At 57.8% G+C, this 56,697-nt stretch carries 55 protein-coding genes and 1 tRNA gene (1 of these 56 only partly in view); 15 read left to right on the top strand and 41 right to left on the bottom strand.

All coding sequences use genetic code 11. From position 1 onward, the window contains the following. On the top strand, positions 1–239 hold the 3' portion of the coding sequence (locus ACFO6X_RS10880) for an ABC transporter substrate-binding protein (protein WP_382432904.1). Its footprint begins 778 nt before the window's first position; the window shows 239 of its 1,017 coding nt (coding positions 779–1,017); its start codon lies beyond the left edge, outside the window; it ends in the stop codon at positions 237–239. A gap of 12 nt (positions 240–251) precedes the next feature. After that, positions 252–1,475 (top strand): GGDEF domain-containing protein, encoded by a 1,224-nt coding sequence (locus ACFO6X_RS10875; protein ID WP_382432902.1) that lies wholly within the window; start codon positions 252–254, stop codon positions 1,473–1,475. Between the two features lie 24 nt (positions 1,476–1,499). On the opposite strand, the gene ACFO6X_RS10870 is transcribed toward ACFO6X_RS10875, so the two are convergent. Together ACFO6X_RS10870 and ACFO6X_RS10865 are read right to left on the bottom strand one after the other, a co-directional pair. After that, the gene (locus tag ACFO6X_RS10870; RefSeq protein WP_382432900.1) at positions 1,500–3,308 is read right to left on the bottom strand and encodes an MFS transporter; all 1,809 of its coding nucleotides are present in this window, start codon (positions 3,306–3,308) and stop codon (positions 1,500–1,502) included. Positions 3,309–3,437: 129 nt separating this feature from the next. Further along, entirely contained in the window at positions 3,438–4,502 is a 1,065-nt protein-coding gene (locus ACFO6X_RS10865) for an RNA-guided endonuclease InsQ/TnpB family protein (RefSeq protein WP_382432898.1), read from the bottom strand. Positions 4,503–4,597: 95 nt separating this feature from the next. Here ACFO6X_RS10865 and ACFO6X_RS10860 point away from each other — a divergent pair, with 95 nt between their 5' ends. Next, positions 4,598–5,329, top strand: a complete 732-nt coding sequence (locus ACFO6X_RS10860; protein WP_382432896.1) for a helix-turn-helix domain-containing protein — start codon at positions 4,598–4,600, stop codon at positions 5,327–5,329. 127 nt (positions 5,330–5,456) lie between these two features. Then, entirely contained in the window at positions 5,457–5,681 is a 225-nt protein-coding gene (locus tag ACFO6X_RS10855; protein ID WP_382432894.1) for a YdcH family protein, read from the top strand. 92 nt (positions 5,682–5,773) lie between these two features. On the opposite strand, the gene ACFO6X_RS10850 is transcribed toward ACFO6X_RS10855, so the two are convergent. The 25 genes from ACFO6X_RS10850 to rplN all read right to left on the bottom strand — a co-directional run bounded on the left by ACFO6X_RS10850 (position 5,774) and on the right by rplN (position 27,270). Continuing rightward, the gene (locus ACFO6X_RS10850) at positions 5,774–7,051 is read right to left on the bottom strand and encodes an FIST signal transduction protein (RefSeq protein WP_382432892.1); all 1,278 of its coding nucleotides are present in this window, start codon (positions 7,049–7,051) and stop codon (positions 5,774–5,776) included. 28 nt (positions 7,052–7,079) lie between these two features. Then, on the bottom strand, positions 7,080–7,853 hold the full coding sequence (locus ACFO6X_RS10845; RefSeq protein ID WP_382432890.1) for a PhaM family polyhydroxyalkanoate granule multifunctional regulatory protein: 774 nt from the start codon (positions 7,851–7,853) through the stop codon (positions 7,080–7,082). Between the two features lie 82 nt (positions 7,854–7,935). Then, positions 7,936–8,424: a copper chaperone PCu(A)C gene (locus tag ACFO6X_RS10840; protein ID WP_382432888.1), complete on the bottom strand. Its 489-nt coding sequence runs from the start codon at positions 8,422–8,424 to the stop codon at positions 7,936–7,938. Between the two features lie 81 nt (positions 8,425–8,505). Continuing rightward, a complete protein-coding gene (locus tag ACFO6X_RS10835) occupies positions 8,506–8,913 on the bottom strand; it encodes a hypothetical protein (protein ID WP_382432886.1) in 408 nt (135 codons plus the stop codon). 19 nt (positions 8,914–8,932) lie between these two features. Further along, positions 8,933–10,993, bottom strand: a complete 2,061-nt coding sequence (gene recD, locus ACFO6X_RS10830; protein ID WP_382432884.1) for an exodeoxyribonuclease V subunit alpha — start codon at positions 10,991–10,993, stop codon at positions 8,933–8,935. Between the two features lie 26 nt (positions 10,994–11,019). Then, positions 11,020–14,718: an exodeoxyribonuclease V subunit beta gene (gene recB / locus ACFO6X_RS10825; protein ID WP_382432882.1), complete on the bottom strand. Its 3,699-nt coding sequence runs from the start codon at positions 14,716–14,718 to the stop codon at positions 11,020–11,022. Next, positions 14,715–18,200 (bottom strand): exodeoxyribonuclease V subunit gamma, encoded by a 3,486-nt coding sequence (gene recC / locus ACFO6X_RS10820; protein WP_382432880.1) that lies wholly within the window; start codon positions 18,198–18,200, stop codon positions 14,715–14,717. Before recC ends, recB begins: the two co-directional genes overlap by 4 nt. A gap of 124 nt (positions 18,201–18,324) precedes the next feature. Beyond that, positions 18,325–18,401: transfer RNA gene (locus tag ACFO6X_RS10815), tRNA-Met, on the bottom strand. A 28-nt stretch (positions 18,402–18,429) separates the two neighbouring features. Beyond that, positions 18,430–18,828, bottom strand: coding sequence for a 50S ribosomal protein L17 (rplQ, locus tag ACFO6X_RS10810; RefSeq protein WP_382432878.1), 399 nt, complete (start codon positions 18,826–18,828; stop codon positions 18,430–18,432). A 98-nt stretch (positions 18,829–18,926) separates the two neighbouring features. Continuing rightward, positions 18,927–19,922 (bottom strand): DNA-directed RNA polymerase subunit alpha, encoded by a 996-nt coding sequence (locus ACFO6X_RS10805; protein ID WP_382432876.1) that lies wholly within the window; start codon positions 19,920–19,922, stop codon positions 18,927–18,929. Positions 19,923–20,032: 110 nt separating this feature from the next. Beyond that, positions 20,033–20,656 carry a 30S ribosomal protein S4 gene (rpsD, locus tag ACFO6X_RS10800; protein ID WP_382432874.1) on the bottom strand — a complete coding sequence of 208 codons (624 nt, stop codon included), beginning with the start codon at positions 20,654–20,656 and terminating at the stop codon, positions 20,033–20,035. A gap of 94 nt (positions 20,657–20,750) precedes the next feature. Then, positions 20,751–21,155: a 30S ribosomal protein S11 gene (gene rpsK / locus ACFO6X_RS10795; RefSeq protein WP_382432872.1), complete on the bottom strand. Its 405-nt coding sequence runs from the start codon at positions 21,153–21,155 to the stop codon at positions 20,751–20,753. A gap of 18 nt (positions 21,156–21,173) precedes the next feature. After that, on the bottom strand, positions 21,174–21,539 hold the full coding sequence (rpsM, locus tag ACFO6X_RS10790) for a 30S ribosomal protein S13 (RefSeq protein WP_091457140.1): 366 nt from the start codon (positions 21,537–21,539) through the stop codon (positions 21,174–21,176). 23 nt (positions 21,540–21,562) lie between these two features. Continuing rightward, positions 21,563–21,676: a 50S ribosomal protein L36 gene (gene rpmJ, locus ACFO6X_RS10785; protein ID WP_011793797.1), complete on the bottom strand. Its 114-nt coding sequence runs from the start codon at positions 21,674–21,676 to the stop codon at positions 21,563–21,565. Positions 21,677–21,837: 161 nt separating this feature from the next. Then, complete coding sequence (gene secY, locus ACFO6X_RS10780; RefSeq protein ID WP_382432868.1) at positions 21,838–23,157, bottom strand: preprotein translocase subunit SecY; 1,320 nt, start codon at positions 23,155–23,157, stop codon at positions 21,838–21,840. Positions 23,158–23,179: 22 nt separating this feature from the next. Further along, positions 23,180–23,611 (bottom strand): 50S ribosomal protein L15, encoded by a 432-nt coding sequence (gene rplO, locus ACFO6X_RS10775; protein WP_382433075.1) that lies wholly within the window; start codon positions 23,609–23,611, stop codon positions 23,180–23,182. 10 nt (positions 23,612–23,621) lie between these two features. Then, a complete protein-coding gene (gene rpmD / locus ACFO6X_RS10770) occupies positions 23,622–23,804 on the bottom strand; it encodes a 50S ribosomal protein L30 (protein WP_091457148.1) in 183 nt (60 codons plus the stop codon). Positions 23,805–23,818: 14 nt separating this feature from the next. Beyond that, positions 23,819–24,337, bottom strand: a complete 519-nt coding sequence (gene rpsE / locus ACFO6X_RS10765) for a 30S ribosomal protein S5 (protein WP_382432866.1) — start codon at positions 24,335–24,337, stop codon at positions 23,819–23,821. Between the two features lie 17 nt (positions 24,338–24,354). Next, positions 24,355–24,720, bottom strand: coding sequence for a 50S ribosomal protein L18 (gene rplR / locus ACFO6X_RS10760; RefSeq protein WP_382432864.1), 366 nt, complete (start codon positions 24,718–24,720; stop codon positions 24,355–24,357). A gap of 11 nt (positions 24,721–24,731) precedes the next feature. Then, entirely contained in the window at positions 24,732–25,265 is a 534-nt protein-coding gene (gene rplF / locus ACFO6X_RS10755; protein WP_382432862.1) for a 50S ribosomal protein L6, read from the bottom strand. A gap of 25 nt (positions 25,266–25,290) precedes the next feature. Beyond that, positions 25,291–25,686, bottom strand: coding sequence for a 30S ribosomal protein S8 (gene rpsH / locus ACFO6X_RS10750; RefSeq protein ID WP_300077652.1), 396 nt, complete (start codon positions 25,684–25,686; stop codon positions 25,291–25,293). A 20-nt stretch (positions 25,687–25,706) separates the two neighbouring features. Continuing rightward, a complete protein-coding gene (gene rpsN, locus ACFO6X_RS10745) occupies positions 25,707–26,012 on the bottom strand; it encodes a 30S ribosomal protein S14 (RefSeq protein WP_382432859.1) in 306 nt (101 codons plus the stop codon). Positions 26,013–26,020: 8 nt separating this feature from the next. Continuing rightward, positions 26,021–26,560, bottom strand: coding sequence for a 50S ribosomal protein L5 (gene rplE, locus ACFO6X_RS10740; protein ID WP_382432857.1), 540 nt, complete (start codon positions 26,558–26,560; stop codon positions 26,021–26,023). 10 nt (positions 26,561–26,570) lie between these two features. Continuing rightward, positions 26,571–26,891, bottom strand: coding sequence for a 50S ribosomal protein L24 (rplX, locus tag ACFO6X_RS10735; RefSeq protein ID WP_382432855.1), 321 nt, complete (start codon positions 26,889–26,891; stop codon positions 26,571–26,573). A 10-nt stretch (positions 26,892–26,901) separates the two neighbouring features. Continuing rightward, positions 26,902–27,270 (bottom strand): 50S ribosomal protein L14, encoded by a 369-nt coding sequence (gene rplN / locus ACFO6X_RS10730; protein WP_382432853.1) that lies wholly within the window; start codon positions 27,268–27,270, stop codon positions 26,902–26,904. A 283-nt stretch (positions 27,271–27,553) separates the two neighbouring features. Between rplN and proC the strand changes: the two genes are divergently transcribed. Further along, a complete protein-coding gene (gene proC, locus ACFO6X_RS10725) occupies positions 27,554–28,387 on the top strand; it encodes a pyrroline-5-carboxylate reductase (protein ID WP_382432851.1) in 834 nt (277 codons plus the stop codon). 60 nt (positions 28,388–28,447) lie between these two features. On the opposite strand, the gene ubiA is transcribed toward proC, so the two are convergent. From ubiA to ACFO6X_RS10705, 4 genes are all read right to left on the bottom strand, one after another. Then, positions 28,448–29,320 carry a 4-hydroxybenzoate octaprenyltransferase gene (ubiA, locus tag ACFO6X_RS10720; RefSeq protein WP_382432849.1) on the bottom strand — a complete coding sequence of 291 codons (873 nt, stop codon included), beginning with the start codon at positions 29,318–29,320 and terminating at the stop codon, positions 28,448–28,450. A 147-nt stretch (positions 29,321–29,467) separates the two neighbouring features. Further along, positions 29,468–31,030, bottom strand: a complete 1,563-nt coding sequence (locus ACFO6X_RS10715) for a CYTH and CHAD domain-containing protein (protein ID WP_382432847.1) — start codon at positions 31,028–31,030, stop codon at positions 29,468–29,470. A 1-nt stretch (position 31,031) separates the two neighbouring features. Then, positions 31,032–31,532 (bottom strand): Dps family protein, encoded by a 501-nt coding sequence (locus ACFO6X_RS10710; protein ID WP_382432845.1) that lies wholly within the window; start codon positions 31,530–31,532, stop codon positions 31,032–31,034. Between the two features lie 78 nt (positions 31,533–31,610). Further along, on the bottom strand, positions 31,611–32,576 hold the full coding sequence (locus tag ACFO6X_RS10705; RefSeq protein WP_382432843.1) for a LysR substrate-binding domain-containing protein: 966 nt from the start codon (positions 32,574–32,576) through the stop codon (positions 31,611–31,613). Positions 32,577–32,915: 339 nt separating this feature from the next. On the opposite strand from ACFO6X_RS10705, the gene htpG reads away from it, so the two are divergent. Further along, a complete protein-coding gene (gene htpG, locus ACFO6X_RS10700; protein ID WP_382432841.1) occupies positions 32,916–34,874 on the top strand; it encodes a molecular chaperone HtpG in 1,959 nt (652 codons plus the stop codon). An 80-nt stretch (positions 34,875–34,954) separates the two neighbouring features. Here the strand turns inward: htpG and ACFO6X_RS10695 are convergent, their stop codons facing one another. Next, entirely contained in the window at positions 34,955–37,414 is a 2,460-nt protein-coding gene (locus ACFO6X_RS10695) for an adenosylcobalamin-dependent ribonucleoside-diphosphate reductase (protein WP_382432839.1), read from the bottom strand. Between the two features lie 115 nt (positions 37,415–37,529). Next, positions 37,530–40,229, bottom strand: coding sequence for a sensor domain-containing protein (locus ACFO6X_RS10690; RefSeq protein WP_382432837.1), 2,700 nt, complete (start codon positions 40,227–40,229; stop codon positions 37,530–37,532). Between the two features lie 43 nt (positions 40,230–40,272). Between ACFO6X_RS10690 and purU the strand changes: the two genes are divergently transcribed. Then, a complete protein-coding gene (gene purU / locus ACFO6X_RS10685; RefSeq protein ID WP_382432835.1) occupies positions 40,273–41,121 on the top strand; it encodes a formyltetrahydrofolate deformylase in 849 nt (282 codons plus the stop codon). A gap of 23 nt (positions 41,122–41,144) precedes the next feature. On the opposite strand, the gene ACFO6X_RS10680 is transcribed toward purU, so the two are convergent. From ACFO6X_RS10680 to ACFO6X_RS10665, 4 genes are all read right to left on the bottom strand, one after another. After that, positions 41,145–42,422, bottom strand: a complete 1,278-nt coding sequence (locus ACFO6X_RS10680; protein ID WP_382432833.1) for a DUF445 domain-containing protein — start codon at positions 42,420–42,422, stop codon at positions 41,145–41,147. Positions 42,423–42,465: 43 nt separating this feature from the next. Beyond that, a complete protein-coding gene (locus ACFO6X_RS10675) occupies positions 42,466–42,750 on the bottom strand; it encodes a BTH_I0359 family protein (RefSeq protein ID WP_382433073.1) in 285 nt (94 codons plus the stop codon). Between the two features lie 98 nt (positions 42,751–42,848). Further along, positions 42,849–44,063, bottom strand: coding sequence for a DUF3108 domain-containing protein (locus ACFO6X_RS10670; RefSeq protein WP_382432831.1), 1,215 nt, complete (start codon positions 44,061–44,063; stop codon positions 42,849–42,851). Continuing rightward, positions 44,060–44,845, bottom strand: a complete 786-nt coding sequence (locus ACFO6X_RS10665) for an IclR family transcriptional regulator (RefSeq protein WP_382432829.1) — start codon at positions 44,843–44,845, stop codon at positions 44,060–44,062. Before ACFO6X_RS10665 ends, ACFO6X_RS10670 begins: the two co-directional genes overlap by 4 nt. Positions 44,846–44,947: 102 nt before the next feature. Between ACFO6X_RS10665 and ACFO6X_RS10660 the strand changes: the two genes are divergently transcribed. From ACFO6X_RS10660 to ACFO6X_RS10635, 6 genes are all read left to right on the top strand, one after another. Next, positions 44,948–45,961: a fumarylacetoacetate hydrolase family protein gene (locus tag ACFO6X_RS10660; RefSeq protein WP_382432827.1), complete on the top strand. Its 1,014-nt coding sequence runs from the start codon at positions 44,948–44,950 to the stop codon at positions 45,959–45,961. 70 nt (positions 45,962–46,031) lie between these two features. Then, positions 46,032–47,009, top strand: coding sequence for a Bug family tripartite tricarboxylate transporter substrate binding protein (locus ACFO6X_RS10655; protein WP_382432825.1), 978 nt, complete (start codon positions 46,032–46,034; stop codon positions 47,007–47,009). 209 nt (positions 47,010–47,218) lie between these two features. Continuing rightward, positions 47,219–47,707, top strand: a complete 489-nt coding sequence (locus ACFO6X_RS10650) for a YiaA/YiaB family inner membrane protein (protein ID WP_382432823.1) — start codon at positions 47,219–47,221, stop codon at positions 47,705–47,707. A gap of 37 nt (positions 47,708–47,744) precedes the next feature. After that, complete coding sequence (locus ACFO6X_RS10645) at positions 47,745–48,215, top strand: hypothetical protein (protein WP_382432821.1); 471 nt, start codon at positions 47,745–47,747, stop codon at positions 48,213–48,215. 14 nt (positions 48,216–48,229) lie between these two features. Next, positions 48,230–49,033, top strand: a complete 804-nt coding sequence (locus tag ACFO6X_RS10640) for a DUF2145 domain-containing protein (RefSeq protein ID WP_382432820.1) — start codon at positions 48,230–48,232, stop codon at positions 49,031–49,033. A gap of 20 nt (positions 49,034–49,053) precedes the next feature. After that, positions 49,054–50,091, top strand: coding sequence for a double zinc ribbon domain-containing protein (locus tag ACFO6X_RS10635; RefSeq protein WP_382432818.1), 1,038 nt, complete (start codon positions 49,054–49,056; stop codon positions 50,089–50,091). A 21-nt stretch (positions 50,092–50,112) separates the two neighbouring features. Here ACFO6X_RS10635 and ACFO6X_RS10630 read toward each other — a convergent pair whose 3' ends face one another. Further along, the gene (locus ACFO6X_RS10630) at positions 50,113–51,891 is read right to left on the bottom strand and encodes a methyl-accepting chemotaxis protein (RefSeq protein WP_382432816.1); all 1,779 of its coding nucleotides are present in this window, start codon (positions 51,889–51,891) and stop codon (positions 50,113–50,115) included. A 323-nt stretch (positions 51,892–52,214) separates the two neighbouring features. On the opposite strand from ACFO6X_RS10630, the gene ACFO6X_RS10625 reads away from it, so the two are divergent. Then, positions 52,215–53,201, top strand: coding sequence for a tripartite tricarboxylate transporter substrate-binding protein (locus ACFO6X_RS10625; protein ID WP_382432814.1), 987 nt, complete (start codon positions 52,215–52,217; stop codon positions 53,199–53,201). 78 nt (positions 53,202–53,279) lie between these two features. Here the strand turns inward: ACFO6X_RS10625 and ACFO6X_RS10620 are convergent, their stop codons facing one another. Further along, positions 53,280–53,618 (bottom strand): DUF1840 domain-containing protein, encoded by a 339-nt coding sequence (locus tag ACFO6X_RS10620; protein WP_382432812.1) that lies wholly within the window; start codon positions 53,616–53,618, stop codon positions 53,280–53,282. A gap of 88 nt (positions 53,619–53,706) precedes the next feature. On the opposite strand from ACFO6X_RS10620, the gene ACFO6X_RS10615 reads away from it, so the two are divergent. Further along, a complete protein-coding gene (locus tag ACFO6X_RS10615) occupies positions 53,707–54,015 on the top strand; it encodes a polyhydroxyalkanoic acid system family protein (RefSeq protein ID WP_382432810.1) in 309 nt (102 codons plus the stop codon). A 12-nt stretch (positions 54,016–54,027) separates the two neighbouring features. Here the strand turns inward: ACFO6X_RS10615 and ACFO6X_RS10610 are convergent, their stop codons facing one another. Then, positions 54,028–55,230 carry a M20 aminoacylase family protein gene (locus ACFO6X_RS10610; protein ID WP_382432808.1) on the bottom strand — a complete coding sequence of 401 codons (1,203 nt, stop codon included), beginning with the start codon at positions 55,228–55,230 and terminating at the stop codon, positions 54,028–54,030. Between the two features lie 70 nt (positions 55,231–55,300). Then, positions 55,301–56,470, bottom strand: a complete 1,170-nt coding sequence (locus tag ACFO6X_RS10605; RefSeq protein ID WP_382432806.1) for an iron-containing alcohol dehydrogenase — start codon at positions 56,468–56,470, stop codon at positions 55,301–55,303. Between the last annotated feature and the right edge of the window lie 227 nt (positions 56,471–56,697).

Here is a 56,697-nt window from a genome sequence, read left to right as displayed (position 1 = left end):
CTGGCGATGTAGACAGCGTTGCGCGTGGTGCTGTGGCAGCCTACGGACTAGATTACTTTTTGGTGGGCTACGCTGCAGGTAAAAAGGCCGCACTGGTACTCAAGGGAGCCGCCGTTGGCAATATTCCTTGGGGGCCGGTAGAAAAATTCAGTCTGGCCATCAACCTGCGCGCGGCCAAAGCGCAAGGCGTGGAACTAGCCCCCGCGCTGCTAAAAAAGGCGGACAAGGTGCTTGAGTAATCCGCCGCCGTCATGAAGCTTCTGGGCAGCATCTATATTGCCATTGCCATCTTGGTTCTGACCACGGCCATTGGCTGGTATGTAGACATACACAACGAGCAGATGCACGAACGCCATCTGACCGTACATACCCAACTGGAGCGCATGGCACGCCTACAGCAAGAACTCAACGGCATGTTGAGCACGGCAGTGCTAGAAGAAAACACTTTGCGTGCCAGCACCTATGACCGGGTAGGAACGGATCTGGACAGCACACTGCAATCGGTCAAACAGCTGACAGCCACTTTGGGCCTGTCTGACGAGATCACGGTGGTACAGGCAGACCATGACAAATTGCGCACCATTGAAGCCCATGCCATTGCGGCCATGCGACAAGAACAATGGTTGCAGGCGCGGCGCTTGTTGTTTGATGACGACTATCTGCTCACCAAAAAGCTCTACGAGATCAACAGTGAAACCGCCGTTGGCGCCCTCACGGCAGAGCTGGGCGCACAGGCCCAGCGTTTTGCCAAGGCCCGCACCGCCGCCCTGGGGTTGCGTGTGGGGGCAGTGCTGTTGCTGATTGGCGTGAGTGTTGTATTCTCGCGCCGCTTGCGCGAAGAACTGCGCGAACGCGAACGTCTGGGCCAAGAAATCCAAGCGGCCAATGCCATGCTGGAAGACAGTGTGCGCAAACGCACTGCCGAACTAGAAGCGGCCAACCACCAGCTAGCCACCCTGAGCACCACCGACAGCCTGACCGGATTGGCCAACCGACGCAAGTTTGACGAAGTCTGGCAAACCGAATGGCAGCGTGCCACCCGACAAGGCACGCCACTGGCAGTCATCATGCTGGATGTAGACTTTTTCAAGCGATACAACGACCACGATGGTCATCAGGCGGGCGATGTCTGTTTACAACAAGTAGCGCACATTCTGTCTGGAGGCATCCACCGGGCTGGCGAACTGGTAGCCCGCTATGGTGGCGAGGAGTTTGTGTTGGTGCTGCCCGGTGCAGATATTGCCGATGCCTATGCCAGCGCCGAACGCATCCGTGTGGCCGTGCAAGCCGCAGCCATTGCACACGCCGACTCCCCTCTGGGGCCAGTAGTGACTGTCAGTGTCGGTCTGGCCGCAGGCATCCCCCGTATCGGCACCCACCCCGAACATCTATTGCGCGCTGCCGATGCCGCCCTCTACCGCGCCAAGGCCCAAGGGCGCAACTGCTGTTGCCTCAGCCCAGCAGACCTGGCGTAATGGCCTCCTCGGCACCACACCAGCTCAGGGGCGCAGAGCATCCAGACGCTGGCGCAGCCCCTGCGGAGTGCAATCTGTGGGGGCCAAGGCGGCCCCCACCTGCAACTGCACCCGCCCCCAAGCCGCATGGGCAGGTTGGTGCAGGGCCAAAGGTACACAAGACACGGCAATGCCTGCTGCGTGGGCTTGCGCCAGCAATTGCAGGCTGTCTTGCTCTGAGGTCACGGCCAATAAATCACCTTCGCGCAGCACCTGCAACGCTGTAGCCTGCGCTTGCTGGCGTGCCAGTGCATCGTTTGGCCCAGACGCCCAGGCAATGGCTTTGGACAAACGCAACAGCCAACCACCCCAAGGTTGATGCAACAAAGCAGGCTCCACCACAAAACAAATAGGCCGGGGGCTGGCCGCCATCAGCAAGACCCGATCCACAAACCCCGCATGGTTGCACACCAATATGGCGGCACCACTGGTAGGCAGATGCTCATCGCCCTTGACCTTGAAGTGATACACCAAACGCGACAACACCCAGGCAATAAAGCGCAACAGGTATTCAGGCACCAACAAGAAGATATAGCCAGCCACCACAGCATTAGCCAACCCAGTAGCCAAAAACACCTCGGGCACCGTCCAGCCAGCCCCCAACAAAGCCCCCGCCAATACAGAGCTGGCAATCATGAACAACGCATTGAGGATATTGTTGGCCGCAATGATGCGTGCGCGGTGCGTGGGCTGGCTGCGCATCTGGATCAACGCATACATGGGCACGCTATACAACCCGGCAAACAAACTCAGCAGCAGCAAATCCAACATCACCCGCCAATGGGCAGGCTGGGCCACAAAGGCGGTCACACCCATCTGCGCGACTGTGGGCAAGCTGTGTGCTGCCGCATACAGATCGACGGCAAAAACCGTCATGCCAATAGCACCCAGCGGCACCAGTCCGATCTCTACATGGCGGCGCGACAACACTTCACACAACAGCGAGCCTGTGCCAATGCCCACCGAAAACACCACCAGCAGCAAGGAGGCCACATGGGCGTCGCCATGCAACACATCGCGGGCAAAGCTGGGAAATTGGGCCAAAAACACGGCACCAAAGAACCACATCCAGCTAATGCCCAACAACGAGCGAAACACCACAATGTTGCCATGTGCCAGCTTGAGGTTACGCCAAGTCTCGCTGATGGGGTTCCAGTTGATCTGCAGATGGGGATCGGTGGCCGGAGCTGCCGGAATAAACTGCGCCAGCACCCGCCCGGCCAAGGCCAACCCCAAGCAGGCCAAGGCCACCATGGTCGGGCCTATATTGGGCAGGGCCACCAACAAACCACCGGCCACATTGCCCAACAAAATAGCCACAAAAGTGCCCATCTCAATCATGCCGTTACCACCGGTGAGTTCGCGCTCGTTGAGTGCTTGGGGTAAATAAGCAAACTTGACCGGGCCAAACAGGGTGGAATGCACCCCCATCAAAAAAGTACACAGCAGCAGCACCCCGACACTGCCCAGCATAAAACCCGCCCCAGCCAGCAGCATGATGGCAATCTCTAGGCTTTTGACAAAGCGGATGATGCGCGTCTTTTCAAACTTGTCGGTAAGCTGGCCTGCTGTGGCCGAAAACAGCAAAAACGGCAAAATAAACAACGCCCCAATCACCAACCCAGCCAATGTGGGCGACAGCCATGCCACTTGCAGCTGGTAAGTCACCAGCACCGTAAAAGCAAATTTGAACAGGTTGTCGTTGGCCGCCCCAGCAAACTGCGTCCAGAAAAACGGTGCAAAGCGGCGCTGGCGCAGCAGGGCAAACTGGTTCGGGTGCTCGGAGTGGGGCATGGCAGGCTCGTAAGAGGATGGCGGGAAGGCGTGTTGCAGATTGTGCCCACCTGCCGCTACAACAAAGCACAAAACCCTGCACCAGACGCATCTGGCGATACTGGCAGTATCTTTGACATCCTCGCCGCCCTAAAGGACGGCGATTCCCTCTACAGGCGCTCGATGTCCCGAGCGGGCACTGGATTTATTCAGAATATTTTTGGCGGCATTTACATCACGGTCATGCGCACCACCACACTCCGAACAAACCCAGTGCCTTATTCCAAGGTCTGCGATACCTTTCGGCCTCGAATCGGGCAGTGCGCCGCAATGCGAACAGACTTGGGAAGAAAACGCTTCATTCACTTCTTCATACCACGCGCCATTCGCCACCGACTTGTACGCCAGCATGGTTTTGAAGGAATGCCAAGATGCGTCATACACGCTTTTGGCCATCTTGGTCTTAGCCAGTTTGCCGCTGCTGACGTTACCCACAGCGATGTAATCAAAGCGGCGCACGATGTCCGTGCTAGCCTTGTGCAGAAAGTCCATACGGCAATTGGCCATCTTGGCATGGATGTTGGTCACTTGGCATTTTTTGTGCGCCCGCTGCGCTTGGGCCAGCTTGGCTTCCCATTGGCGAAGGTAACGCGGGTGCTCGATTTTCTCGCCGGTGGACAGGGTAGCCAACTCTTTCAAGCCCAAGTCAATCCCGACACCGCGCAAAGGCTGCCGGGTGGGTGCGTCTGGCATTTCGACCGCGATGTTGAGGAACCAGTTACCACGCCGATCTTGAGCAAAGCAGGTGCCATCCTTTATCTTGCCTTCAGGCAATGGGCGCGAATCAAAGACGCGGAAAGTGTTACCGGCAAAACGAAAGGCATTGCCCTCGCGCTTCAACTCCCGGCCTTTGCGTGGAACCCAGCCCAGCGTGCGTTTGCCACGGTAGCGCAGATAGGGGCGCTTGAACTGCTTGCGCGACTTGGCGTATTGCTCACACACTGCATTCACTGTGCCCGAGTGGATGCCCAGCTCTTTACTGCTGCCGGTCGTGAGCTTATTCAAGTCAAAGCCGGTAGGCCAAGGCTTGCGCCACTTCAAGGCGCGCTTTTGCGTGTCGTTGCAGAAGTTCCAGACAAAGTTCACCGCCCGCGCCTGCTGGTTCAGCAAGCCGTTCAAAGACTTGACGCGGTAACGGTACACCTTGGTGCTCATCCGGGCATGGTAGCCCGTTTTTTCAACCCAGTGCAGCCTCTCGGCTGCGCTCCTTTCCTTCCCGGCATAAATGCCGAGGTTTCTCGGAGCATTCGATGAGCACCACTGCCGACCTCGTCATCGCCCTCAAGCAAGAACTCAAGGCTGCCGGGCTGACCTATGCCGATGTAGCCCAGGCACTGGGCATGGCCGAATCCAGCGTGAAACGGATGTTGGCCAAAGGCGACATGCCCCTGTCACGCATGGATGCCATCTGCCGCGTACTCAAACTGGATTTTGCCGATTTGGCTCGGCGTGTGCTGGAGGCCCAGCCCCTGCTGGCCCAACTCAGCCACGCCCAAGAGCAAGCGGTAGTGGCCGACCGAGTGCTGCTGTTGGTTGCCATTTGCGTGCTCAGCCAATGGACACTAGAACAAATCACCCACAGCTACCGCGTGACGCAGGCGCAGGCCATTGCGGCACTGGCCCAACTAGACCGCATTGGCATCATCGAATTGCGACCGCTGAACCGCTATCGCCTCAAGCTCGCCAAAACCTTCCGCTGGCGGCCCCACGGGCCCGTGATGCAGTATTTTCGGGAGCATGCACTGCTGGACTATTTTGGTGGCAGTTTTGACGGCCCCGGCGAGGGGCTGCTGCTGGTGCATGGCAGCATCAGCCAAGCTTTGGCTCCCGCCTTCATGGAGCGCCTACAACGGGTGGCGCAAGACTTTGCCCAACAACACCTGGCCGACCAGAAACTGCCTGAAAATCAACGCGAAGGCTACACCCTGTTGCTGGCCGCACGCCGTTGGGAATTTGCAGCTTTGGCAGCCATGCGCCGCTGACTTGCGGCCCATTGCAAGGCCCGTGCGGCACTCGGGTTCTTGGGGTCTGGTTCAAGGGTGGGTATAGTTGCAAACAGTGGCGCGTCGATGTCCGGCGCCCCGAACTCCCCCTTTACAAGGATTACCCATGTTTCCCGAGTACCGCGAGCTGATCACCCAACTCAAGCATGTTGACCACCACTTCACTCGCCTGTTTGACGAACACAACGACCTGGATCACAAGATCAAGGCCATGGAAGCCCGCACCATTCCTGGCACCGATGTTGAAATCGAAAACCTGAAGAAAGAAAAACTCCACCTCAAGGATCAACTGTATGTGATCCTGCAAAAGAAGGCCGCCGAACAGGCCTGATGCCAGCACCGAGACCGGCCTGACCACCAGCAGCCCCCGGTTTCATGCCATCACCAAGGCGCCTTCGTGGCGCCTTTACTGTGTGGGGCTCTTCAGTCCTCGTCTATCTCTGGTGCCGTCAACACCGTCAGCACAGCGGTATAGCCATACAGATGGTGGCCTGCAATCTCACCGCCCGCAAAAACCCCGACCAAAGGCACATCGCCCAAGGCATGGCGCACCCATTGCAGCTCAGCACCTGGCGCACCAAAATGGCTGCCACCACGCCCCGAACAGCTCACATAAATAGCCCCAGTGATGTGCTTGGGTAGCACGGGCGATGGCACCGTATGGGCAGGAGCTACTTCCAGCATGTCTGGCGTCAGCTCTTCGCGCACTTCCGCACAGATACGCACCAAATCTGCCCGTGCTGCCGCAGGGCTGCGCTGGCAAAACTGTAAGCCCATACCCGGATGCACATGATCGGCCAAGGCAATACCCCGTCGAGTGCCATCAAGCCCCACGATGTGGCGCACCCGCACCTCTGCGCCTAAATGACCGGGGTGCTGCACGGTAGGCATGGAGTGGCTGTTGGGCATATCCATCAGACCGGCCAAGATGCCCCGCACCTTTTCAACCGCTTGGTGCGGATCGGCCTGGAGTGACACGCCCAATGTGCGCAGCAAAACGTCTAGGGCTGGTTCGTCATCCAGCGCCAGCACCACATTGTCTTGTGCAGCCGTGATCTGGTAACGCGGCCCCACGGGTTGGCAACCCTGGGTGACACGCGACACCAGCCCCAGTTCCGCCCCCCAAGCTACGCCAGAAAGCCCCCCGTCAAACACACCACTGGCAGCACCCTGACCCGCTACCGTGCCACTGCTACTGACAGCAAACTGCACACTGCGACCACGGCTGGCTACCAAACCACCAAAGACAGCGCCACTGTCTGTGCGCTCGGCAATCTCAGCAATCAAGCCTGGCAAATCAGGGGTACGGCCATCGGCATGTACCAGTGCTGTGCGCGCCGTAAAACCACTGTGTCCAGTGCGGGGCAGTGGCGCTACCCCCGAAAACACACGGTATTGGTCCACTGGCAGCTCCAGCAACATCACCGACAGCGCAGGCTCATCAAAATACTCTGCCCCACTGGCACAAACACCGATACCGACCATGCCACTCCAATCGGTGACGGTAGGCAACTCGGCACTGAAAAAATCCAGTATGCCCTGCGCCTCGCTGGCATAGTGATCCGTGATGTAGAGCAGCCCCAAATTGGGCGTATCAGCATAACCAGGCAGGGCCATGTGCGCCCGCAATTGGGCCAGCGCCAACGCAGCAGCCATACGCCACTGGGGATGTGTCGCATGGCCTGTGGGACAGCGTTTCATAACAGGCCGATCCAACCAGCAAAGACGATCAACGGGCCGCCTTGGTACGGCGCACCGCCGCTTTGCGCGGCTCTGTATCGGACTCAGCCGGAGCATCTTCTGCGCCCGGTGTGCTCTGTGTGGGTGCCGCCTTGCGTGCTGTGGCCTTCTTGACAGGTGCTGCCGCCTGACTGGCCTGTTGTGCCGCTGCACTGGCCACTGTGGCTGCCTGCAGGGTGGCCTCCTTGACCGTTTGCACACTCTTGGCCGCCATATCGGTAGCCGTCTTGAAGGCTTCTGCCGCCAGATCGGTGGCTCCCGCCTTGGTCGCTTCGGTCATGGCCGTTGCAGCAATTTGCTGAAACTGCTGAGTCAATGCCCCCCACCATTGCATGGGGTCTACCACACTGGGAGCTGCTTCGGCAGACGCGGTACTGGCCGTTTCACTGGCAGCGTCCGGTGGTGCTGCCGGAGCAGCAGCCTGCGCAGGGCTGGCACTGGCATCCGTCTTTTTGATAGTGAAGGCGTTGGCCATGTCCGCCATGCTGAAATTCATTCCCTTGAGCGTGGCGAGCGTCATTTTCTGCACTTCGAGGGCTTGGATGGTGGCCGTCAGTGCGCGGGAGTTTTGCTCTAACCAAAACTGCACGGCCTTCAGCTCGGTAATGCGTTTTTCCAACTCCTCTACGCTGATGGTGGGTGCTATCCAACTCGACATATTGGGCATCTGCGGCAAACTGCTGGCCGCCCCCTGGGTCAGGTTTTGCAAAAAGTCAAAGCCTGGCAAAAAATTGCCAAAACCGAAAGAGGATGTATCGCTCATGGCCGCTCCGCTGGGTGATCAAAAGATGCCTACAGCTTAACCCAAGGCAGTGACAAGCCACAGAGCGATACAGTCTACTTTTTTAGTGGTGGTGGGCTGTCCCATGCACTGGGGCATTGCTTGGCATCTTGGCACTGACTGGCAACTGCAAAGACAACTGTGACTGTGCCCCTTGGGCATCTTGGAACACCAGCGTCAAAGGCACCTGTGTGCCTTGGGCCAAGGGAGCCTTCAAATCCATCAACATGACGTGGTATCCGCCCGGCTTGAGCTCTACCACGGTGCCTGCTGGCAGGTTCAAACCAGCCACTGCCCGCATTCTCATCACATCACCATCCATCTTCATTTCATGGATCTCGGTCACACCGGCTACAGGAGACTCTGCCCGCACTAAACGGGCGGCACTGCTCGCCGTCAAGCGCATGAAAGCACCCGTAGCCTTTTGGCCCACGACACTGGCACGCACCCACGCATTTTCTGCCACCACAGGAGCAACCGTCTGGGCATGAACCACACCAGCACACAGCACAGCGGTCAGGAATAAAGGGGAAACAAAGCGTTGCAACAACATATAGATACTCCGGTGCCACCGCATGTAGCACCTCTCAAAAAACCAATCCACAGGCAACCCGGCTGGGTGCCCTCCAACAAACTACAGGGTCTGTAGCACCCGCATCACAAACGCTGCGGTGCCCAGTGCTGTCGTGGGCGGCCCACGGGCAGGCAACGCCGCCGCTGCCCGCCACACCCAAGGCGCAGCGTCCATCAGCACCTGTCTGTTCTCTGTCTCTTGTCTGGGGGCACTTGGTACAGAAGCGCCTGTGGGTGGAGCAGCCGTGCCCATGCACAAGGGGCAATCGAGCAGGTGGTCTACCGCACCCACCAGCAGTCCATCCTGATATCCCACCCAGCGGGCTGGCCCCATTGCAGAGCAAACCTGCTCCAGCCCCACCGGACGCAACAGGGGCGAGGCCACAGCCCCCCCTACTATGGCCAGCCACACGACCAGCACGCAGCGGATCAGCCAGCACCTGCGCAGCACAGAAAGGCGGATGGGCACCAACGGCAGCCACAGCACTTTAGGCAGCCCACCCGTGCTGCAACAAGTCTTGCAAGCCGCTGGCGCGTTGCGTGCGCTGCTGCATGGCGGCTGTCAACAGCCCCGGCTGGGCCGACACCAAGGTGAAGGCCAGACGAGCGCGGGTGATACCGGTATAAACCAACTCTCGGCTCAGCACCGGCCCCGCTTGCGGGGGCAAGACCAGCACCGTGTGCTCAAACTCCGAGCCTTGGCTTTTGTGAACAGTCATGGCAAAGGCCGTTTCCACATGGGCCAAACGGCTCACACCCACCGAGCGCAACTGGGGGCCATCAGCAAAATACACACGCAAGCTGCCTGCAGCCCGCCCAGTCTCCTGAATAGCGGGCAATGTGATACCAATATCACCGTTGAACACCCCCAACACAGGGTCGTTGCGTGTAACCATAACTGGACGGCCAAGATACCACTCGCCACGGGGATGCAACAGCCCTGCACGCTGCAAAGCCCGCTCTACGGCCCGGTTCAGACCGATGGCTCCCCAATCTCCTTCGCGTACAGCACACAACAAACGAAAGCGTTCGAACTCGGCCAGCACACGCCGCACCCAATCTTCCTGCTCAGGCACACTCCCTCCTACAGGGCGCTGCGCCAACTGTTCCAGATAACACCGATAACAGGCCAAAGCGCCTGGACGCCCCTGCACTGCCAACGGCAATATTGCACCCGCATCGCTGGCATCCAACCGCCACAGCACCTGCGCAGTACCGTGGGCTAATAAACGCCGTGCGGCGGCCACCTCACCCGTGTTTACGGCCAAAGCCAATTGACCAATCGGGCCAACAAAGCGGCGACTCTCGCGCAGCATCACCGTATGCTGCGCTAAAGGGGGCGCTGCGCTGCCCGATGGCACCAGATACTCCACGGGCAACGACTGCCCTGTAGCAGCCTGCGCATAATCCGCCGTCTCTGCGCTATAGCGCCCGGCTTGGGCGTCGCGGCACAAATCACCCAGCACGGCCCCTGCCTCCACCGAGGCCAGTTGGTCTTTGTCTCCCAGAAAAATCACACGTGCCGAAGCAGGCAAGGCCGCCAGCAAGGCCGCCATCATCTCCAGATGCACCATAGATGCCTCATCAACGATCAGCACATCCACATCCAACAAACGGCCCGCGTGGTACTGAAATTGGCGCGTATCGGGCCGCGCCCCCAGCAAGGCATGCAAAGTACGGGCTGGCCCCATGCGCTGGGTGAGCATAGGCAAATTGAGAGTAGCGCCCAAGCGTTCGTGCAACCCAGCCAAAGCCGCATCAATGGACTGTTTGAGTCGTGCAGCTGCCTTACCCGTTGGGGCAGCCAACGCCACCCGTAAACGCTCGGGGTGCTCATCCACTGCAAACAGCAGCGCCAGCAATCGGGCTGCGGTATAGGTTTTGCCTGTACCTGGCCCCCCCGTAATCACCGACAGCCGCCCCCGCAACGCCATGGCGCAAGCCAATTTTTGCCAACCGAAGGTGGCCTCGCCCACCGAAGTGGCCCCAAATAGACGATCTAGCCAGCCCCGCACCATAGCAGGCTCTACCGGCACAGGAACTGCCGTCCGTTCCGCAATCTGCTGCGCCACTGCCTGTTCATAAGTCCAATAACGGCGCAAATACAGTCGGGGCGCCTCCACTGCACCACTGAGCACCAGCGGCTGACCGGTATCTTGGCCTAGTCCAGCAGCGTCATACACCACGGGGCTGTTGAGCAAAGCGGCACGCCAGCCAGACAACGTGGAAGGCAAGACTGCCCAAAGCAGTTCCAGCGCACTCAGGGCATCGGCAGACCACCCCAGCACAGCCGCTGGACGTTGTAACAACGGTGCCAATGGCAGGCAGGTATGCCCCCGGCCTTCCAAGTGCGTGAGCAAGGCCGTAGCCACCAACAAGGCCGGTTCAGCTTGGGCGTCCAGATCGGCCACCCAAACGGCCAGGGCGCTGTCCAGACGGCGCAGCCAACCCACTTCGCTCCACTGGCGCAGGGTTTGCAGCGTGTCTGCCACAGTGGCAGGCACCAAGGCAGGGGCGGTATCTACAGGCAACTCAACAGAAAAGGACATGACAGGCTGCTCCAACGCCAGGGTACTCACACAGAAAGGGACGGCTCGCCCAGCAAAGCATCCAGTGCCTCTACCAAGGCCAGATTGGCCTCCACCATGACCACACCAGCCTGTGGCCCGTCAATACCACGCAAGAACAGGTACAAGCCCCCGCCCAAATGCTGCTCTGGCACATACTGCCCCCCCAACCGCTGACGCAGCAGGCGGTGCAATGCCAGCAGATACAGGGCGGCCTGCACGTCATAGCGGTGGGTGAGCATGGCACCATCGAGCGCCGCTGCATGGTAGAACGTTGCATCTGGGCCAAGGTAGTTGGATTTGTAATCGAGCACCCAATAGCGCCCTCCCTGTTCAAATACCAAATCGGCAAAACCCATCAACATGCCATGCAGAGTGCGCTCTGGCAATCGCGCACGCGCCTGCCCCACCAGCACATACTGCTGGCACAAAGCATCCACCTGCACAGCCGGCAACTGGCTCGTGGGCAACCAAAACTCCATCTCCGGCAAAGCGTGCTCCAATGCCTGCAACGACACGCCCACGCCCGGCAGCGGCGTGCTGACCACAGCACTGAGCCACTGCACTACGGCCTCTGCCTCCTCTGCATAACCCGCCCGCACGCAACGCTGGCGCAGACGATCAGCCAGTGCAGACTCTCCATCCAAGGCAAAACCTTCGCGCGCCAACCACTCCAATTGCTCATGCAAAAAGTTGCCCACGACTGGGCCACGCTTGAACTGGTGCCAAACGGGTGCATCACCCGCGGCCGGAACCAACACACGCACGGCCCCACCCTCTATTTCGGCGGTGGGCAGCGGTTGCTCATCATCTGCCGGGCGCGGCAACGGCACCACTGCCCCCAAGGGCACAAGACCAGCCGCACCACGCACCAATTGCGAAAAACTGCCCACATTCCAGCGCCGGTCAAAATGGGCCGTGTAAACCCCTTGCTCGTGCAACGGTGCCAAATTGGTGCGCACCATGAGCCTCGTACAAGGCACTGTGCCACGCACATCCCCACCAGCCACCGCATGCAAGGCTATACCGGCCTGCCCTTGCGCCAACGCCTCCAGTGGCGCACGCCAATCGGCAGCATCACGGGCCTGGTTACCTCCCAACAAAGTGCCTAACGCACTTTGGTGCGCTACGCATTGCTCGCTGTTGCGCGCCTTGGTGGTCGCAAATCCTAACCACAGCGCATGGCGCGCACGCGTCAGGGCCACATACAACAAGCGCATATCTTCGCGCAAACGTTCACGGTCAGCCTGTGCGATGGCGGTATCGCTCAGTGCCAAGTGCAAGGTACGCGCCCCTGTACTCTCGTCCGTCAGTTGCAGAAACGACGTACTGCGCCGCTCCACTGGACGAAAGCTATTGGCAAAAGGCAGGCACACCACCGGATATTCCAGTCCCTTGCTTTTGTGAATCGTCACCACCTTGACCAAATCGGCATCGCTCTCCAAACGCACAATCTGCTCATCGCTGCTACTGCGTTCAGCCTCCAGTTGCTGCCCCAGCCAACGAATCAATGCCTGCTCCCCATCCAATTCAGCACTGGCAGCCTGTAACAACTCGGCCAGATGCAAAAAGTTGGTCAGGCGGCGCTCGCCGCCTACCTCCGTCAGCCAACGGGCGGGCAAATCCAATTGGTGCAAAGTCTGGTGCAGCATGGTCAACACCCCTTGGGTTTGCCAAGTGGCTTGCAGGCCGCGCAGTTGCTCGGTGCGTTGGTCTAGCACCTCATCGTTGCTCGCCAGCTGCAGCAACTCTGCCAGCGACAGGCCAATAGTGCACGTAGCCAACCCTGCACGCAAACGACGCACATCCAACGGTGCCGATACCGCCTGCAACCAATGCAGCAAATCACGCGCTTCATTGCTGTCAAACACCGAATCCTTATCGGACAGATAGACCGAGGCAACACCCCGTCGGCCCAGCTCGCGGCGTACTGCTTCAGCCTCGGTGCCGGTGCGTACCAACACCGCAATATCGGCTGGCCGCAGCCGTTGCAAGGGCTGCCCCGGTATGGCAAAACCAGCCTGCGCATCATTGAGCCAAGTGACAATGCGCTCGGCACACAAAGCAGCAAACAAACGCCGATGTTGCTGTGCCTTACGCAACTCTAAGTCGTAGTGCAATGCCACTGCGGGCACCGTGCCTTGTGCGTCCTGAAACTGCTCCATACGCCCCTTGGCCTGCACTGGCACAAATGGCAATGGATTGTCTTGCGATACCGCCCGGCGAAACAAAAAAGCACCGGCCCCAGGGCGCTGCTCCGCCCAAGCAAACAGATGGTTAACGGTTGCCACCAAAGAGTCACTAGAGCGGTGGTTGGTGCCCAGCATGTAATGCCGCCCCTGCGTGGCTTGGCGTGCCGCCAGGTAACTATAAATATCAGCCCCCCGAAAGCCATAGATCGATTGTTTGGGGTCACCAATCAACAGCAGCGCAGAGCGGGGATCATTGTCTGCTGGACTGTAGATCTGCACAAACAATTGGTATTGCTGTGGCGAAGTATCCTGAAACTCATCCAACAACGCCACTGGATATTGCGCCACGATACGCTCGCGCAGGCGTTCACCATTGGCCCCTGCCAGAGCCTGATTCAGGCGTTGCAGCATGTCAGCAAAACCAAAACTGGCAGCCTGTTGCTTCAGCTGCGCCATCCGGGCTTGCACTTGGGCACTGGCGTGCAAGCGCATAGCCACGGCCACCGAAGGCAATGCCTCCAAAGCCGCCTTCAAGTCTGCCCACGCCTGAAAATACCCCGGTAACACCACAGATGGCGCGTCAGACTTGCGGGCCTCCCACAAGCCCTCAGGGCTGAGCCGGTGCCAGGCAGATGCTGTCAAATCCAACCCATCGCTGGCTGGACTCTGCGCCCAGGCGCTCACTGTGCCCAACCAGCCACTGTAGTGGCGCGTAGCCAACTTGCGTTTGTCCCAATCACAGGTTTTGGGCGCAGTCTGATCATCAAGCCATTGCTGCATGGCCTGCGCACGCTCAGCCCACCCCGCTTTGAGTGCCACCATCGCGCGGTGGCGCTCGGCCAAGGTGCGTTGTACACAATCAGCCAGCGTGCCTGCACCAACCCCGGCGGGCAAAATCTGTCCGCTCAGGCTGCGCATGTCTTGCACCAACGTCGCCACCTGGCCCCACACCTGCAAAACCGTGTCCAGCAACTCCCCCCGCAAGGGATAACAGTTCTGACGCCAGTAATCCTGAGCCGCAGCGGTTTGGATAGCACGCTCATCGGCGGCCAACTCTTCATCAAACGGGCAACCACTGTCAAAAGCGTGCTCACGCAACATGCGCTGGCACCAAGCATCAATGGTGTGTATGGCCGCATCGTCCATGCCCTCGGCGGCCACCGCCAAACGCCAAGCGGCACTGGTACGGTCTGGGCCTTCTGGGTAAGCAGCCAGCAACTCGGTCAGAAAATGGTCACCTTCGGCCACCGGTATTTCGTCCCGAAAACACCGTGCAGCCTCCAACAAACGGGAGCGGATACGGTCAGACAACTCCCGTGTGGCCGCACGGGTAAATGTCATGACCAAAATATCTGCAGGTCGCAAAGGCCGTACAAAGCTGTTCTCACCACCGTGGCCCAAGATCAAGCGCAAATACAAAGCCGCAATAGTCCAGGTTTTGCCAGTGCCTGCACTGGCCTCCATCAACCGACTGCCCCACAGCGGAAAATCAATAGGATGCAAAGCAATGCTCATGCTGCCACTCCTGCCATCTCAGAGCTGGCATGGCGCGTGATCTTCACGGTGCGCGACCAAGCCAGCAAAGGGGCACACAACTGCTGCGCCAATAAGGAAAAACGGCCATCAGCACTGAGCGCCTCAAAGTCTGGGAAACAACGCGCCAGACAAGGCTCGGCCACATCGCCATCACGCTGAAAATCACCATCGTAGGCCAGCGCAGGCTCCCCTCCCTCTGCATGCGCCAGTGCGGTATGCAGCGCCAGTGGCAATGGCTCCTGCATACCATCATGCCAAAGTTGCAGCAAACGCTGTAAGACTTCCTGGGCCTCCTGCGGCTGCACCGCAGGCAAATGCAAGGTCGCATCGCGGCCCACCAACAAGCCCTCCACAGGCACACCACTGGCTGCCGCAGCCAGACTGCGCACCCAGGGCTGCAACAATCTGTCGGTACGCACCTTAGGGTCACGTCCCGGTTGTAATAAACGCGATGGCGTCAGCTCCAGCCATACCACGCCCCCCTCTGCCCCTCGACGCAACGATTCGAGCCAATCCTCAAGCACCAGAGCAACAGCCAGCTCTGTTTGGGCAACACAACGCAGCGGCACCCGCTCGGCAGCTTGCGGGTATTGCGCTTGTGCCACTTGCCAAGCATGCAATAAAGGCAAAAGCGCCTCAGTCAGTTGGGCTTGCGTTCGGTCTGCAAAACCACCCAGAGGCAACTGCCCCGCAGCCCGCAAACGTTGTACATGCATCGTCACCAACCGACCAACCTCGTCAGGCGATGTGTCTGGTGCTGCCCCCCCTCCTAACTGCGGTGCCAGTGCCAGCAACACCTCCTCCATCAGGGTGCGCACCACGCCGTACTCTTGCAAACCATCCAAGCCAAAAGACTCCTCGTCGGCCAACTCTTCGTCCCAAGCATCCCACACCACCCCTAAGCGTTCGCGAAAAAACGTCTTCACGGGATGGCGTAAAAAAGCGGCCAACTTCATCACTGTCAATGGCACCTGCACATCGGGCACCCAAGCCCCAGTTGCCGCGGCAGGCACCACAGACTCTGGGGAGGCATGTGCAGCACGCCACTCTCGGGCATAAGTCCACAAATCTGGCTTTCCCTCAAAATAACGGCGACTGAAAGGCTGCAATGGATGTTCAGTCGTGCGCTGGGCCAAAGCCTCGTTGCCCCAGCCCGCTGCCAAATAGTCGCGCAACTGGGATACCAATACCGAGGGAGGCTGCTCACTGTGGTCGCGCACGCTACGCCCGCTCCAACTGATGTACAACATCCGCCGTGCCGACAACAACGCCTCCAACATCAACTGTCGGTCATCACTTTGGCGTGAACGATCTCCCGGACGGTGCTGACGAGGCAAAGCCATCAAATCGAAATCACTCCGAGGCACGCGGCGTGGATAGTCACCATCGTTCATGCCCAACAAACACACCACCTCAAAAGGCACCGCACGCATGGGCATCAGGGTACAAAAGGTCACACCCCCAGCCCTGAAACGCGCATTCAACGAGGGCTCCTGCAAAGTATCCAACCAAGCCTTGCGCACCACCGACAACGGAATCGATTCGGCAAACCCAGCTTGGACACAAGCATCCTGCCAACGCACCAAGGCATCTTCCAAGGCCGCCAACATATCGCGATCTGCATCGTCAACCGCCTGCACCATCTCTGCCAGTAAGATTCGCAAACGCTCAGCCCACTGTGCTGGAGTACCAGACACATGCGCTTGTTCTCGCCACCACTCCAGCCGGTGCAACAGACTGGCGAGTGCGCCTGCCAGTTCTGCCTCTAGCCCACCGATTTCTGGGTAAGGCTCCATACCGGCAAAACAGGTATTTCCATTGGCATAACCGAGCAACATACGCTGCAAACCAAACATGGCCGTGTTTTGTGCGCCACAAGCATCCAGCCCCAAATCAGCCCGCTGATCGGCATTCAAACCCCAACGAATACCAGCCCCGCTCATCCACTGTGTCAGGCGTGGCAAAGCATCCTCTGCCACGCCAAAACGGGCTGCCACCGCCGGAATATCCAACAGATCGCGCAACTCGCTCAGTCGGCAACGTTGCTGCGGCAGCCGCAACAACCACTCCAGCGCCGTGACCAACGAACTCTTGGCCCGCGCACTCAAGTCGGTAATATCAAAAGGGATGTAGCGTGCATCATGGCGCCCATACTGACCAAACACCGCCCGAATGGCAGGTGCCATCGTGTCAATATTGGGCACCATCACCACCACATCACGAGGCTGCAAAGCAGCTTGTTCTCCAGAAGACTGGGCTAACAAGCGCAACAACTGATCGTGCAAAACCTCCACTTCCCGCAGCGCACTGTGGGCCACATGAAACACAATCGACCGATCTGTAGGCAACAGCGTGCTGGCTGGATGCTCTATCAATGGAACCAAATCCCGAATGCGGTGCTGCACTTGGGTCAGCCAAGGGGTTTCGGGGGTGTCATCCTCCTCATCAAACAGATCCACACGCGGCAAAGAAAATCGTTGCTGCGCTTGCTGGGCATCATCAAACTCATCCAACTGGCGAACAAAATCACGTCCTTGGCGACCCCAAGCGGCCAACAATGGATGGGCATGGGCGTGCATCTGCTCCAGTGGCAAGGCCGCCAGGTCACAACCACTGCGCAAAGGTTGGCGTCGGCGCTCCATACGCAGCAACTCGCGTCCATCAATAATGTCTGCCCAATGGAAGCGACAGGGATTGGGAATCGCCAACAACACCTGGCTGTATTCAGCCAACGCTGCCAACACCTGTAACACCGACAGTGGCACATGGGTCATGCCAAACAGCACCACGCGCCGCGCTACAGGCTGTGCCAGCACGCCTGCGCGGTGCAACACCTGCAAAGCCCGCTGATGAATATGGGGACGAATCGCACTGCGCTCACGTTCACCCAGAGTGTCCAACACGGCACGCCACAACAGCGGCTGCCAATATTGGTCTGGTGGCAGCGCCACGTCTGGCCGCCCCGGAGCTGCCAATACATCACGGCCCGCACTCCAATCAGCCAACCAATCAGGACGATAGACCTGATACTGATCAAACAAATCGGCCAATCGACTGGCCAATGACAACAAACGATCCGGCTCCCCCGACTGCAGAAAACGGGCCACCGGCTGAAAATCAGGCACATCCAACAGCGCAGGCAAATGGCGCATCAAACGCCAAGTCAGTGGCGTTTTGTCCATTGGCGATTGGGCCGGCACCTGCGCCCAACCCAACACTTGGCGATACGTGCGCCACAAAAAGCGTGATGGCAACTCCACACGCGCCGCAGCACATACACCATCACCACGGGCCTGCAACATCTTGAACCACTCGGCCATGCCATTGCTCTGCACCAGCACCACCTCCTCTTCCAGCGGTGCCAGAGGATGCTGACGCAACCAAGCAAACACCGTGGCTGCCAAAGTTTCGGCACGGTTGCCATGTAAAGCGATCAAGCCAGGCTGAATGTGGGTGCTCAAGGTGGTCTCCTGCGGGAGCTACACCATAGCGCAAAATAGGTTGGCGGCTTTGAACACCTTGAATGTGGTAGCCGGGATTTTTGAGGCAAAAAAAAGCCCACTTTAAAGTGGGCTTTTCAGTATTTGGTTGCGCGAGAAGGATTTGAACCTCCGACCTTTGGGTTATGAGCCCAACGAGCTACCAGACTGCTCCATCGCGCGGTATTGATTATAAGCTGATTTTTACGACTTATGCGGCTTCAGCAGCATTATTTTGTTCGGCAGCTACTTCTGTACGCTCCACCAGCTCAACAAAAGCCATAGGCGCGTTGTCACCCACGCGGAAACCCATCTTCAAAATACGGGTGTAACCACCGGGACGGGTGTTGAAACGAGGGCCGAGCACATTGAACAGCTTGGTCACGCTGTCACGGTCACGCAGACGGTCAAAAGCCAAACGGCGGTTGGCCACGGTGTCTACCTTGGCCAAAGTGATCATGGGTTCTACCACGCGGCGCAGCTCTTTGGCCTTGGGCACGGTGGTCTTGATGGCTTCGTGCTCGATGAGCGAATTCATCATGTTGCGCAGCATCGCGAGGCGGTGCGAAGAGGTGCGGTTGAGTTTGCGAAGGCCGTGTCCGTGGCGCATGGTGCTTTTCCTTATTGATACAAATTAAATCGGGCAGCCGTATCAGGTACTGCCCGAGGCACTGCCCCAGCGTAGGGGCACAAGATTATAGCGACAGCTTAACGCTTGTCCAAACCGGCCGGAGGCCAGTTTTCCAGCTTCATGCCCAAAGTCAGGCCACGCGAAGCCAGCACTTCCTTGATCTCGTTGAGCGATTTGCGGCCCAAATTGGGCGTTTTGAGCAATTCGTTCTCGGTACGTTGAATCAGGTCGCCAATGTAGTAGATGTTCTCAGCCTTGAGGCAGTTGGCCGAACGCACGGTGAGTTCAAGCTCATCGACCGGACGCAACAGAATCGGATCGAAGCTGGCACTGCTGCGCGCACCACCAGAGACTTCGCCCAGACCAGGCAGCTCGCCACCGTCGAGTTGGGCAAACACCGCCAATTGCTCCACCAAGATACGAGCCGACTTGCGCACTGCATCTTCGGCCGTGATAGCGCCATTGGTTTCAATCTCAACCACCAGCTTATCCAGATCCGTGCGCTGTTCTACACGGGCGCTTTCGACGGTGTAGCTCACGCGCTTGACTGGAGAGAACGAGGCATCCAGCACAATGCGGCCAATGGTCTTGGTAGGCTCATCGGCATAGCGGCGCATAGTACCGGGCACATAGCCACGGCCTTTCTCTACCTTGATCTGCATGTCCAGCTTACCGCCTTGCGACAGGTGGGCAATGACATGGTCAGGGTTGATGATTTCCACGTCATGCGGCGTCTGAATGTCACGCGCCGTCACCACGCCTTCACCATCCTTGCGCAGACTCAGGGTCACTTCATCGCGGTTGTGGAGCATAAAGACCACGCCCTTGAGGTTCAGCAAGATGTTGACCACATCCTCTTGAACACCATCAATCGACGAGTACTCGTGCAGCACCCCTGCAATGGTCACTTCTGTCGCTGCATAACCCACCATCGACGAGAGCAGAACACGGCGCAGGGCGTTGCCCAGGGTGTGACCATAGCCACGCTCGAACGGCTCCAGCACTACCTTGGCACGGTTGTGCCCCAGTTGCTCGACATTGATCGCCTTGGGTTTCAGCAAATTGGTTTGCATGCAGACTTCCTCTCAATACCCCCAGCTCGTTACACCGGTAAGGCTGGTGAAGCGCCTAAACCGCGATGCCTCGCGGTTCAGGTACGGTTTTCAACTATGTCGCGGGGCGATTAACGCGAATACAACTCAACGATCAGGGATTCGTTGATGTCAGCACCGAATTCATCGCGGTCAGGAACCTTCTTGAACACGCCCTCGGCCTTGTCCAAACTCACTTCTACCCAAGCAGGGAAACCCACTTGCTGGGCCAGTTGCAAGGCTTCAACAATGCGATTTTGCTTCTTCGACTTTTCACGCACTGCCACTACATCACCAGCCTTGACCAGATAGGAAGGGATGTTGACCGACTGACCATTGACCGTGATAGCCTTGTGCGACACCAACTGGCGAGCTTCAGCGCGGGTGGAGCCGAAACCCATGCGGTAAACCACATTGTCCAGACGGGATTCCAACAGACCCAACAGGTTGGCACCTGTGTTGCCCTTGCGGCTGTCAGCAGCTTCAAAGTAGCGGCGGAATTGCTTTTCCATCACGCCGTACATGCGCTTGACTTTTTGCTTTTCGCGCAGTTGCAGACCGAAGTCAGAAGTACGGGCACCCGAGGTGCGGCCGTGCTGACCGGGCTTGGAATCGAACTTGGCCTTGTCCGCGATGGAGCGACGGGCGCTCTTCAGGAACAGGTCGGTGCCTTCACGGCGGGAGAGTTTGGCTTTGGGGCCGAGGTAACGTGCCACGAGAACTTCCTTTTATGTCATCTACCGCAAATCAATTGCGGGAGCCGCCTGAAACGCTGCAATGCAGCGCAGGCGGCAGTGGGCTTGCAATAAATTAGATACGACGACGCTTTTGTGGGCGGCAGCCGTTGTGCGGCACTGGCGTCACGTCCGAGATAGACGTGATACGGATGCCCAGGGCGCCCAGAGCGCGCACCGAAGACTCACGACCAGGGCCGGGGCCTTTGATCTCGACGTCCAGGTTTTTGATACCTTGTTCGATAGCAGCGCGACCAGCCATTTCCGAAGCAACCTGAGCTGCAAAGGGAGTCGACTTACGCGAGCCCTTGAAGCCTTGACCACCGGAGGAAGCCCAAGACAGGGCGTTACCTTGGCGATCAGTGATCGTGATGATGGTGTTGTTGAACGACGCGTGCACGTGGGCGATGCCGTCCGAAACGTTCTTACGAACCTTTTTACGAACACGCTGGGCTGCGTTGTTGGCAGGAGATTTAGCCATATTGATCTTTCAATCTCTTTATTTCTTCAGTGCAGCAGCGCCCTTGCGCGGACCCTTGCGGGTACGGGCATTGGTACGTGTGCGCTGACCACGCATCGGCAGACCGCGACGGTGGCGGAATCCCCGATAGCAACCGATGTCCATCAGACGCTTGATGTTCATCGTCGTTTCACGGCGCAGATCACCTTCGATGGTGAACTGTGCGATCTGGTCGCGAATCTTTTCAAGGTCGCCGTCCGTCAGATCTTTGATCTTCTTGGAGTAGGCGATGTCGCAGGCTTCGCAAATCTTGCGTGCGCGTGTGCGACCAATGCCATAAATGGCGGTCAGGCCAATTTCAGCATGCTGATGTGGCGGAATATTGATACCAGCGATACGTGCCATATGCGTCCTCTATACTTTTCTCATCAACCCTGACGCTGCTTGTGACGCATGTCAGTGCAAATCACACGCACCACACCCTTGCGGCGGATGATTTTGCAATTACGGCAGATTTTCTTGACCGAAGCAGAAACTCTCATTTCATTCTCCTAAAACTTTTCGCGCTTCCAAACCAGCTTGGTACGAAACACAAGGTAGTTCCGCAATTTGTTGCGGTTTCTTGATCGACATTAACATCGAACCTTGCCGCATCCAGTGCGGCTGGTTGCTTTGTGTCTGTGCGCCAGTGCTCACCTATCACTCAAATACCTGAACCTGCTTTGAAGTTGGCCTTTTTCAGCAGCGATTCGTATTGTTGAGACATCAGGTAGTTCTGTACTTGGGCCATGAAGTCCATAGTCACTACCACAATGATCAACAACGACGTACCACCAAAGTAGAAAGGAACGTTGTACTTCAGGATCAGAAACTCAGGCAACAAGCAAACAAAGGTGATGTAAGCCGCACCAATCAGTGTCAGACGCAGCAGAATCTTGTCGATGTAACGTGCTGTTTGTTCACCAGGCCGAATACCAGGAATAAATGCGCCGCTTTTCTTGAGGTTGTCTGCTGTTTCGCGACTGTTGAATACCAGTGCCGTATAGAAGAAGCAGAAAAACACAATGGCTGTGGCATAGAACATCACATAGATGGGCTGACCAGGAGTCAACGTTCCAGCAATATCCTTGAGCCAGCGCATGGACTCACCTGCACTGAACCAGTTCACAATCGTTGCTGGCAGCAAGATGATGGAAGAAGCAAAGATGGGAGGAATGACACCCGCCATATTCAGCTTCAGGGGCAAGTGCGAAGACTGACCACCATACACCTTGTTGCCCACCTGACGCCGAGCATAATTCACCAGAATCTTGCGCTGCCCACGCTCCACAAACACCACGAAGTAGGTGACAAACGCCACCAACAACACAATGATGATGGCAGCGATGATGCTCATGGCACCAGTACGCACCAACTCTAGCAAACCACCAATCGAGCTGGGCAAGCCTGCAGCAATACCCGCAAAGATCAGGATGGAGATGCCATTACCCAGACCACGCTCGGTGATTTGCTCACCCAGCCACATCAGAAACATGGTACCAGCGGTCAAACTGACCACAGCCGTCATGCGGAAGCCAAAACCGGGGGACAAAACCAAACCAGCCGAGCTTTCCAATGCAACTGCAATACCCAGCGACTGAAAAATGGCCAAACCCAAAGTTCCATACCGAGTGTATTGCGTGATCTTGCGGCGACCTGCCTCGCCCTCTTTCTTCATTTGTTCGAAAGCGGGCACAGCATAAGTCATCAGCTGCATGATGATCGATGCCGAGATGTACGGCATGATTCCCAGTGCAAACACCGTGAAGCGGGACAGGGCACCACCCGAGAACATGTTAAACAGGTTCAGGATGCCGCCCTGCTGGCTACTGAACAGCTGCTGCAGCTGGGCTGGATCAATACCAGGAACAGGAATATGTGCCCCGATCCGGTACACCACCAACGCCAACAAGAGAAAAACCAGTCGACGACGTAAATCGCCGAATTTTCCGGTTTTTGCCACGGAAGCAGTGCTAGTAGCCACAGCTTTTTCCTTCAGGAAGGCGTCAGGCTACGCTGCCGCCAGCAGCTTCAATAGCTGCCTTGGCACCAGCAGTCGCAGCGATACCGCTGAGTTTGACTGCTGTTTCAATGGCACCGCTCTTGATGACCTTCACGGTACGGGTCAGATCATTGATCAAACCCGCTTGCTTGAGTGCCAGCTGATCGACTTCTGCCAGACCCAAACGGGCCACGTCAGTCAGTGTGACTTCGGCATTGAAGCGCAATGTCAGCGACTTGAAACCACGCTTAGGCAGACGGCGCTGCAAAGGCATTTGACCGCCTTCAAAGCCCACTTTGTGGTAGCCACCCGAACGCGACTTTTGACCTTTGTGACCACGGCCTGCGGTTTTGCCCAGACCAGAGCCGATACCACGACCCACACGGCGCTTGGCGTGCTTGGCACCGTCTGCGGGTTTGATGCTATTGAGTTCCATCATCAACCTTTCAGACGATTTTGACCAGATAACTGATCTTGTTGATCATGCCGCGCACTTCGGGAGTGTCTTGCAATTCGCTGACACTGTTGAGTTTGCGCAGGCCCAGACCACGCACGGTGGCGCGGTGGGATTCTTTCGTGCCAATCGGGCTGCGAACCAGCTGGATTTTCACGGTTTGTTGTGTAGACATCGTCAAAGCTCCTGTCAGGCGAAGAGGTCTTCGACCGACTTGCCGCGCTTGGCCGCCACATCACCGGGGGTGGTGGAGTTGGTGAGCGCATCAAAAGTGGCACGAACCATGTTGTAAGGATTGGACGAACCGTGGCTCTTGGCCACGATGTCGGTCATACCCATCACTTCAAACACAGCGCGCATAGGGCCGCCAGCGATGATACCGGTACCCTTGGGGGCCGGTGCCATCATCACGGAAGCAGCACCGTGGTGACCTGTCACTTGGTGGTGAATAGTACCGTTCTTCAACGACACCTTGACCATGTTGCGACGGGCTTCTTCCATGGCCTTCTGCACTGCAGCTGGCACTTCTTTGGATTTACCCTTGCCCATGCCGACGCGGCCTTCGCCATCACCCACCACAGTCAGTGCAGCAAAGCCGAGGATACGACCGCCCTTGACCACTTTGGTGACGCGGTTGACCGCGATCATCTTCTCGCGCAGTCCGTCGTCGCGGCCTTCGTCTTGCACTCGGGGTTGAAATTTAGCCATTTTGTATTCCGTTCCGCTTAGAACTGCAGACCTGCTTCACGGGCTGCGTCGGCCAGGGCCTTGACGCGACCGTGGTAGGCAAACCCTGCGCGATCAAATGCAACTTTTTCGACGCCTGCGGCCTTGGCCTTTTCAGCAATACGCTTGCCGATGACTTGAGCTGCAGTGGCATTGCCACCCTTGCCAGAGCCGCCCAGTGCGCTGCGCACTTCGGCTTCGGCAGTGGAAGCACTGGCCAGCACTTGGGTGCCGTCGCCAGAAACCACGGTGGCGTAAATATGGAGGTTCGTACGGTTCACCGACAGACGGGCAATGCCTTGCTGTGCAATGCGAATGCGGGTCTGACGGGCACGACGAAGACGCTGCTCTTTCTTGGTCAACATATTGCAGCTCCTTATTTCTTCTTGGTCTCTTTGATCGTGACGGTTTCGTCCGCATAACGGATGCCCTTGCCCTTGTAAGGCTCGGGTGGACGAACAGCACGGATCTCAGCAGCAATTTGACCCACGCGCTGACGATCGGCACCCTTGATCAGGATTTCGGTCGCGGTAGGCGTAGCCACTGTGATGCCTTCTGGCATATCAAAATTGACAGGGTGAGAATAACCCACCGCCAAGTTCAGCTTGTTGCCGCTGGCTTGGGCTTTGTAACCCACACCAATCAAAGTCAGCTTCTTTTCGAAGCCCTTGCTAACACCGATCACCATGTTGTTCACCAACTGGCGGAAGGTGCCGCTCATGGCATCGGCTTCACGGGATGGGTTGATGGGCTCAAACGAGAGCTTGCCATCGGCATTGGTGACCTTGACCAGAACATTCTGGGTCAGGGCCAAGGTACCGCCAGCGCCCTTGACGCTGATCTGGTCGTCTTTGATCGACACATCCACGCCTGCGGGGATGACGACCGGCGATTTTGCTACACGGGACATTTCAGTTTCTCCTCAATGTCACGGCTTAAGCCACGTAGCAAAGCACTTCACCACCGACACCGGTAGCACGCGCCTTGCGGTCGGTCATCACGCCCTTGGGGGTGGTGACAATGGCCACGCCGAGGCCATTCATGACCTGGGGGATGGCATCGCGGCCCTTGTACACGCGCAGGCCGGGGCGGCTCACACGCTCGATACGCTCGATGACCGGACGGCCAGCGTAGTACTTGAGGGCGATTTGGAGTTCGGATTTGCCGGCTTCGGTCTTGACCTCGAAACCGTCAATGTAGCCCTCGTCCTTCAGCACTTGGGTGATGGCGATCTTCACTTTGGAAGAAGGCACGCTCACGGTGGCTTTGGAAACCATTTGGGCATTGCGGATGCGGGTCAGCAAGTCAGCGATGGGATCACTCATGCTCATGTTGTATCTCTCCTGCCTGCTTACCAGCTGGCCTTGGTGACACCGGGGATGTCGCCTGCAAAAGCCAGTTCGCGGATCTTGGCACGGGCCAAGCCGAATTGACGGAAAGTACCACGGGGGCGACCGGTGATTTCGCAACGGTTACGCTGGCGCGTGGGGTTGGCGTTGCGTGGGAGCTTTTGCAGACCCAAACGGGCTGCATCACGCTCTTCATCGCTGCGCTTGGCGTCAGAGGCGATGGCCTTGAGTTCGGCGTATTTGGTGGCGTACTTGGCCACCAGTTTTTCGCGCTTGAGTTCGCGCTGGATCAAAGCTTGTTTTGCCATACGCCGCCTCAGTTCTTGAAGGGGAAACGGAAACCGGTCAGCAGTGCTTTGCACTCTTCGTCGGTTTTGGCCGTTGTGGTGATGCTGATATTGAGACCGCGCAGGGCATCGACCTTGTCGTACTCAATTTCAGGGAAGATGATTTGTTCTTTGACGCCGATGTTGTAGTTGCCACGGCCATCGAACGCACGACCGGAGATACCCCGGAAGTCACGCACGCGGGGCAGTGCCACGGTCACAAAGCGGTCCAAGAATTCGTACATCTGCACGCCACGCAGGGTGACCATGCAACCGATGGCCTGGCCTTCGCGGATCTTGAAACCGGCGATAGCTTTTTTGGCCTTGGTGACGACAGGCTTTTGGCCAGCAATCTTGGTCAGATCAGCCACGGCGTTGTCCATGACTTTCTTGTCAGCGACGGCCTCGCTCACACCCATGTTGAGCGTGATCTTGGTCAGACGCGGCACCTGCATAGGCGAGGTGTAGCCGAACTGCTTCATCAGTTCGGGAGCGAGCTTTTCGCGGTAGATTTTTTGGAGTCGTGCCATGTTTTACCCCTTAGGCCGTCTTGATTTCGGCGCCGTTGGACTTGAACACACGAGTACGTGTGCCGTCAGCCTGCACCTTGATACCGACGCGATCGGCCTTGCCAGTGGCAGCATTGAAAATGGCCACGTTGGACTGGTGAATGGGCATCGCCTTATCGACGATACCGCCAGTCGAACCCTTCATGGGGTTGGGCTTGACATGCTTCTTGACCAGGTTGATGCCTTCGACCACCAGGTGGGAATCATCAGCGCGCAGCGTTACGGTGCCGCGCTTGCCTTTGTCGCGTCCTGTGAGTACGACGACTTCGTCGCCCTTGCGAATCTTGTTCATCGCGCCGTCCTTAGAGAACTTCGGGAGCCAGAGACACGATCTTCATGAAGCGTTCGGTACGCAGTTCACGCGTCACGGGCCCAAAGATGCGGGTGCCGATGGGCTCCAGCTTGGAATTGAGCAACACTGCTGCGTTGCCATCGAATTTGACGAGCGAGCCATCGCCACGGCGGATGCCCTTGGCTGTACGGACAACCACTGCGCTGTAAACCTCGCCTTTTTTGACGCGGCCACGTGGAGCGGCTTCCTTGATGCTCACCTTGATGATGTCGCCAACACTGGCATAGCGACGCTTGGATCCGCCCAGCACCTTGATGCACAGGACGGACTTGGCGCCGGTATTGTCGGCAACGTCTAACCGGGTTTCTGTTTGGATCATTTCAATATTCCCAACTTGCACCAACAAGATCAACAGCCCCAGAGAAACTCTCAAGCGCTGCCAACCAGCCAGTCAGTCTTGGGCCCGTCGTCAGCGACGCAAACCATTTGCAACGCTTCTTGTGGGGCAGAAACTTCGCTTTTTGACAGCGAAGCCCGCGATTGTTTCAAAAAAATGTTGGGGTGTCAATGCTTAGATCCATTTGTCGCAGCAAAAAGACAACCGGCGATGCATCGCAAGCCGCTACCATGCCAATCTTTACTTGACGATGGAGACTCCCCGCATGTCAACAACTACTGCAACCCGTTTTCCACAGATCGCCTTCATTGGTGGAGGCAATATGGCCAGTGCCATTCTGGGAGGACTGATCCACCAAGGGCTGCCTCTGGGCCAGATCGAAGTAGTAGAGCCTTGGGAACAAGCCCGCACCGCATTGCAACAGCAGTTTGGTGTGGTGGCACACGCCGGTGCTGGCCCCCAGTTAGAACGCGCTGAAGTGGTCGTCTGGGCCATCAAGCCCCAAAACTTCAAAGATGCCGCCTTGGACACCCAAAGCTATACCCGCAATGCCTTGCATCTGAGTGTGGCCGCAGGTATTCGTAGCAGCAGCATTGCCCATTGGCTGGGTAGTGAGCGGGTCGTGCGGGCCATGCCCAATACGCCGGCCTTGATTGGACAGGGCATCAGCGGGTTGTATGCCCGACCATCCGTCAGTGAGACAGAGCGGCTGTTGGTGGAGCAAATCATGGCCTCGACAGGCGCACATCTGTGGGTAGAAGCAGAGGCGCAGTTGGATGCAGTGACTGCTTTGTCAGGCTCTGGCCCAGCGTATGTGTTCTATTTTCTGGAAGCGATGGTGCAGGCTGGCGTGGACATGGGTCTGAGTGCTGCACAGTCGGAGCAACTGGCTATTGCCACTTTTGCCGGTGCCTCCGAATTGGCCAAACGCTCGCACGAATCCCCCGCAGCCTTGCGGGAACGGGTCACGTCCAAGGGTGGCACCACCTATGCGGCGCTAGAAACCATGCGTGGCGCTGAGCTGGATCGGCACTTCATTGCCGCTTTACGTGCAGCCCAAACACGCGCCCAAGAACTGGGCGATGCTTGTGGTGCCTGAGAGGTCAGGGGGGCAACCTGCTCAGTGCAGAACTGGCACTGGCAGCCGCTGCCTCCCGCTTCAATGGCGCACGATATAGCTGGCCACGATACCCAGAAAGACCGTAAACCCCAACCAATGGTTGACGCGAAAAGCATGGAAGCAGCCTTCGCGTGTTCGGTGGTGGATCAGCTTCCAATGCCAAACTACCTGGGCCAAAGCAACTGCCATTGCTATCTCAAACAGTCCTCCTAAGGCCAAGGGTGCCACAGCAACCCGCCATAAGCCAAGGAAGAACAGGTAGAACACGACGATAGCCACCACGTCGAACCGGCCCAAGGTGATGGCTGAAGTCTTGATACCAATCTTCAGGTCATCATCGCGGTCTACCATGGCGTACTCGGTGTCATAAGCGAGCACCCAGAACAAATTGCCCAACCACAACAGCCAAGCCCACCACGGTACGGTGCCTTGCACCGCAGCAAAGGCGATCACGATACCAAAATTGAAGGCAATGCCCAATACCGCCTGTGGCATAGCCAGAAAACGCTTGGTAAAGGGGTAGAGTACCGTGACCAACAAAGCCGGCACTGACCAAGCGACTGCAACGACATTGGTGGTCAACACCAGCGCCAACGCCAGCAAGCTCAACACAACACCGACTGCAATGGCCTCCTGCACCGACACTTGACCAGAAGTGATAGGGCGTTGGGCTGTGCGCTTGACATGGCGGTCAAAGTGACGGTCGGCGACGTCATTGATACAGCAGCCAGCACTGCGCATCAAAATGGTGCCCAACACAAAGACGACCAACAAATGCCAGCCAGGAAACCCTCCAGCGGCCAACCACAGGGCGCTGAGCGTGGGCCAGATCAAAACCAGCCATCCTGCGGGCCTGTCCCAACGGATCAAATCGAGATAAAGAGACAGGCGGCTACGACTCACAGTGGACATGCGAAACAGAAATCAAACAGAGAAAAATCAGAAATGCACACTGCCGCACGCAACGCACGCACGCCACAGCCAATGGTGTGATTGACGGATAGAAGGCACGGGTGGCACCTGCATCGGCGCAGGCGAATTATCTCCGCCTCACCAGCGTCAGGACTGCGGGCTGTTGAGTGCTTGGGCAGCGGCCACACCTTGCAAGAAGGCCTGCCACAAGGGTGAGCCGCCCCAACGCGCCACCAGATGACGCGCCTGCAACAAATCACGGGCCGCCCCCAAACGCTCTTGCAATTGTTGGGCGGCGCGGTGTTGCTGCTGCAAACGTTTGGGCAGCACCGGCGCCAGAGCCTGAACGCTATAGCGCAAACGCTTGGCCCAAATACGCACTTGGTGCTGACGCTCTATGCCCTGAGGGGTGTGATCGTGCTCACAGTCTCGTAGAGCCTGATCTAAGCGTTTAGACCACCGAACCGCTCGGCGGCGCAGAATTTTGATGCCCCGCTCTTGGGCTTTGGCGGAGGGTGAAAGCACACCGACCATCAGCGGCCCATCCAAAGTTTCGAGCCAATGGGACAAAGCCAACAGAGCGGCCCCCACCGATGGCTGCACCAATGCGGCGCGCACAGCAGCCCGCTCTTGGCTAGCCACCTGTGTGAACACCTCTTGCAGATGCTGCCACTCCTTGGAGAGGCTGTCTGTAGCACCATGCAGATGCTGAGCAGCGTAAGCTTGTGCCAAGGGGGGCAGGGTCTGGGTACGTGCCACATCCAAATCACGCAGAGCTCCCAGACTGTCCCAAAGGGGCTGCAATGCCTGCAAGGGCGGCAAGGCCACGCCCGGCAGCAGCGGACGCAACATGCGCCACACGCTGCGAAAACGACGCCAACCAACCCGTGCCTGGTGAACTATTTCTGGAGCTTCGTTGTGCTGTAGCAGGTACAAATTGGCTGTGAACTGGGCAAACGCCTCCCCCAATACACGCCGGGCGATGGCACGCAAGGTGTCTGCCCCCACAAGTTGCGGTGGCCGGGCCTGGACAGGAGCCGCAATGGCCGACTGCTGCAACGCAAATCCCCGCTCGGCCTTGCTGGCAGCCAAGGGCAACACCGCAACGGTGCGAGCGATACGGCTGGCCAAGGCAAAAAGCGCCGAGGGCGGCCCAGCGAGCAACTCTAGCTCCAACTCGCACAAGGGCTCACTGCGACCGGCTGCCGTGATGGTGCCTATGTCTAAGGCTACCTCTATTTGGCTACCGTCACGCTGGCGCACGACCCAAGTGGTGCGCTCAAATTCAGTAACAAAACAAGGCTGCAAGGCAGCCGACAGCGTACCATCAACATCCATTTGCGGCCAGGGAGAATGTTGCAGTAACTCCAGCACCAGCGCCGGGCCAGGCACAGCCATTTCCCACTCACCACGCACGCTGAAAGCAGAATCGCCTTGGCCGGCAGTTTTGAGCGTTTGACGCCACTGTGGCTGCTCTGGGCTACCCAAACGGCGCAGACGCAAAGCAGTGCGCTGACAACGCAGCGCCTGATCAGGGGTGTCAAAATACTGGCTAAATACCGTCTGGCGCTGGGCTTTGCGCCGCGCCAGCACTGGACTGGCTGCCAAAGCGGAAGCCACCACCTGCGGATCGGCACCGGGCAGGGCCAGTTTGATCTCGATTTCGGTGGGTGCTGCGGTGGCAGGCACCGTGCTGGGGCGGCGACCCATCTCAGTCTTCCAACAAAGAGCGCAGCATCCAAGCCGTCTGCTCATGCACCGTCAGGCGCTGGGTAAGCAAATCGGCGGTGGGCTCGTCACTGGCCTTGTCGACCACAGGAAACAAGGCTCGCGCTGTGCGAGCCACCGCCTCGTGGCCTTCCACCAAAATGCGCACCATTTCGAGCGCCTTGGGGGGCTTGGTGGGCACGTCGGGCACACTGGCCAACTTACCAAATTCGGCGTAAGAGCCGGGAGCCGGATGGCCTAGGGCGCGGATGCGTTCGGCAATTGGATCCACCGCATTCCACAGTTCGGTGTACTGCGCCATGAACATGGTGTGCAGGGTATTGAACATGGGGCCAGTGACGTTCCAATGGAAATTGTGCGTGGTCAGGTAGAGCGTATAGGTATCGGCCAGCAAGTGCGACAACCCCTGGGCAATGGCAGCACGGTCTTTGTCGCTAATACCAATATGGATAGCGGGGGCGGTGGTTTTGGGACTCTTAGCCATGATGCTTCTCCTGAAAAAAGGTAGGCTTCCAATGTAGCGCAGCCAGCGCCTTTGTGGCGTTTTGGCCCAGAAAGCCGATTAGGACAACCTCTGCACGCCAGGCAGCTCACAGGCATAGATGGCATTGCGCAAGGCGGCAATGGCCTCATAGCGGGTAAAGCTGCGCCGCCACACCAGCACCACGCGACGCATGGGCGGTGCGCTACCGTCCACCTCTTGCATGGGCAAGTAACGGATATAGGTCTCGTCACTTTTGCGCCGGCGCACGGTGTTGATCAGGGCATCACGGGGCACCGACATCCGGGGCACCAACGTCACGCCCATGCCAGCGGCCACCATGTGTTTGATGGTTTCGAGAGAAGAGCCTTCGAACGATTTACGAATGCCTTCCGCATTGCTGGAGAAGCGGGCAAACTCAGGGCATACTTCCAACACATGGTCACGGAAACAATGACCGGCCCCCAACAAAAGCATGGTTTCGTTGCGCAGGTCATCGGCACTGACGCTCTTTTGGGTGGCCAGTGGATGGGTGCTGGGCACCGCCGCCATAAAAGGCTCATCGTAGAGCGGTGCCATCGCCAAGCCCGTGTCGGGGAACGGCTCGGCCAAAATAGCGCAATCGATCTCACCCGTGCGCAGCATCTCCAGCAAGCGCACGGTAAAGTTCTCTTGCAATAGCAATGGCATCTGTGGCGTGCGCTCAATGGAGCGGCGCACCAGTTCGGGCAAGAGGTAAGGGCCAATGGTGTAGATCACACCCATTGTCAAAGCCCCTGCCAAGGGGTCTTTGCCACGCTTGGCAATTTCTTTGATGGCGGCTGCCTGTTCTAGCACGCTCTGCGCTTGACGCACGATTTCTTCGCCCAACTGCGTCACCGCCACCTCACCCACGCTGCGCTCGAACAGCTTGACGTCCAGCTCTTCCTCGAGCTTTTTGACAGCCACCGACAGCGTAGGCTGGGAAACGTAACAGGCATCTGCGGCTTTACCGAAGTGCTTTTCGCGCGCAACCGCAACGATGTATTTGAGTTCAGTCAGGGTCATGGGAGTATTGTGCTGCGAAGGCCCGTAGCGAGGCCAGACCTATATGTACACACCACCGATGCACCAAGGGGTTGGATGATTGGCTGCATGGTGGCTGAATGCAGCAAGTCTACGTCCTTATAGCGTGTATCGACGCAATTGCCTGCGCAATGCCCCCAACACAATGGGCAACGGAGGCCACACAGCAAGGCTGTGCCGCAAATTTCTTCCTATCGGCTGGCTTGAAACTGCACTCAATGCCCATAACTGCGCGCCTGCCACAGCCGCCCGCCAACACCTGTTAGCAAGGCGCTTTTGTATCTGTGCCATTTTTACACACTGGTCTTCTGGAGAGAACCTATGAGCAAACAAACTATGCACTTTCAGGCTGAAGTAGCCCAGCTGCTGCATCTGGTCACCCATTCACTGTATTCGAACCAGGAAATCTTTCTGCGTGAGCTGGTCTCCAATGCCTCCGATGCTTGCGACAAACTGCGTTTTGAAGCACTGAACAACAATGCGCTGTACGAAGACGCTCCCCAGCTGGAAGTGCGCGTGAGTTTTGACAAAGAAGCCAAAACGCTCACCATCACTGACAACGGCATTGGCATGAGTGCGCAAGAAGCCATCGACCACCTGGGCACGATTGCCAAGAGCGGCACACGCGACTTTATGAACCGCCTAGAAGCGGACAAAAAAGCCGATGCTAAAGAACAAGGCCAGCTCATCGGCCAGTTTGGCGTTGGGTTTTACTCGGGCTTTATCGTGGCGGACAAGATCACGGTCGAGTCGCGCCGTGCCGGACTGGCCCCGGAAGAGGGCGTACGCTGGATCAGTGGTGGCACTGGCGACTTTGAAGTCGAGACCATCACCCGCACCCAGCGGGGTACCAGTGTAATTTTGCATCTGCGTGCCGATGCCGAAGAGTACCTGAATGCCTGGAAAATCAAGTCCATCGTCAACAAATACTCCGACCATATCAGCCTGCCCATCCTGATGGAAAAGGAGGAATGGAAAGAAGGCGAAAACGACCAACCTGGTGGCATGGTCAAGACCGGCGACTGGGAAACCGTGAACAAGGCCAGCGCCTTGTGGACACGGCCGAAAAAAGAGGTCACTGAGGAGCAATACGCCGATTTCTACAAGGCCATCAGCCACGATTTTGAAGCCCCACTCACTTGGAGCCACAACCGGGTTGAGGGCAACACCGAATACACGCAACTGCTCTACATTCCGGCCAAAGCCCCGTTTGACCTTTGGAACCGCGACAAAAAAGCGGGGGTCAAACTGTATGTGAAACGTGTCTTTATCATGGACGAGGCAGAAGCTCTGTTGCCTACCTATCTGCGTTTTGTGAAGGGGGTGATTGATTCGGCCGATCTGCCACTGAACGTGAGCCGCGAACTGCTGCAAGAAAGCCGCGATGTGCGTGCTATCCGCGAAGGCAGCACCAAGCGCGTGCTGTCTATGCTGGAAGATTTGGCCAAACACGACAAACACGAAGCCGCTGAAGGCACCGATGGTGTGACCGATGTGGTGGATGCAGACGACAAAGCCAAAGAAGGCAAGTACAGCAAGTTCTACGCCGAGTTTGGGGCTGTGCTCAAAGAAGGCTTGGGTGAAGACTTTGGCAACAAAGAACGCATTGCCAAGCTGCTGCGCTTTGCCTCCACCAGCAGTGACAGCACCAGCGTTTCACTGGCTGACTACAAGGCCCGCATGAAGGAAGGCCAAGATGCCATCTACTACATCACTGCCGACAACTTGGCCGCGGCCAAAAACAGCCCGCAGTTGGAAGTGTTCAAGAAAAAGGGCATCGAAGTGCTCCTGATGACCGACCGTGTGGATGAATGGGCGCTGAACTACCTGCAAGAGTTTGACGGCACCCCCTTGCAAAGCGTAGCCAAGGGCGCGGTCGATCTGGGCAAGTTGCAAGACGAAACCGAGAAAAAAGCGGCGGAAGAAGCCGCCGAAGCCTTCAAGCCCATGCTGGCTAAACTCAAAGAAGCCCTGAAAGACAAGGCCGAAGATGTGCGCGTGACCACCCGTTTGGTCGATTCCCCAGCCTGCTTGGTGGTGCAAGATGATGGCATGAGCACCCAACTGGCACGGATGCTCAAACAGGCAGGCCAAAAAGCACCAGACACCAAACCCGTGCTAGAAGTCAACCCTGAGCATGCACTGGTGAAAAAGCTCGATGGCAGCGTGCACTTCCACGATCTGGCGCACATTCTGTTTGATCAGGCCTTGCTGGCCGAGGGCGGTTTGCCCGATGATCCCGCCGCTTATGTCAAGCGTGTGAATGCACTGCTGGCCTAAACACGCCCACTAGCCCGACCTGCCACAGACCGGGATTTACAAAGAAACCAGCCTTGCGCTGGTTTCTTTGTATGCGTGTCTTAACCGCAGGTGCCCAAGTGACCGCATTGGGTGCAGTAGTCGCAGCCATCCTTGCGAATGACCGCATGGGCACCACACTCACCGCATTTTTTACCCGCCATGACTGGGGGCGCAGCCGGTGCCAAGGTGGCTGGCTCGGCCTGGGGCAGAGTAGCAGCCCCCTGCTGGCGCAATTTGGCGCGGCGGGCCAGAATGTTTTGGATAGCGTAGGCTACAGCGGCCACTTCGGAGTCGTGCCACATGGGCACTTGGGTGCCATCGGCCTTCTGGTGCGTGCCTAGGCGTACTGGGCCACGGTCCCACACCACCTTGCGCATATCGCTCAAAGCGCGTTCCAAAAAGCCCCCACGCGCAGCCAACGAAAGCAGACGCATGCTGGAAGTCATCCATTGCTGCGATTCGCTGCTCTGGCCTACCGGCATGAAGAACTCAATGGCGCGATCCACGGTGCCGGTGCCCTCAGCATTGGATACTGGCAAGAACGACACCACCAAATAAAGGCGTTTTTTACCTTCCTGCGTCCAGTATTCGACCTTTTCTGCCACCGCCGACAATGCGCCCTTGGGGCGGCTTTCAATGACGGTGCGCATGGGGTCAATCGGTACTGCATTGGTTTCAGTCACAGCGGCAGCGGCGCCACTGGTAGCGGGCGCAGTGGTGCTGTGTACCTCTAGCACCGAACCCAAGATGTTGTTGGGGCGGTAGGTAGCCAGCCCCTTCAAACGGGCGCGCCAAGCTTGTAGGTACAGGCCTTTGAAATCCTCATAGGGATAGTCGGCCGGAATGTTGACTGTTTTGGAAATGGCGGTATCGACAAAGGGTTGCACCGCTTCCATCATGGCAATGTGATCGCCCGCAGACATCTCCAGCGCCGAGACAAAATACTCGGGGAGCTTGTTCACATCGCCACCCAACTCACGGTACAAGCGCCAAGCATGGTCTTCTACGGCATATTCCAAGGTGCTGCCATCGGCCTCACGCTTTTTGCGTTTGTACATCCAAGAGAACGGCGGCTCAATGCCATTGGAGGCGTTGTCAGCAAACGCCAAACTCACCGTGCCAGTGGGCGCAATCGACAACAAATGGCTGTTGCGAATGCCGTGTTTGCGGATGTCTTTTTGCAGCGCGGCGGGCAGGCGGCTGGCAAACGTACCGGGAGCCAAATAGCCCTCTGCATCAAACTGGGGAAACGCCCCTTTCTCGCGCGCCAACGCCACCGAGGCGGCATAGGCAGCGTTGCGCATGCGCTCGGCAATCTGGGCGGCCATTGCACGGCCTTCGGGGGCGTCGTAGCGCAGGCATAGCATAGCCAGCGTGTTGCCCATACCCGTAAAACCCACACCAATGCGGCGCTTGGCGTGGGCCTCGTCACGCTGCTGTGGCAGGGGCCAAAAAGTCACGTCCAGCACATTGTCTAGCGCCCGCACTTGCAGAGCTACCGACTTCTCAAAGGCGTCAAAATCAAAGCTCGGGGCCCCATCAAAGCCGAAGGGGCTGCGCACAAAATGGGTCAGGATGATAGGGCCGAGGTCACAACAGCCGTAAGACGGCAACGGCTGCTCGCCGCACGGATTGGTGGCGGCAATGGCTTCGCAATAGTGCAGGTTGTTGTCGGTATTGATGTGGTCTAAAAACAGAATGCCCGGTTCGGCAAAATCGTAAGCCGACTTCATGATGGTGTCCCACAAATCGCGGGCCTGCACGGTTTGATAAACCCACAGGCCATCTTCGCGCTGGTAGGCACCTTCAGCCAACACGGTAGCACCGGGAGATGCTTTGTGCACCAACTCCCAGGATTGGTCATTTTGCACAGCATCGATAAAAGCATCACTGACGCCGACCGAGACATTAAAGTTGTTCCAGCGTCCTGGCGTACGCTTGGCAGTGATGAAATCGAGCACATCGGGATGGTCAATGCGCAACACGCCCATTTGCGCCCCCCGACGTGCGCCCGCGCTTTCTACTGTGGAGCAAGACTGGTCAAACACATTGATATAGCTGCATGGGCCAGACGCCATCGAGGCGGTGCCCTTGACCTCCGCACCACGTGGGCGGATGCGGGAGAAGTCGTAGCCCACGCCACCCCCCCGGCGCATGGTTTCGGCAGCTTCACGCAGGGCTTCATAGATGCCCGGAAAGCCCTCATCGTCCATACCTTGGATGCAATCGCCCACAGGCTGCACAAAGCAATTGATCAAGGTGGCCTGGATGTCGGTGCCCGCCGCACTCATGATGCGCCCTGCACCAATGGCACCAGCGTGCAAGTTGGCCAGGAACAAGGCTTCGTATTGTTCACGCAGCTCGGCCTTTTCCACACTGGCTAAGGAACGGGCGACACGGCGAAACAAATCTTCGGCGCTGGTCTCCCCGGCCTTGAGGTATTTTTCCTTGAGTACATCCAGGCTGATGGGCTGGGTAGCCGTAACGTCCTGCGCGCGGCCGAGGTTTTCGCGTTTCATGGGGGAATCCTGCAAAGATCAAAAAGATGGGGAATAGGTAGCTGGGGCGGCGCAATGGCACCCCAGTCTGTCGGGTGTGGGTGGCACGCACGCTAGGCACCGACAAAGCCCCCGATTATCCCACTGCTGCCATTTCTGCGTTGGGCGCCACAGTCTGCGCTTGCTGCTGTAGCAGCAGAGCAAACTCATCAGCGGGCAATGGACGACTGAGCAAATAGCCCTGGTAGCTGTCGCAGCCACGCTCTACCAGAAAGGCCAATTGATCTTCGGTTTCTACGCCCTCGGCCAGCACTTTCAGCGTCATGCTGTGCCCCATCGCAATAATGGCAGCACTGATAGCCATGTCATCACTGTGGTGAGGAATGTCACGAATAAAGCTCTGGTCGATCTTTAAGACATCAATCGGGAAACGCTTGAGGTGGGCCAATGAAGAATAACCCGTGCCAAAGTCATCCACCGCCAAATGCAACCCCAGCCCCTGTAAGCCTTCCAGCACCTTGAGCACTTCCTCAAAACGCTCGGCCAAGGCACTTTCGGTGATTTCTAACTCCAGATGACTGGCAGGAAAGCCGGTCTCTGCCAGTACGGCACGGGTGCTGGCCACCAGATCGGTGAGCTGAAACTGCCGGGGCGAGACGTTGACCGCTAGCGTCACGGCAGGCAAGCCAGCATCCAGCCAACGCCTGCCCTGTTGACACACTTGGCGCAACACCCATTCACCCAACGGTGCTATCAAGCCCGAAGATTCGGCCACCGGAATAAAGCGGGCTGGAGAGATGGCACCTTCTTGTGGGTCATTCCAGCGCAGCAAAGCCTCGGCACCAAGGATACGGCCCGTGACGATATCTGCTTGCGGTTGGTAATGCAATTCCAACTGCTCTTGCGCCAACGCTTGGCGCAGACGCGACTCCAACTCCAATCGTTCGCGGGCTGCAATCGTCATCTCTTCGGCAAAAAAGCACAACGCCCCCCGGCCCCGTGCCTTGGCACCATAAACGGCTGCATGGGCACCTTGCAACAGCAACTCGGCGCTGTCGGCATGCTCAGGGTACAGGCAAATACCAACGCTGGCCCCCACCACCACTTCCAACCCCTGTGGAGAATGCCAAGGTTCAGCTACCGCAGCCAGCAGTTGGCGGGCCACCGCTGCGGCCCCATCGGCATGACGCAAATTGCGGGCCACTACAGCCAGTTCGTCACCGGCCAGCCGCCCCAGCAGATCCCCTGGGCGCAAGGCACTGCGCACCTGCCGTGCCAAGTGTTGCAGCACCTCATCGCCTACGGCATGGCCATAGCTGTCATTGACATCCTTGAACCGATCCAGATTGATCAACAGCACGGCCAAATGTTCACCACGGGTCTGTGCCTGCGCCACAGCCCCTTCCAATTGCTGACCAAACCAGACACGGTTGGAGAGCCCCGTCAGGGCATCACGGTGGGCCAAGTATTCAAGACGCTCTTGTTGCGCCTTGGCCTCAGAGATGTCAGAGAAGATGCAAACGTAATGCGTAATGGCCCCCGCATCGTCGCGCACCGCACTCAAAGACATGTGCTCGGGAAAAATCTCACCGTTCTTGCGCCGATTCCAGATTTCACCCTGCCAATGGCCCGTGCGGTGCATGGTGGCCCACATCGTCCGGTAAAAGTCCTGGTCGTGGCGTCCAGACTTGAACTGGCGCGGCGTTTTGCCCAGTAACTCGTCTTCGGTGTAGCCCAGCACCCGCGTAAACGCTGCATTCACCGACAAAATACGGCTCTGCGCATCCGTAACGACCACCCCTTCGAGGGTGTTGTCTACCACGGTGGCTGCAAGGCGCTGACGCTCCTCGGCCATATAGCTGTGGGTCAAATCGGTCAGAATGCCTGAAAATCGCTCGGGCTGCCCCGCAGCGTCCAAGTGGCGCTGGCCCCGGGCCATAAACCAACGCTCTTGCCCATCAAAACAGCGCAAGCGCAGACTCTGGTGAAAAGGATCGCCAGTGGCAACGGCCAAGCGCACAGCGGCCAGCACCCGTTTACGCTCCTCGGGATGCAACCGCGTACGCAAACAGAAGTCATGCAAAAAATCAGCGCCTTGGTAGCGCAACAGGCGCTCTAGGCTGGGAGAGACCGTGCCTTGGTGGGTACGCAAATCCCAATCCCACATGCCGCTGCCGCTGCCTTCAAGGGCCAGATGCAGCCCCGCCTCGCTGCGCTCCAGAGCGGCCCGTGCCGCATGGCTGTCACTGATATCCTGCACCACACAGATCAGATGGGCAGGCTCTCTGGCTGCGCGGGGCACCAGCGTGACGGTACACATCACGGGCACGATCACACCGGTGTCGGGCCGGCGGCATTGGCGCTCGCCTCGGTAGTGATCAATCTCGCCCGCCAGCAAGCGGGCGCGTTGGCGCTCGGCCCAGCTGTTGTCCGCAGGCTGCACGACATTGCGAAACTGGTGCTGGCGCAACTCCTCCAAAGACATGCCGGTCAACTCACACATGCGCTCGTTGGCCCATAGGATCTGGCCGTTGCTGTCGGCGCGCACAATACCGGCTGGGGCGTGGCGCAAAATCAGGGCCGTACGCCGAAAGGCACGCGCTCGCGCATGGTCGCTGCGTTGGAGCAACCACCAAGCCATGCCCCCAGTGACTAACAGGTACAGACTGTCCGCCAAGATATGGTAGCGCGCACCCTCGACAGAATTGGTGGCCAAACCAGCCAATAGATGGTTGATGCCCAGCACCCAGCCTGCGCCCACGGCAAAGTACAGCAGTAGACCCTGCACTGCCCGTTTGCCTCCAGATTCACGGCTTTTGTCCATCAATAGTCCCATTGCGCCCTTGTTTACCAGATCATGCTGCGACAATCCTGTCGCTATGACCCAAGCCTACGTTCTTACTCTTTCATGCCCTGACCGATTAGGGCTGGTACATGCCGTTTCGGGCTTTTTGTTGGAACACGGCGGCAACATTGAAGAAGCCGCCCAGTACAACGATTCTGCTACGGGCCTGTTCTTCATGCGGGTGCAGTTTGGCTGTGCCCAACATGACCATGCCACTCTGTCTGAGCACATGGCCAGCTTTGCCCAACACCACCAGATGCACTGGAGCCTGCATGCCACAGCACAGCCCATGCCCACCGTGATTCTGGTCAGCCGCGAAGGCCACTGCCTTAACGACTTGCTGTTTCGCTGGAAATCGGGGCTACTGCCTGTCGATATCCGCGCCATCATCAGCAACCACCGCGACTTCTACCAGCTTGCAGCCAGTTACAACGTTCCTTTCCACCATATTCCAGTCACCGCTGCCACCAAGGCCCAGGCCGAAGCACGGCAGTACGAAATCATCCAGGCCGAAAACGCCGAACTCGTGGTGTTGGCACGGTATATGCAGGTGCTCTCGAATGACCTGTGTACCAAGCTCGAAGGCCGTGCCATCAACATTCACCACAGCTTCTTGCCCAGCTTCAAGGGAGCCAAGCCCTACTACCAAGCGCATGATCGGGGGGTGAAGCTGATTGGTGCTACGGCCCATTACGTGACGGCAGATTTGGACGAAGGCCCGATTATCGAGCAAGACGTCACACGGGCCGACCACACAGACACAGTGGAAACGCTGACGGCCCGGGGCCGCGACACCGAAAGCCAAGTGCTGGCACGGGCCGTGAAGTGGCACAGCGAGCACCGCTTGCTGCTCAATGGCCACAAGACCGTCATCTTCCGCTAACGGCCCCACCACATTCATGGTGTTCATAGCGCCCGCCAAATCGCTGGCGCATGTGACAAACCAAACAGGGCCAGCCCAATCAGCCCGCCCACCACAGTACCATTGATACGGATGTATTGCAGGTCGGTGCCAATATTGAGCTCAATCAGGCGGGCCATCTCTTGGGCATCCCAGAGCCGTACCGTGTCTTGGATATGCTGGGCCACAAACTGCGACACTTCGGGGGCTAGGGTGTGCGCCCACTGTTGCAATCGCTCATTGAGTGCATCGCGCAAGGCTGCATCCTGAGCCAGCGACTGACCCAACCACAGCCCCATCGTGCGCACATGGCGGGCCAACGCCGACTGCTCATTGGCCAAATCCCGTTGCAGGCTGCTGCGCAAACTTTGCCACAACTCCTGCACATAGCGGCCCAAAGTGGGATCGGTTTGAAGATAGCGCCGCACCTGCTCACCCTTTTGCCCCCAAGCCGGGTCGCTTTGCAGTCTGGCTATAAACAGTTGCATGGCTTCATCAAACTTGTCACGCAATTGGTGCTGTGGATTGTGTGCCACTTCGGCCAATAGCCCCTCCAATGCAGTAGCGACCATGGCTGCCCCCTGATCACTGAGCCAGTCGGTGGGCAACATCTTTTCCTTGAGCGGATGCTCTTTTTTCAACCAATGGACAATGGTGCGGGCAATCAGGCCACGCGTGTCCGGGCTTTGCAACAAGGCCACCAAATGCAATAAGGCATCATCCAGCAGCCCCTGGTGACGGCCCTGGTGGGTGAGCGCCCCCAACACACGGGCCAGGGTTTGGGTCAGGTCTATTCGTCCCAACAAAGCCCGAGCCGCCTTGCGGATCAAGTGCTCTACCTGCCGATCTTGCACCACCTCCAGCGCAGCGGCCAACATCCGGGCCACCTGTTGACCCAAATAACGGGCATTGTTTGGCACCAACAACCATTGGGCCAGCCGTTCCACCAAATCATGGCGGCGCAACAAGCCCACCAGTGATGCTGGATCCAGAAAACGCTCACGGACAAATGTGGCCAAGTTCTCGCCAATGCGGTCTTTGTTGCGCGGGATGATGGCCGTGTGTCGCTCGACGAAGGGAATTGGCACGCGATGGAACAAGGCCCGCACCGCAAACCAATCGGCCAAGGCGCCCACCATGGCGGCTTCGGCAGTGGCTTGCAATGCCTCTGTCCATAGGCTGCTAGGCAACACACTGCTAACGCAGAACACCCCCGTGACCAACAGCAACAAACCCAGCGCCTGGCGCTTGGCACGCCGCAGGGCAGCTGCTTGTTCGCTCATGCCGGGCCTGCGTCAATGCCTGTCGCCAAGGTAGCCAAATACCTCAATGCACAATCACAGGGTTTTGCGCCAACCCCGTATAGCGATCCAGTGCCTCCTCCACCTCTTCCTGTGTAGGCGTATTGCGTTGCCAAGCCAAAATCTGTTGCTGGAACATCTCAGCCCAAGAGCCATCCAGATACACCTCTTTGCCCGAGCGTTTGTCCACAATTTCAAAACCGTGCCGGGCCAGCCGAGGTACGGGTGCGGCATCGCCAGCGGCGGGCTCCACAGCATCGGCCAACAGATGAACCACCACAAAAGAGTCTGAGTCGTAGAGCATGTGCATGGCGTTTTCCGGGTTGGTAGAGAGGTAGTCCATCAATATCTCAGATAACAACGTATCAGCACAGTTCAAGGGTTTTTTGGGCCAATAGGCCGCATTGTTCAGGGCTTGCCATGACCGCGCAAACGCAAATCGGCAAAATCGCCTTGACCTTGCGTCAATCGGATGCGGGCAGGCAAATAATCCAAACTGGGGGCCAGCCACAATTGGGCCTGCTGTTCGTCGTCTTGCGCATCGCGGGGTAGGCGTTGCAATTTCAGGGTGCTCATCGGCCCACTGGGCAACTCCAAAGTTTCGGTGCCTTCGATGCGAAAAGTCCAACGGTCGGTGCTGCGCCCGCCCACCGTCGCTAGCTGGAGGCGCGTGCCCGTTCGGTAGCGTTCGGGAGCTGCTGCCAGCAAAGCGCCTATCTGGATAAACACGCTCAGCCGATCCTGCGTTCCGGGTAGCAATACGGCTTCTGGGGTATCGGTGCTAAAGCGAACAACCCCCTGTTCATAGTCAAAATGGGCCACTTGTTCACGGCGAGAACGGTCGGCAAATTGCAGTGGTTGTAAGCCACTGGGGGTGATGGTGCCACTGCTGCTCTGGGTGCGCGAGCCCAAGAACAACACCTTGATCTCCTGCCGGGCTTGGTAATGCGTACCATCGTGTTGCCATAGCAGTTCGGCAGTAGCCCGATACTGAAACTTCTTCGACTGCCCCACCACATCAAACTCCAGCCGCTGTGGTGCCGGGATATGCACCGGCACTGCACTGGCTGCCTCCTGCACAGTGCCGCGTTGTGCCTGCTGGCGAGTGCCTGCGGCCGCCCAAAGGATGTCCTGCCCCGACACGGCAGCAGCCACCGTCTCTATGGGGTCGGCCACAGGGCTGGGCGCAACAGTAGCAGCGGCATGCAGCTCCTGTGTCGTCGCCACGGGAGGCGCCTGTTCTGTGCTCAAGGCTCCCAAATTGGTTTCTTCTTGCAGATCGGCCACTGTTGCAGCCAAAGCATGACCATCATCGGTGGCGATGGCGCTTGCCACCAGTGGCGATGGAGTCGGTGTGACGGCTATGGCTGGGTGCTGGCGTGCAGGGGCCAGATGCCCTTTGCGCTGGGGTGGCGCAGCTACCGATGCCCCTGCCAGTGGAGAAACCACGGGCTTGGCCACAGGCGCAGACACCTCTACAGTACGGGTGCTAAACACCGGCACTGGCGGTGCTGTGCCAATATCGTCGGTAGCCAGTGGCATCGCCTGCAAGACCAAGGCATGGGCTACCAAAACACCAGCGGTGATCCACAACAAAGGATGGGGAATGCTCAAACTGCTCATAGCGTATTGCGATAGCCCAGATCGTAGGAAAGATGAGACGCTGCCACCCGCAAGGGCGCATCAATCGCACCACCCCAGGCCGAATCGAAGGTAGCAATGGAACCCAACGTGGTAATACCCAACACCAAGTGCCCACTGGCATCAAACACAGGAGCACAAAAAGCGACGATGCTTGGCAGCAAGGTATCCACGACCCTGGCCGTACCGTGTTCGCGCACCTCCTGCAACAGCATCTGCGCAGCCTCTAGGCTGACGGGAACGTCTGGATGACGGGTTTTGGCAGCCCGCGCCAACTCCGCTTGCAATAAGGGTGCCACCACCTCTGGTGCCATGTAAGCCGCAAAGCAGCGCCCAGTGGCCGAGGACAGCAGTGGCATAACATCACCCAAGCGCAGATTGGCTACCACCGCCTGGGGCGACTCCTCCCAATGCACGATGGTCGGGCCGTGGTTACCCCAAACAGCCAGCGCCAGCGTATGCTGTATATCCTGCATCAGGGCAGGCAGGCGTTCGCGGGCCAGGCGCACCGCATCCACCCGCGACAAAGCGGCCAGCCCCAATCGCAGCGCGGCAGGGCCAAGATCGTAATGGGCTGAGCGGCTGTCTTGCACTACCAGTCCCAAACGCTGAAAACTCACCAGATAACGATGCGCCTTGGCTGCACTCATCTGGGCGGCTGCGGCCAGATCCTTGAGCATCAGGGGGCCGGGGGAATGTGTCAGCGCCTCCAGCAGGGCAAAACCCACCTCTACCGACTGGATGCCAGCGCGTTCCTTGTCCATGTGTAATAGAATTTTGATGTTTTGTTTAGTTAAATCAATTTACTCAAGCGTAATTTGCGCTAGCAAGCCTGTGACCTTGACCTCCAAAAAGCCTTTTTTGCCATGAAGCTAGCCACTTATCGGGATGGCTCACGCGATGGGCAACTGGTGGTTGTCTCTCGGGATTTGGGCTTGGCCCATTATGCGACTGGTGTTGCCAGCCGTTTGCAGCAGGTGCTAGACGACTGGGATTTTCTAGCGCCCCAGTTGCATGATCTGTATGTGCAGCTCAACACCCACCGCGCCCCCCATCCTTTTCCCTTCGATCCGCGCCAGTGCCTGGCACCATTGCCACGGGCCTACCATTGGTCGCAAGCCGCCGCCTATCTGGCAGCACAAGAGCGCCAATACCAGTTGCGCCAACAAGCCTTGCCAGCCCATTTCCGTACCCAACCGCAACTGCACTGCGGCAGCGGCGACGCCTTTTGGGGGCCAACAGACACGGTAGTACTGCCCAGCCACACCCCAGGTCTTGATTTGCAAGCAGGACTGGCAGTCATCACGGGAGATATTCCCCGTGGCAGCTCCCCTGCACAAGCCCTCACCGCCGTGCGCCTGCTGATGCTCACGGGCAGTGTGGTTTTGCCCCCACCAACACCCCACGCAGCGGCCACGTCCGAATGGTTGGCAAACCCACTGGGCACCGCATGCAGCCCCGTTGCCATCACACCAGACGAATTGGGCCCAGCGTGGCAAGAAGGACGGGTACACCTCACACTGCAAATGGCCTGCAATGGCCGCAAGATCGGTCTGTGTGACACCGGCCCCACCATGCACTTTCACTTCGGTCAATTGCTGGCACATGGGTGCAAAACACAGCCGTGGCACGCAGGGGCCGTATTGGGTAGTGGCCCCGTCAGCCATTCAGGCACCGCCACGCCCCAAGGCCCAACCGACTGGCCCCAAGGGGCTTGCAGTTTGACCGATAAACGGGCCATAGAAACCTTGCACCAAGGCCGGGTTCGCACCCCCTATTTACGCCACACAGACACCGTGCGTGCCGAAATGAAAGGCCGAGATGGCCACAACCTGTTTGGCACACTCGAATTGACGATGGCCGCCCCTGACGAAACGTAGGGCAAAACGCGCTGTCAGGGTGGTTCCGCCCACACCGACAGCGATTCTTTGGTAGTTGAAGGAGACACAAATGCAACGCAGAACCTTATTGACCGCTCTGGCTGGCGCTGGTGCCAGCGCAGTTGCCCCGTGGGCCCAGGCCCAAGCGGATTTTCCCAACCAATTGATTCGCTGGGTTGTCCCCTATCCTGCTGGCGGTGGCACCGATGTATTGGCCCGTACCGTAGCCGAAGCCATGCGCCAAAGCTTAGGACAGCAGATCGTGGTAGACAACCGCCCCGGTGCTTCTACCAACATCGGCGCCCAGGCCGTGGCAACCGCCAAGGCCGATGGTTACACCATCATGTCGGCAGACAATGCCGTACTCGCCTTCAACGAACATCTGTTCAGCAAGCTGCCATTCAGCCCAGAAAAAGATTTCACCTATGTCGGTGGCATCAGCCGTTTTCCGCTGGCACTGGTGGTGCATCCTTCCTTCGAAGCCAAGACAATGAAGGAGTTTCTGGACTATGTGCGCACCAATCCGGGCAAGATCAACTATGCCTCCCCCGGCAACGGGTCACCGCACCATCTGGCGATGGAGATGTTCAAGAACCGCACTAAAACCTTCCTCACGCACATCCCCTACCGGGGCGCAGCCCCAGCAATGGCCGATGTCATGGGGGGCCAAGTGCCCTGCATGTTCTTGGATTTGGCATCAGGCTTGTCACTGATCCAATCCGGCAAAGTGCGGGCCTTGGCTATCGGTTCTGCCAAACGGGTGCCCACTCTGCCCGATTTGCCCACCCTGGCCGAAGTGGGGGTACCCAATACCGAGGTGTTTGCCTTCCAAGGCATTCTGGCCCCCAAGGGTCTGCCCGCCAACGTAACCCAGCGCCTCAATGCCGACCTGAACAAGGCACTGGGCAATCCTGCTGTGGTCAAGCGCATGCAAGACTTCGGCATGGAAGCCCTCCCAGGTACGCCCGAACAGTTCCGCACACTGGCCCGTGCCGAAGCCAAACGCTGGGGAGAGATCATCAAGGCTGCTGGCGTCAAGCTCGATTGAGCACCATCAGTGCCTTGCCATAGCAACCAAGGCACTGTCCTGCGCCAAGGCAGTACCCTTACCTTGGCCTCATAGCAAAAATACTGCAGGAAAGTATCAATTTAAGATACTTTCTGCAAAGCGGATCGATACCGCCCTACAAATTCATCGACTCTGGCCGCACAAAGCGGCACTATCACGCCATGTTCAACCCCTTCGCGGAGACCAGCATGGCCACCCCACCCCTCCCCTCTGTACAACGCGATTCACGCGCCTGGCAATTGCAGGTCTGGATTTCGTTTGGCATTGCCGTTTTCCTGTGTGCTGTGGGCTTGGCTTGGCTGCCAGGCGAGCCACTGGAGCAAGCTTTCATGGTGATGGGCTATGTGTTTTGCCTGACTGCGGTATTTGGTCTGTCCAAATTTATCCGCGACAACGAAGGTGGCCGCCGTGGCAGCAGTACGGGCGATACCCCCATGTGGCGCTTTGTGGTCTGGGGTGGCTTTGCTGTCGCCATGCTGCTCACTGGCTGGGGGCTGCTGGGCATGGACATCAACGTTACCTACAAAGCATTTTTAGGGGTGAGCTGGCTGTATCTCATCACCACCGCTTTCACGCTAGCCAAAATGCTGCGCGACCAGCACGAGGCCAACCTGCGTGAAGCCCGTCTCCAAGGCCGCCGCGATGCCGCCTCCATCGATATTGCGCCGCTCGATTGAATGCCCTGCATCCCCTTCCCACTTACAGGAGTTGATCATGTCTTTCACCAGCCCTCTTTCCCATCCTCTGGGCCGCTGCCTGCTGGCGGCCAGCCTTTGCGGCCTGTTGTGGACTGCCAGCCCAGTGCAGGCACAGAGTGAAGCTTCGGTAGCCCTGTCGCTGCTGCCGTTGGCCTCGGTGGTCGGTACCGTCTCTACAGGTGTTGCACTGGCGGAGGCCTCGGTCGTACTACCGGCGGCGCTCTCAATCGCTGGTGCCATTCTCACCATCCAAGCGGTGCAGGTGTCTGCTGTAGGCACGGTGTATGTGCTAGAGCGTGCGTCTGATGGAGCACGAGTCAGTATCGAAGTCAGTGCCAGAGCTGGCGTGGCCTCAGCCCGTGCAGTTGGAGAGGCCGTAGCCTGTAGCGTGATTGGTACCGGGGTGATCCTATCGGTGGCTGGTGAGGTGTTGGCTTTTATACCCAATACCCTGGGCAAGGCGTTGCTATACAACGAGCCCCTATAAGAGGAAGTGCTGTCATGTCCATACACCAGCACACTATTTTGGTCACCCTGCTACTGGCCCTACCCCAAGCCTATGCGGGTCACCCCTGCAAACCGGCCCAGCCCCCTACTACGCAAACCATTACGCGCAGCATGGCGCTGGCACAACGCACAGCACAGGCATTAGAAGCAGAACACACCCGCACAGGCACCCAAGTCGTACTGCTGGGGCGGGCCGGGCAAGACCTTACCGCCTATGGCTTGCGCTACTCCCATCTGGGCTGGGCCTACCGCAACCCAGCGGGCACTTGGCGGGTGGTTCACAAGCTCAACCGCTGCGGTACCGCTGTTGGTACGCTGTATCGCCAAGGTTTAGGCGAATTCTTCCTAGACGACCTGTGGCGCTATGAGGCCGTTTGGGCCATCCCCACACCGGCGGTGCAGCAAGCCCTGCACGCCCTGCTCCAAGACAATGGCCGCGCTACCCTGATGCAGCACCAGCCCTACAGCCTCGTCAGTTATGTTTGGGGGCAACGTTACCAACAATCCAACCAATGGGCCATCGAGACACTGGCCGCCGCCATAGAGCCGCGCAGCATCCACACCCGTGATCAGGCCCAAGCATGGTTGCAATTCAAGGGCTACACCCCCAGCACCTTGCAGATTGGAGCCTGGCGGCGCATGGGGGCACGCGCCGCCTCGGCCCATATTGCCTTTGACGACCACCCCTCGCGCCAACGTCTGGCTGGGCGCATCGACACCGTTACCGCCGATTCCGTACTGGCTTGGCTACAACGAACGCAGCTGGCCCAAGCCCCAGTGGTGTTGGCTGAACAATAAACCCGTGAAGGAAACACACCATGCTCAAAGCATTGCGCCTTTCTGAAAAATGGTTTCGCCGGGGCCTATGGTTGGTGTCCTTGGTATTTGCCAGCTTCCTCATTGGACTGGGCGGCACCGTGGTGGGGGATTTGCCCAAGGTAGAAGCACCACTGCGGCTAGATGACTTTCTAGACAAAGAAAGCACCCAAGCCCTGCGCAACCAAGTCAAGGCAGCACAGCAAGCCGAGCAAGATGCCCAGACCGCACTGGAGCAAGCACAATTGCAACGCAACAAGGCCCGTGGCGAGGTGCAAACCACCCGCGAAAGCCTACAACACTGGCTGGCAACGCGCAGCGTGACACAACGATCAGACCACGATCCCGAGGTACTGGTACGCACCCAAGCCCTTGACCTACTCAAACAAGCCGAACGCCAAGCCCAACGCGCAGTAGAGGCCCAACAACAGGCTGCGTTGGATGCACGCCAAGCCGCTGCCGCCGCCCAGCAGCAACTGAGCGCATTAGAAAACGAGGGCTACACACAGCTCAATGCCCAGCGGCGCAAAGTGGAGTTGCGGGTATTTCTCTACCGACTGGCCTTAACCCTCCCCTTGCTGGCACTGGCCGGTTGGTTGTTTGTGCGCAAACGCCAAAGCACCTACTGGCCGTTTGTCTGGGGCTTTATCTTCTTTGCCCTGTTTGCCTTTTTTGTGGAACTGGTGCCCTACCTGCCCAGCTACGGTGGCTATGTGCGTTATGTGGTGGGCATTGCCATCACCGTACTGGTGGGACGCTACGCCATCGTAGCCCTCAACCGGTATCTGGAACAACAAAAGCTGGCGGAGGCACAACCCGAAGCCCAGCGGCGTGAAGAACTCAGTTATGACGTAGCCCTGACCCGGTTAGCCAAAGGCATTTGTCCCGGTTGCGAACGTGCGGTAGACCTCAAAGATGATCATATCGACTTCTGCCCGCACTGCGGCATTGGCCTGTATGACCACTGCACACAGTGCAGCACCCGCAAGAGTGCCTTCGCCCGGTTCTGCCACGCTTGTGGCGCAGCAGCCCGGCAGTAAACCCACCAAGCCCGCCATCGTTCAGAATTGTTCCCAATCATCGTCGTGGGATGGGCCGGTGGCGCTACGACCCAGAGCAGGAGCTGTTGGACGGGTCAAGGGGGCCGCCTGAGATACCGCTGGACGGGGCACCGCCTTGGCTGGTGCGCCAGCCACTGTACCGTTGCGGGGCAAAGTGGGTTGGCGTGACGCTGGTCGCGTGGGTGCCAAGGCGGGTTGTGTGGCACGTTCCTGCTGACCCAACTTAAATACCGCCACCGCCTGCACCAACTGCTGGGCTTGGTGGTTCAGACTGTCAGCGGCAGCAGCAGACTGTTCTACCAATGCCGCATTTTGTTGCGTTACCTGATCAAGTTGGGCCACTGCAGCACTGATCTGACCAATCCCCGAGGTCTGCTCTACCGTGGAAGCACTGATCTCAGCAATCAAGTCGGTCACCCGTTGCACCTCACGCACAATGTTCTGCATGGTCTGACCTGCTGCATCCACCAGCTTGCCACCAGCCTCAACTTTATCGACGCTATTGCCAATTAATGCTTTGATTTCCTTGGCTGCCTCAGCACTGCGCCCCGCCAGGCTACGCACCTCACTGGCCACCACGGCAAAGCCGCGTCCCTGCTCACCGGCCCGGGCGGCTTCTACCGCAGCATTGAGCGCCAAAATATTGGTTTGAAAGGCAATGCCATCAATCACGCCGATGATGTCGGCAATCTTGCGCGATGCCTCGTTGATGTCAGCCATGGTAGTAACCACCTGCCCCATCACTTCACCGCCACGATGGGCCGTTTGGCTCGCATTGTTGGCCAATTGCGTGGCCTGCCGAGCCGTGTCGGCATTGGTCTGCACCGTACTGGCAATTTCTTCCATCGATGCTGCGGTTTGCTCCAAATTGCTGGCCTGCTCTTCAGTACGTTGCGACAGATCGGCAGTGCCACTGGAGATTTGGCCTGCCCCCGTAGCAATGCTGTCACTGCTAGCCCGCACTGTGCCTACGATGGTGCGCAAGGACTCCTGCATACCATGCATAGCCCGCACCACACTGCCGGGGGCAGCCCGGCTGTCATCAATGGTGTGACTCAAATCTCCCGCCGCAATCGCGTTGGCAGCTTGGGCCACATCACCGGGCTCACCACCGAGCTGACGCTGGAGACTATGTGTCATCCACACCCCAATCACCACCCCTGTCAATACGCCCGCTGCTGTCAACACCAACATCCACAGGCGCAGCGTGGCATAAATCTCGTCCCCTTCCTTGTCCAATTCTTGCGCGTTCTTGGTCTTGCGCACTACGAGTGCTGTCAATAAATCATCAGCCTTATTGGCCAATGGCACTGTCACCTTGAACAAGTGCTCAACCGAACCACGCGGCTCGGCCAAGGCCTCCTCCTGCAACAAGGTCAAAGCCACCTTGGCATCGGCTTCGTAGGCTTGCAGGGCAGCCCGTGCTTCGGCCACTGTGGCTTTGCCCTGGCTGGTGAAGAACGTGCCATCTGCCAGCTCCAGCTCTTTCTTGATTTTCTGGAAACGCTGCAAAGTCTCATCTATGTATTCCTTGCGCTGCTCTTGACTGGTAGCCAAGACGGCACTGCGGGTGGCACGGGCCGCAGCCATGAGTTGAATATTGGCTTCAGCTGCATGGTGCAAGCCCATCAAATCACGCTCATACATCACATTGCCCAAATCATTGACCTTGCTGGTTCCCATGAGGCCCAGCACACCGATGATGGCCCCAATCACCGCCACGACCATGAATCCCACCAGCAGTCTGGTACCTACTGTCAATCGATTCAACCAGTTCATTTTTTTCCTTGCATCGGTTTGGAGATAGCACCAAAAACACATACCCAAGCTACTGCCAGGCGCAACACCAGCATAAGGATAAACCCTCTCCAAGGTTCTCCGTATTGCCATAGACCATAGGGTGATTGTGCTCACCAGGGTGGCACCACAAACCTCGGAAAAGCAGCCACCCAAGATTCGGGCATCGATCTGGGCCTCAAGATCAGAGCCAATATTTCAAGTAGGGCAATCACCTAAGCAACTTGCTTGCATTTCACTGACAGATACAGTCTGAAGCACGCCTTGTGCCCCTATCATCGCTCACCTACTTTCGGAGTATCTCCATGTCCTCTTTGCTCAAGCTCACCTTGGTAGCATCTGCTGTAGCGTTGGCCAGCGGTGCCCAAGCCACCGACTTTCCCGCCAAAGGTAAAAATGTGACCATCGTGGTGCCATTCTCGGCCGGTGGCCCCACCGACCGCGTAGCCCGCGATCTGGCAGAAGCCCTGCGTAAGTCATTGGGTGCTACTGTCGTGGTAGATAACGCGGCAGGAGCAGGCAGCTCCATTGGCACCGCTCGGGTAGCCCGTGCCACCCCCGATGGCTACACCCTGCTGCTCAATCACATCGGCATGGCCACAATGCCATCCCTGTACCGTAAGTTGGCTTTCAGCGTGCCCAACGATTTCGAGTATCTGGGCATCGTCAACGATGTCCCCATGACATTGATTGGCCGCCCCAACCTGCCTGCCAACAATTACAAAGAGCTGAGTGGCTGGATTGCCCAAAACAAGGGCAAGATCAACCTTGGCAATGCAGGTCTGGGTTCAGCCTCGCACCTGTGCGGCCTGATGTACCAAAGTGCACTCAAGCTAGACATGACGGTAGTGCCCTATAAAGGCACAGCACCAGCCATCACCGATCTGATTGGTGGGCAAATCGACCTGCTGTGCGACCAAACGACCAACACCACGAGCCAAATCGAGGGCCAGAAAGTCAAAGCCTATGCAGTCACCACCACCCAACGCCTACAAACAGCTTCGCTGAAGACACTGCCCACGTTGGCAGAATCCGGACTCAAAGACTTCCAAGTCACTATCTGGCATGGCCTCTACGCCCCCAAAGGCACACCTGCCGACGTATTAGCCAAGATCAACACTGCACTAAAAACGGCGCTGAAAGACCCAGAATTCATCAAGAAACAAGAGGGTTTGGGTGCTGTGGTTGCCACCGACCAACGCATCGAACCAGCCGAACACAAAAAGTTTGTGCAGGCTGAAATCGACAAATGGGGCGTGGTGATCAAGGCCGCAGGCACCTACGCCGACTAAAACAGCACCAGATAGCCACGGCCCCAACCGCCCTGTCTCCGATCCCGAGACAGGGCTCTTGTGTCTGTATACCCTCTGTCACCGCCCCCAGATTACCTCATGATCTTCGGCCAAAGAGCGGCGCAGCATCTCTAACAAAGGCGTGGCCCGCTGGTGCAAATGCACCGTATTGCGCTCCAACAGTTCCGCCTCTGCGTCGTCCAACCCGGTGGAATGGTGGGCAGCGCGCGCTTGTGCGCACTGCTGCTCATCCAGCGCAATGGCAGCTTGTAGTGCAGCTATTGTCGCAGGCAACTGCTCCAAGGTGATGATGCCCTGGGGTTCAGGATCTTTGCCAATAATGTGCAAAATCCGATGGGCGTGGGGCTCCAACAAAATCAGATCAGCCGCAGCGCGAGACTTGAACTTGTACAGCATAAAAGGCCTTTCCAAAAACAACCACAGTCCAGCACAGCATAAACCGATGGTGTGGCTAATGCTCAAGCACCGTACACTCCCGCTCCTTATGTCTGCGATCCATATCCACCGCCACCACCAACTGGGTCTGCCCCAGGCCCGTGAAATTGCCCGCCAATGGGCCCACAAGGCCGAACGCAAGTTTGATCTACGCTGCCACTACCTGAACGGTGATACACAAGACACCGTACGCTTTGAGCGATCAGGCATTCAAGGCACACTGCAAGTGCGGGCCGACCAGTTTGAACTCGCAGCCCAACTGGGCTTTCTGTTCAGTGCGTTTGCGCCACGCATTGAAGCAGAAATTGCTGCACAAATCGACAGCCTGCTACAGGCCCAAATCCACCATCGCCACTAACACCCACCCACGTCAACGGGCCTGAGCCAACCACTGCTGCGCCAACCGCACCCAATAAGTCGCCCCCAACGGAATCAACCCATCATTAAAATCGTAGCTCGGGTTATGCAGTGTGCAAGGGCCGCCACCGTGATCCATATCCCGGTGCTGGCCGTCGCCATTCGCAATAAAGCAATAAGCACCCGGCTTGGCTTGCAACATAAAGGCAAAGTCCTCCGCACCCATCGCCGGCTCCTGCACCAACACCTTGTCTTCGCCCACAATCGCGGCCATCACAGTGCGGGCAAAAGCCGTCTCAGCAGCAGCATTGATGGTGGGGGGGTAGTTGCGCTCAAATTCAAACGTGCAGCTAGCCTCATGCGCAGCGCAAGTGTGCTCCGCCACTTGGCGCATACGGCGTTCAATCATGTCGAGCACCTCTAGGCTAAAGGTGCGCACCGTACCCTGCAATTCACACACATCGGGCACCACATTGGTAGCCTCGCCAGTATGAATCATCGTGACAGAAATGACGCCTGCATCCACCGGCTTTTTATTACGGCTGATGATGGTCTGAAACGCCTGCACCATCTGGCAAGCCACTGGCACCGGATCAATGCCAGTATGCGGCATCGCCGCATGACCACCCTTACCCCGAATAGTGATCTTGAACTCGTTTGACGAAGCCATCACTGGCCCCGGACTGATGGCCATCGTCCCCGCAGGCATGCCAGGCCAATTGTGCATACCAAACACGGCCTCCATCGGAAACTGCGTGAACAATCCATCACGTACCATTTCACGAGCACCGCCCCCTCCCTCTTCAGCAGGCTGAAAGATCAGGTACACCGTCCCATCAAAATCGCGGTGCTCAGACAAATAACGGGCCGCTGCCAACAACATGGCAGTATGCCCATCATGACCACAAGCGTGCATCTTGCCAGGGTGGCGACTGGCATGGGCAAAGTGATTGTGTTCCTGCATGGGCAAGGCATCCATATCAGCGCGCAAGCCCACCGCCCGTCCACAAGTACCACCATCGCGCCCCTTCACAATACCCACCACACCTGTCTTACCCAGTCCCTGCTGAACCGTAATCCCCCATTCCGTCAGCTTTTGTGCTACCAACTCCGCAGTGCGCCACTCCTCAAAACACAGTTCAGGATGGGCATGAATATCGCGGCGCAAGGCAGCCATCTCTTGCGCTTGTGCCACGATGGAATCGATCAGATGCATACAAAAACTCCTCGGTTGACCACAGTCTAGCCGGGTAGCCTGCAAACTGCACGCAGCCCACCACGTATGCTTATAACGCCGCCAACAAGATGCGCCGACTCACATCAAGAGTGACATGGCGCCGTTCACCCAGCTTGACCATGCCATGCTCTTGTAACTGAGCCACCAAGCCATCGATAGCTTCCTCGCCAATGCCATAGGCCGACAAACGCGTGGCAATGCCCAAACTCTCAAAAAAGTCGCGCGTGCAAACAATAGCTGCGTCGATGCGCTGCTCATCCGTGCCAGCATCAGAGTTCAAACCCCAAATCCGTTCAGCGTACTGCAACAGCTTTTCTCGCTTAGTTTGGCGGCATTCTTGCAACAAAGCAGGCAACACGATGGCCAAAGTACGGGCATGGTCAATCTGAAACTTGGCCGTCAGTTCATGACCAATCATGTGGGTAGCCCAATCCTGAGGCACACCGGCACCAATCAAGCCATTGAGTGCCATGGTTGCCGCCCACATCAGATTAGCACGATCGTCATAAACCGGCTCAGGGGCAGACAACAAACGTGGCCCCACCTCGATCAAAGTGTGCAACACCCCTTCAGCCCAGCGGTCTTGCACCCGCGCCTCCACAGGGTAAGTCAGATACTGCTCCACTGTATGCACAAAAGCATCCACCACCCCATTAGCCAACTGTTGGGCAGGCAAGGTATATGTTTTGGTCGGATCAAGCACCGAAAACGCAGGGTAACAATGAACACTACTAAAAACCAACTTGGCGCCCAAAGTTTGGCGTGTGATTACGGCACCATTGTTCATCTCCGATCCCGTAGCAGGCAGGGTCAACACCGTACCAAACGGTAACGCACCGCTGATATTGCGCCCACGTCGCTCCAAAATAGCCCACGGATCTCCCTCGACAAATGGCACCGCTGCTGCAATAAACTTGGCAGCATCAATCACCGAACCACCACCAACAGCGAGTAGAAAATCAAAACCCTCAGCACGGATTTGCTCCACTGCCCGCATCGCGGTTTCATAAGTCGGATTGGGCTCAATACCACTGAAAGTGGCATGCTGGCGCTGACCTAAGGCGGCACGTACCTCCGCCAAAGTGCCGGTTCTTTCCGCACTGCTACCACCTACCAGAATCAAGACCTTGGCTTGTGCGGGTACCAAGGTAGCCAAATCGGCAATACGGTTTTGACCAAAGACGATACGAGTAGGATTTTGAAAATCAAAATTCAGCATGGGCGCTCCAAAGATTCAGAAGAATGCCCCACACTGTATCCAAGACACGAAAAAAATGCCCCAGATGCTGAAATTCTCGCAAATTCAACAATAGATTCCCAAAAAGCGAACCCCCTCTGACCGTAGAGATCAGAGGGGGTAGCTTGAATAATGAGCCTGACGATGACCTACTTTCACACGGGAACCCGCACTATCATCGGCGCGAAGTCGTTTCACTGTCCTGTTCG

The sequence above is a fragment of the Giesbergeria sinuosa genome (assembly GCF_042652905.1).
GTDB classification, from domain to species: Bacteria; Pseudomonadota; Gammaproteobacteria; order Burkholderiales; family Burkholderiaceae_C; genus Simplicispira; species Simplicispira sinuosa.
Note: the sequence above shows the minus strand (reverse complement) of the source record. Positions and strands in the feature narration are given on the sequence as shown.

What these genes read in the sequence shown, in the direction of transcription:
- ACFO6X_RS10875 (WP_382432902.1), top strand. Translation starts at nt 252, where the DNA reads ATGAAGCTTCTGGGCAGCATCTATATTGCCATTGCCATCTTGGTTCTG.
- ACFO6X_RS10870 (WP_382432900.1), bottom strand. Translation starts at nt 3,308, where the DNA reads ATGCCCCACTCCGAGCACCCGAACCAGTTTGCCCTGCTGCGCCAGCGC.
- ACFO6X_RS10865 (WP_382432898.1), bottom strand. Translation starts at nt 4,502, where the DNA reads ATGAGCACCAAGGTGTACCGTTACCGCGTCAAGTCTTTGAACGGCTTG.
- ACFO6X_RS10860 (WP_382432896.1), top strand. Translation starts at nt 4,598, where the DNA reads ATGAGCACCACTGCCGACCTCGTCATCGCCCTCAAGCAAGAACTCAAG.
- ACFO6X_RS10855 (WP_382432894.1), top strand. Translation starts at nt 5,457, where the DNA reads ATGTTTCCCGAGTACCGCGAGCTGATCACCCAACTCAAGCATGTTGAC.
- ACFO6X_RS10850 (WP_382432892.1), bottom strand. Translation starts at nt 7,051, where the DNA reads ATGAAACGCTGTCCCACAGGCCATGCGACACATCCCCAGTGGCGTATG.
- ACFO6X_RS10845 (WP_382432890.1), bottom strand. Translation starts at nt 7,853, where the DNA reads ATGAGCGATACATCCTCTTTCGGTTTTGGCAATTTTTTGCCAGGCTTT.
- ACFO6X_RS10840 (WP_382432888.1), bottom strand. Translation starts at nt 8,424, where the DNA reads ATGTTGTTGCAACGCTTTGTTTCCCCTTTATTCCTGACCGCTGTGCTG.
- recD (WP_382432884.1), bottom strand. Translation starts at nt 10,993, where the DNA reads ATGTCCTTTTCTGTTGAGTTGCCTGTAGATACCGCCCCTGCCTTGGTG.
- recB (WP_382432882.1), bottom strand. Translation starts at nt 14,718, where the DNA reads ATGAGCATTGCTTTGCATCCTATTGATTTTCCGCTGTGGGGCAGTCGG.
- rplQ (WP_382432878.1), bottom strand. Translation starts at nt 18,828, where the DNA reads ATGCGCCACGGACACGGCCTTCGCAAACTCAACCGCACCTCTTCGCAC.
- ACFO6X_RS10805 (WP_382432876.1), bottom strand. Translation starts at nt 19,922, where the DNA reads ATGCAAACCAATTTGCTGAAACCCAAGGCGATCAATGTCGAGCAACTG.
- rpsK (WP_382432872.1), bottom strand. Translation starts at nt 21,155, where the DNA reads ATGGCTAAATCTCCTGCCAACAACGCAGCCCAGCGTGTTCGTAAAAAG.
- rpsM (WP_091457140.1), bottom strand. Translation starts at nt 21,539, where the DNA reads ATGGCACGTATCGCTGGTATCAATATTCCGCCACATCAGCATGCTGAA.
- rpmJ (WP_011793797.1), bottom strand. Translation starts at nt 21,676, where the DNA reads ATGAGAGTTTCTGCTTCGGTCAAGAAAATCTGCCGTAATTGCAAAATC.
- rplO (WP_382433075.1), bottom strand. Translation starts at nt 23,611, where the DNA reads ATGGAACTCAATAGCATCAAACCCGCAGACGGTGCCAAGCACGCCAAG.
- rpmD (WP_091457148.1), bottom strand. Translation starts at nt 23,804, where the DNA reads ATGTCTACACAACAAACCGTGAAAATCCAGCTGGTTCGCAGCCCGATT.
- rpsE (WP_382432866.1), bottom strand. Translation starts at nt 24,337, where the DNA reads ATGGCTAAATTTCAACCCCGAGTGCAAGACGAAGGCCGCGACGACGGA.
- rplR (WP_382432864.1), bottom strand. Translation starts at nt 24,720, where the DNA reads ATGTTGACCAAGAAAGAGCAGCGTCTTCGTCGTGCCCGTCAGACCCGC.
- rplF (WP_382432862.1), bottom strand. Translation starts at nt 25,265, where the DNA reads ATGTCCCGTGTAGCAAAATCGCCGGTCGTCATCCCCGCAGGCGTGGAT.
- rpsH (WP_300077652.1), bottom strand. Translation starts at nt 25,686, where the DNA reads ATGAGCATGAGTGATCCCATCGCTGACTTGCTGACCCGCATCCGCAAT.
- rpsN (WP_382432859.1), bottom strand. Translation starts at nt 26,012, where the DNA reads ATGGCAAAACAAGCTTTGATCCAGCGCGAACTCAAGCGCGAAAAACTG.
- rplE (WP_382432857.1), bottom strand. Translation starts at nt 26,560, where the DNA reads ATGGCACGACTCCAAAAAATCTACCGCGAAAAGCTCGCTCCCGAACTG.
- rplX (WP_382432855.1), bottom strand. Translation starts at nt 26,891, where the DNA reads ATGAACAAGATTCGCAAGGGCGACGAAGTCGTCGTACTCACAGGACGC.
- rplN (WP_382432853.1), bottom strand. Translation starts at nt 27,270, where the DNA reads ATGATCCAAACAGAAACCCGGTTAGACGTTGCCGACAATACCGGCGCC.
- proC (WP_382432851.1), top strand. Translation starts at nt 27,554, where the DNA reads ATGTCAACAACTACTGCAACCCGTTTTCCACAGATCGCCTTCATTGGT.
- ubiA (WP_382432849.1), bottom strand. Translation starts at nt 29,320, where the DNA reads ATGTCCACTGTGAGTCGTAGCCGCCTGTCTCTTTATCTCGATTTGATC.
- ACFO6X_RS10715 (WP_382432847.1), bottom strand. Translation starts at nt 31,030, where the DNA reads ATGGGTCGCCGCCCCAGCACGGTGCCTGCCACCGCAGCACCCACCGAA.
- ACFO6X_RS10710 (WP_382432845.1), bottom strand. Translation starts at nt 31,532, where the DNA reads ATGGCTAAGAGTCCCAAAACCACCGCCCCCGCTATCCATATTGGTATT.
- ACFO6X_RS10705 (WP_382432843.1), bottom strand. Translation starts at nt 32,576, where the DNA reads ATGACCCTGACTGAACTCAAATACATCGTTGCGGTTGCGCGCGAAAAG.
- htpG (WP_382432841.1), top strand. Translation starts at nt 32,916, where the DNA reads ATGAGCAAACAAACTATGCACTTTCAGGCTGAAGTAGCCCAGCTGCTG.
- ACFO6X_RS10695 (WP_382432839.1), bottom strand. Translation starts at nt 37,414, where the DNA reads ATGAAACGCGAAAACCTCGGCCGCGCGCAGGACGTTACGGCTACCCAG.
- ACFO6X_RS10690 (WP_382432837.1), bottom strand. Translation starts at nt 40,229, where the DNA reads ATGGGACTATTGATGGACAAAAGCCGTGAATCTGGAGGCAAACGGGCA.
- purU (WP_382432835.1), top strand. Translation starts at nt 40,273, where the DNA reads ATGACCCAAGCCTACGTTCTTACTCTTTCATGCCCTGACCGATTAGGG.
- ACFO6X_RS10680 (WP_382432833.1), bottom strand. Translation starts at nt 42,422, where the DNA reads ATGAGCGAACAAGCAGCTGCCCTGCGGCGTGCCAAGCGCCAGGCGCTG.
- ACFO6X_RS10675 (WP_382433073.1), bottom strand. Translation starts at nt 42,750, where the DNA reads ATGCACATGCTCTACGACTCAGACTCTTTTGTGGTGGTTCATCTGTTG.
- ACFO6X_RS10670 (WP_382432831.1), bottom strand. Translation starts at nt 44,063, where the DNA reads ATGAGCAGTTTGAGCATTCCCCATCCTTTGTTGTGGATCACCGCTGGT.
- ACFO6X_RS10665 (WP_382432829.1), bottom strand. Translation starts at nt 44,845, where the DNA reads ATGGACAAGGAACGCGCTGGCATCCAGTCGGTAGAGGTGGGTTTTGCC.
- ACFO6X_RS10660 (WP_382432827.1), top strand. Translation starts at nt 44,948, where the DNA reads ATGAAGCTAGCCACTTATCGGGATGGCTCACGCGATGGGCAACTGGTG.
- ACFO6X_RS10655 (WP_382432825.1), top strand. Translation starts at nt 46,032, where the DNA reads ATGCAACGCAGAACCTTATTGACCGCTCTGGCTGGCGCTGGTGCCAGC.
- ACFO6X_RS10650 (WP_382432823.1), top strand. Translation starts at nt 47,219, where the DNA reads ATGGCCACCCCACCCCTCCCCTCTGTACAACGCGATTCACGCGCCTGG.
- ACFO6X_RS10645 (WP_382432821.1), top strand. Translation starts at nt 47,745, where the DNA reads ATGTCTTTCACCAGCCCTCTTTCCCATCCTCTGGGCCGCTGCCTGCTG.
- ACFO6X_RS10640 (WP_382432820.1), top strand. Translation starts at nt 48,230, where the DNA reads ATGTCCATACACCAGCACACTATTTTGGTCACCCTGCTACTGGCCCTA.
- ACFO6X_RS10635 (WP_382432818.1), top strand. Translation starts at nt 49,054, where the DNA reads ATGCTCAAAGCATTGCGCCTTTCTGAAAAATGGTTTCGCCGGGGCCTA.
- ACFO6X_RS10630 (WP_382432816.1), bottom strand. Translation starts at nt 51,891, where the DNA reads ATGAACTGGTTGAATCGATTGACAGTAGGTACCAGACTGCTGGTGGGA.
- ACFO6X_RS10625 (WP_382432814.1), top strand. Translation starts at nt 52,215, where the DNA reads ATGTCCTCTTTGCTCAAGCTCACCTTGGTAGCATCTGCTGTAGCGTTG.
- ACFO6X_RS10620 (WP_382432812.1), bottom strand. Translation starts at nt 53,618, where the DNA reads ATGCTGTACAAGTTCAAGTCTCGCGCTGCGGCTGATCTGATTTTGTTG.
- ACFO6X_RS10615 (WP_382432810.1), top strand. Translation starts at nt 53,707, where the DNA reads ATGTCTGCGATCCATATCCACCGCCACCACCAACTGGGTCTGCCCCAG.
- ACFO6X_RS10610 (WP_382432808.1), bottom strand. Translation starts at nt 55,230, where the DNA reads ATGCATCTGATCGATTCCATCGTGGCACAAGCGCAAGAGATGGCTGCC.
- ACFO6X_RS10605 (WP_382432806.1), bottom strand. Translation starts at nt 56,470, where the DNA reads ATGCTGAATTTTGATTTTCAAAATCCTACTCGTATCGTCTTTGGTCAA.